The organism is Rhodocyclus purpureus (assembly GCF_016653115.1).
Classification (GTDB): domain Bacteria; phylum Pseudomonadota; class Gammaproteobacteria; order Burkholderiales; family Rhodocyclaceae; genus Rhodocyclus; species Rhodocyclus purpureus.
This window is the reverse complement of the sequence record NZ_NHRX01000067.1, coordinates 11,279-68,772: the sequence shown is the minus strand read 5'-3', so window position 1 is coordinate 68,772 and position 57,494 is coordinate 11,279. Positions and strand designations below refer to the sequence as shown.

Here is a 57,494-nt window from a genome sequence, read left to right as displayed (position 1 = left end):
TGACGCCTTGTCTGGATCGACACGCCCTACGGACTCGCGATGACGCATCTCCATCCCGTCATTGCGAGGCGCGCAGCGCCGTGGCAATCTAGTTCGTTCTTCTATCTTCGCACCCTTGGCCGCCATCCACGGCCGACCCGAAACGAGACCTACGCCCTGGATCGCCACGCCCTGCGGGCTCGCGATGACGCCTTGTCTGGATCGCCACGCCCTGCGGGCTCGCGATGACCGGCTGCTGCTCCAGGAAAGCGGCCTTTGCTCAATCCCTGCGCAGTTTCACGTTAAACTCGCGCGCTCAACACGGTTCGGCGGGCGCAGAGTTCGCCGCCCGCATTCCTCCAGTACACAAAAATCGAGGCAAGTTGCAATGGCTCAATACGTCATGTCGATGCTGCGCGTGAGCAAGGTCGTCCCGCCCAAGCGCCAGATCATCCGCGATATCTCCCTTTCCTTCTTTCCTGGCGCCAAGATCGGCCTCCTGGGTCTCAACGGCTCGGGCAAATCGACGGTGCTGCGCATCATGGCCGGCGTCGACAAGGAATTCGAGGGCGAGGTGCAGTGGCAGCCCGGACTGCGCATCGGCTACCTGGCGCAGGAACCCGAGCTCGACCCGGAGAAGACCGTCCGCCAGGAAGTCGAGTCGGGCATGGGCGAAGTGATGGAGGCGCAGCAGAAGCTCGAAGCCGTCTATGCCGCCTACGCCGAACCCGACGCCGACTTCGACGCGCTCGCCGAGGAACAGGCGCGCCTCGAAGCGATCATCGCCACCGCCGGCAACGACCTCGAAAACCAGATGGAAATCGCCGCCGACGCGCTGCGCCTGCCGCCCTGGGACGCGTCGATCCGCCACCTGTCGGGCGGCGAGAAGCGGCGCGTCGCGCTGTGCAAGCTCTTGCTCTCCAAGCCCGACATGCTGCTGCTCGACGAACCGACCAACCACCTCGACGCCGAATCGGTCGAGTGGCTCGAACAGTTCCTCTGCCGTTTCCCGGGCACCGTCGTCGCCGTCACCCACGACCGCTACTTCCTCGACAACGCCGCCGAGTGGATCCTCGAACTCGACCGCGGCCACGGCATCCCGTGGAAGGGCAACTACTCCTCGTGGCTGGAACAGAAGGAGGCGCGCCTCGAAACCGAGGCCAAGCAGGAAGCCGCGCGCATCAAGAGTATGCAGCACGAACTGGAGTGGGTACGGCAGAACCCGAAGGCGCGGCAGGCGAAGAGCAAGGCGCGTCTGGCACGCTTCAACGAGTTGTCGAGCTACGAGTACCAGCAGCGCAACGAGACGCAGGAACTGTTCATCCCGGTCGCCGAGCGCCTCGGCGACAAGGTGATCGAGTTCAACGGCGTGAGCAAGGCCTTCGGCGACCGCCTGCTGATCGACAACCTGAACATGTCGATCCCGGCCGGCGCCATCGTCGGCATCATCGGCCCGAACGGCGCCGGCAAGTCGACCCTGTTCCGCATGATCACCGGCCAGGAACAGCCCGATTCCGGCGAAGTCGTGATCGGACCGACGGTGAAGATCGCCTATGTCGACCAGAGCCGCGAGAACCTCGCTTCGAACAAGACGGTGTTCGAGGAGCTCGCCGACGGTCGCGACATCCTGCAGATCGGCCGCTTCGAGATGCCGAGCCGCGCCTACATCGGCCGCTTCAACTTCAAGGGCGGCGACCAGCAGAAGGTCGTCGGCAAGCTCTCGGGCGGCGAACGCGGCCGGCTGCATCTGGCGAAGACCTTGATGACCGGCGGCAACGTGCTCCTGCTCGACGAACCGTCGAACGACCTCGACGTCGAAACGCTGCGTGCGCTCGAAGAAGCGCTGCTCGAATTCGCCGGCTGCGCGCTGGTCATCTCGCACGACCGCTGGTTCCTCGACCGCATCTGCACGCACATCATCGCTGCCGAAGGCGACTCGCAGTGGAGCTTCTTCAACGGCAACTACCAGGAGTACGAGGAAGACAAGAAGCGTCGCCTCGGCGAGGAAGGTGCCAAGCCGAAGCGCATTCGCTACAAGCCGATCACGCGCTGATCGAAATGATGAAGGGCCCGCCAGGGCCCTTCATCATCCTCCGCCCCGGCGCCGCGGGGCGGACGGAATCCCTTGCCGATGCGCTCAGTTGGCGGCCTTGAGGCTCGCGGCGAAACGCTGTTCGAGGCTCTCGGGGAACTGGAACTGGCTGAAGGTGCGACGGAGCACGTCCTCGTTGGCGCCACGGTCCTCGAAGCGGATGCCGAGCGGGCCACCGTTGGCGGCCAGGGTGGCGAAGGCGAAACGCCAGCGATCCACTTCGGCCAGACGCTCGCGCAGTTCGCGCTCGTTGCTGATGGCAACGCCCGCCTGCTTGAGGGAATCGAGGAATTCGCTGAAAGACTCGTTGCTCAGACTACCCATTTTTATCTCCGTTCTCGACCGGTGATGAATCACCCATGGGCCGAATAACGCAGTTGATGCGAGCCGGTTGACATGATTCATTCACCTGCCCCGCGAAAATTTCCGGCGCACGCGGCGAGCGCCGCAGGGTCTACAATGCGGGCCTGAAAACTGCGGCCCTCCCCGATGTCGACAAGATCACCACGCCTCGAACTGCTCGCCCCCGCGCGCGACGCCGATTGCGGAATCGAAGCGATCCGCCACGGCGCCGATGCCGTCTATATCGGCGCACCGGCCTTCGGTGCCCGCGCCAGCGCGCCGGCCTCGATCGCCGACATCGAGCGACTGGCGCGCTTCGCCCGCCGCTTCAACGCGCGCACGCTGGTCGCACTGAACACCATCCTCTACGACGACGAACTCGAGCGTGCGCGTGAGCTTGTCTGGCAGATCTACGAAGCGGGCGCCGACGCGCTGATCGTGCAGGACCTGGGCCTGCTCGAACTCGACCTGCCGCCGATCGCGCTGCACGCGAGCACGCAGACCGACATCCGCACGCCGGAGAAGGCGCGGTTCCTGCAGGACGTCGGCTTCTCGCAGTTGGTGCTGGCGCGCGAACTGAAGCTCGCCGAGATCCGCGCGATCGCCGAGGTCACCGACGCGACGCTCGAATTCTTCGTGCACGGCGCGCTGTGCGTCTCCTACAGCGGCCAGTGCTACGTCAGCCACGCCGCCAGCGGGCGCAGCGCCAACCGCGGCGAGTGCTCGCAGATGTGCCGGCTGCCGTGGACGCTGTCGGACGGCGACGGCCGCGTGCTGGCCAGGGACTCGCACCTCCTCTCGCTCAAGGACAACGACCAGAGCGCCAACCTGCGCGCGCTGGTCGACGCCGGCATCCGCTCGTTCAAGATCGAGGGCCGGCTGAAGGACTTGGCCTACGTGAAGAACGTCACCGCCCACTACCGGCAGCAGATCGACGCCATCCTCGAAGCCGGCGCCGGCGCGCCGCTGCGCCGTTCCTCGTCTGGACGTAGCGTGTTCACCTTCACGCCGCAGCCGGAGAAGACCTTCAACCGCGGTCGTACCGACTACTTCCTCAACGGGCGCCAGCAGGAGATCGCTGCCTTCGCGACCCCGGGCTTTGCCGGCGACGCGATCGGGCAGGTGCTCCGCGTGAACCGCGACAGCATCGACCTGCGCTCGACGGTCGCGCTCGCCAACGGCGACGGCCTGTCCTTCTTCAAGGCCGACGGCAGCCTCGGCGGACTGCGCGTCAATCGCGCCGAGAAGCTGCACAGCGCAGCGCTGCCTAGCCCACGTGTGGGCAAGTCCTTCAGCCGGGCAGGCCAGGCCGCGGCCGTATCTTCAGAAAAGCGCGGAACGGCGGCAGCGCATGGCGGCAAGCCGGAGCAAGGAAAAAGCCCGGGCGAGCAATGGCGCATCTGGCCCGCCAGCATGGAAGCGCTCGGCGAACTGCGTCCCGGCCAGACCTTGCAGCGCAACCGCGACCAGGATTTCGAGCGCCTGCTCGAAAAGCCTTCGGCCGAGCGCCGCATCGCGCTCTCCGTCCGCTTCTCGGAAGCGCATGGGGAAGACGGCAGCGAGGGCTTCGCGCTGCAACTGACCGACGAGGCCGGCGTCTCGGCCAGCGTCTTCAGCGCGCAGCCATGGCAGCGCGCCGACGACGACGAACGCGCCGAGGCGGCAATCCGCAATGGGCTGTCGCGTCTCGGCGAGACGATCTACGTCGCCGACGCGATCGAGATCGCGCTCGCGGCGCCGCGCTTCATCCCCGCCTCGCAACTCAACGCGCTGCGCCGGCAGGCGGTCGCGCAACTCGACGCCGCGCGCGAGGCAGCGGCCGTCGCCGCACGCCGCGCCGACGGCCGGCGTCCGGAAACCTCGCCGCCACCGCTCTGGCCGCAGGAAAAGCTCGACTTTCACGCCAACGTCGCCAACGCCGCCGCGCGCGCCTTCTGGCAGCGACACGGTGTCACCGACATCGAGGCCGCCTTCGAGATCGACGGCGGCGGCAAGGGCGAAGTGACGCTGATGACCATGCGCCACTGCCTGCGCTTCAACTTCGGCGGCTGCCCGAAAGTCCCGCCGACAGCGGAAGCGACGCCGCTCTCGCGCAAGCCGACCCCGCTCACCCTCTCGCGAGGCAAGCAGCGTTTCACCCTGCGCTTCGACTGCAAGAATTGCGAGATGCAACTGGTCGGCCAAGGCCAGTCGCCGAACCGCCCACCCACCGGCAAGTCCGACTGAGCGCGCCAAACCGCGTGAAAGCCGGCTTACCCGGCTCAGTAATGCGGCGGGATCTCGTCGCGCAGGTTGCGCGGCGCGCCGGGGGCGTTGGCCTCCGCCGAAGCGCTGATCTGCCGGTGCAGGTGGCGCAGTTGCTCCTGCAGGAAATCGAGTTGCTGCTGCTGGCGGAAGAGCGCGAGGTTGAGCGTCTCGACCAGGTCCTCGGCCGCGTTCAGGCGGATCTCGAGGTCGGCGACGCGCGACTGCAGTTCGCCCGCCAGTTCACCGGTTTCCTCGTCACGACGCGCGCTCACTGCTCTTCTCCCCGCTCGTCGACGATGGGCTCGGCGGCCTGGTCGGCGGCTTCCTCGCCATTCCCGGCGGCCCGGGCACGGCGGCGCGCGGCCTTCTCCGCCTTTTCCTTCTTCTCCGCCTCTTCCCGCGCCTTGGCGGCGGCGATCATCGCCGCGCGTGTCTGCGGTGTCTCCAGGCTGATGCGGCCGAGCACGCCGTCGCGGTACTCCTGCAGCAGCACGAAGGCGGCCTTGTCGAAGTCGGCGTCGCCGCCCTTGAGGCGAAAGCCGCGGCGGCGGGCGATGCCCTCGATGACGCCGACCGCATCGACGCCCTCGACCGGGAAGCCGTAGCGGGCCGTGAGCAGGGCCGGATAGCGTTCGAGCAGCAGGCCGGACAGGAAACAGGCGACCTCGGTGTCGGCAAAGGCATTGCGCCCGATCGAGTGGCTGGCGGCGAGCATCAGCCCGTCGTCGGGGTACTCGATCTTCGGCCAGAGCAGCCCCGGCGTATCGAGGATGGTGCGCTTCTGCGGCAGGTCGTAGGTGGTGAGCGCCTTGGTGATCGCCGGCTCGTCACCGACGGCGGCGATCCGCCGCTTCACCAGCGCGTTCAGGAGCGTCGACTTGCCGACGTTGGGAACGCCCATGATCATCATGCGCAGGGGCTTCAAGAGGCTGTCGCGGTGCGGCGCCAGCTGCTGGCACAGGGTCGGGATGCGCTGCGCCTCGTTCGGCTTGCGGCACGACAATGCGACCGCATGCACGCCTGCCATCGCGTTGTAATGGTCGAGCCAGGCGCGCGTCGCCGCCGGATCGGCGAGGTCGGCCTTGTTGAGGATCTTCAGGCAGGGACGCTGCCGATGCCGGCGTAGTTCGAGCACCAGCGGATTGGTGCTTGCTTCGGGCAGGCGCGCGTCGACCACTTCGATGACGACGTCGACGCCTGCCATCGCCTCGGCCGCCTTCTTGCGCGCCGACGCCATGTGTCCGGGAAACCACTGAATTGCCATGAGGATGAGCGGACGGGAACACCCGCTGTCGTGAAAAGACCCCCATTATCCGCGATAAGCGAAGCCAGGTGGGGAGACGGTATACTCGATCGCTCACGGCGCAGGCCCGGGACGGCCGGCGCCAGCCGAATCACACCTACCGTCACCGGAGTCCGCCTTGTCTAGCAACGCCAGCAGTGCCAGAAAATCGGGGAGCCGGGATCCGTCTCTCGAGCTCACGGAGGGGCAGTCGGTCGAACTGCTCAAGGAACTGCACATCCTCACGCGCGACGGCAAGCTCAACCAGGACAGCCGGCGCAAGTTGAAGCAGGTGCAGCACCTGACCGGCTTCATCGAACCGCTGCTCGGCGAATGCTTCGCCGCCGGCGACGATCCGGTGCTGGTCGATCACGGCGCCGGCAAGTCCTACCTGGGCTTCATCCTCTACGACCGCTTCTTCAAGACGCGTGCCGGCGGGCGCGTCGTCGGCGTCGAGACGCGCGCCGAACTCGTCGACAAGTCGCGCGCCCTGGCGGCGCGCCTGGGGTTCACGCGCATGGACTTCCACGCGCTGAGCGTCGAGGAGGCAATCGTCTCGCCGCTGCTGCCGGCCGAGGTGGACATCGTCACCGCGCTGCACGCCTGCGACACGGCGACCGACGACGCGATCCGCTTCGCACTGGCCAGACACTCCAGACACGTCGTCCTCGTACCCTGCTGCCAGGCCGAAGTCGCCGCCGCCCTGCGCGCCAGCAAGGCCGCGTCGCTGGCGCGCACCGCGTTCGCCGAGTTGTGGCGGCGACCGCTGCACACGCGCGAATTCGGCAGCCAGCTCACCAACGTGCTGCGCTGCCTGCAGCTCGAAGCCGCCGGCTATCAGGTGACGGTGACCGAACTCACCGGCTGGGAACATTCGCTGAAGAACGAGCTGATCGTCGCCCGGCGTACCGGGCAGCGGCGCGGCGACGCCGGCGCACGGCTCGACTGGCTGCTCGCCGAGATGGGGATCGAGGAACTGCGCTCCCGTTTTGCCGTCTGAAAGGCGGACAGCCTGACGGCGCCCCTCCAACTTTCGACTGACACCCATGGACAAGTGGATTACCCGTTTCGGCGCCCTGCTCTGCGCAGCCGGCGCCGCCGCCCTCTTCTGGAGCTTCGGCATGTTCGTCGCGGTTCCCTGGCACGAGGGCAGGCTGCTGGCGATGAACAAGGTCGAACTGCAGGTGGTCCTCGTCCCGCTGGGCGCCGGCCTGCTCGTCGGCTGGGCGGCGCTGCACCTGTTCGCGCTCTCGCTCGAACAGGACAACGCGCTCGGCAAGCGCCTGCGCCTGGCGATCTTCGCATTCGCCGCGCTGCTCGCCGCCGGCAGCGGCATGTCGTGGTCGCTCGCGCGCTTCGCATGATCGGCCCGCTGGCCGCGGCGCGCAGGGGTGCAATATTTGCTAACAAGTGGCTGCCCCGGCGCGCGGCGGCGGACGCGGCGATCTGGCTATACTCTTCGCCCATGTTCCCCGCTCGCAGAATCCTCACGGCAGTCAGGCAGCCGGCGCGCAGCGCGCTCGGCGCCGCCCTGCTGGCGCTCTTCGCCTCGCTCGGCAACGGAGCAGTCGCGCTCGAGCTCGACCCGTTCTCGACGGCAGCGCTGACGAGTCCCGCCCCGCAGCAGCGTCTCGACGCAACTGCGCTGCCCTGCACCGACCCGGGCGAGGGACGCGCGCTGACGTTGCCCGAGGTGGTCGACCTCGCGCTGTGCCACAACCCGCAGACACGCGAGGCCTGGGCCAGCGCGCGCTGGCGCGCCGCACAGCTCGGTACGGCGCAGGCCGCCTGGCTGCCGACCCTGGCCGCCACCCTCAGCGCCAACCGCGTCTCCCCGGACGATGCCGAGCGCTACCGCCAGCAGAAGAGCGCGCTCACCCTCTCCTGGCTGCTCTGGGATTTCGGCGGACGCTCGGCGACGATCGAGAGCACGCGCCAGTTGCTGGTCGCCGCCAACGAGACGCAGGACGCGACGCTGCAGGCGGTCTTCCTCGCCGCGATCCAGGCTTTCTACCAGGTCCATGCCAACCAGGCCGCAGTCGCGGCGACGCGCGAGTCGGAGCGCGCGGCCGGCGAGAGCCTGCGCGCCGCCGAAGCGCGCTACCGCGTCGGCAGCGGCACCCCCGCCGACCGCCTGCAGGCGCAGACCGCCCTGTCGCAGTCGACGCTGCTGCGCATCGAAGCCGAGGGCCGGCTGCAGACCGCGCAGGGTGCCTTGGCCAACGCGATCGGCCGCGACGCGAACCGCTTCCCGGCGCTGGCGGCGGTCAGCGACCCGGCGGCCGACCTGCGCTTCGAGCAGGACGTCGGCGCGCTGATCGACGAGGCGCGTCGCCGTCGCCCCGACCTGCGCGCCAGCGAAGCGCAACTCAGGTCCGCGGAGGCCGACGTCGTCGCCGCGCGCTCCGCCGGCTGGCCGACCGTATCGCTGGCAGCCGCAGCCAACAACGCCGACACCAGCATCGGGCCGGCGACGCGCGACGGATCGCTCGGCGTGCGCGTGGACATTCCGCTCTTCTCCGGCTTCGCGACCAATTACCGCGTCCGCGCCGCCGAGGCGCAACGCGAGCTGCGCGACGCACAGCTCGACAGGATGCGCCGCCAGGTGACGCTCGACGTGTGGAACGCCTGGCAGACTCTCGTCACCGCAACGCAGTCGGTGAAGAGCGCGGCCGACCTGCTCGCCAGTGCCGAACAGTCGGCGCGCGTCGCGCGCGGCCGTTACGAGGCCGGGGTCGGCAGCCTGATCGAGTTGCTCAACGCGCAGAGCGCGCTGGCCAGCGCCCGCCTGCAGGACGTGCAGGCGCGATTCCAGTGGCGCACCGGACGCGCGACGCTGGCGCAGGCAGTCGGCTCGCTCGACGCCAGCCTGCTGCAGCCGGTGGCGAGCCCCGCCACCGTCCCCGCATCCGGGCCCGCGCCCGACGCCGCAACGAAAGCCCGCCCATGAACGCCAAGCTGAAGAAAACGCTCGTCATCACCGCCGTCGCGCTGGCCGCGGCGACAGCCGCTTTCTTTGCCTGGAAGCAGGTGAACACGCCGAAGATCGAGGAACGCTACAAGCTGCAGGCGGTGGACCGCGGCGACATCCGGCAGAGCGTCTCGGCCAACGGCACGCTCAACCCGGTGACGCTGGTCAATGTCGGCACGCAGGTATCGGGGCGCGTCGCCAAGCTCTACGTCGACTTCAACAGCAAGGTCGAGAAGGGCCAGGTCCTGCTCGAACTCGACGACTCGCTGCTGCTCGCGCAGGCGCGGCAGAGCGCCGCCAACGTGGACAGCGCTGCGGCCGCGCTCGATCTCGCGCAGGCCAACGAGAAGCGGATGGCGGCACTGCTCGCGCAGGAGTACGTCTCGCGCCAGGAGTACGACCAGTCGCTGCAGGCCTTGAAGGCCGCGCGTGCGCAGCTGGCGCTGGCGCGCGCGCAGGCCGACAAGGACCGCGTCAACCTCGGCTACGCAGTGATCCGTTCGCCGGTGTCCGGCGTCATCGTCGCGCGCTCGATCGACGTCGGGCAGACGGTAGCGGCCAGCTTCCAGACGCCGACGCTGTTCCAGATCGCGCAGGATCTGTCGAACATGCAGATCGATTCGAGCTTCGCCGAGGCCGACATCGGCGCGATCCGCGTCGGGCAGAGTGTGCGCTTCTCGGTGGACGCCTTCCCCAACCGCAGCTTTGCCGGCGAGGTGCGCCAGTTGCGCCTGAACCCGACGACGCAGCAGAACGTCGTCACCTACAACGTCGTCGTCTCGGTCGACAACCCCGAACAGATCCTGCTGCCGGGAATGACCGCCTACGTCAGCATCGGCGTCGCCGAACGCCAGGACGTGCTGCGCGTCCCCAACGCGGCGCTGCGCTTCCGTCCCGAGGGCGAGGCCGCTACGAAGCCCGAAGCCGGCATGCGCAAGCCTGCGCCCGCGGACAGCGGCGCCAGCGAGGCGGGTAATGGTCGTGGAGAAGCCCGAGGCGAAGGCCGCGGCAAGCGCAGTCGCGATTCGTCTTCCGGGACGGTGCATGTGCTGCGCGGCGGCGAACTGGTCCCGGTCCGGCTGACGCTCGGCATCACCGACAACCGCTTCACCGAAGTCATCGACGGCGAGCTCAGGGCCGACGACCGCATCGTCGTCGGCGAGGCGGTCGCCAACGGCAGCAGCGGCGCGCCGCGCACGGTCGGCATGAGGATGTTCTGATGCCCGGGGAAACAGGCAGCGACGCGGTGATCCGCGTCGAGTCGCTGTGCAAGTCCTACGCCACCGCGGCCGGTCCGTTTCCGGTACTGAAGGACGTGGACCTCGTCATCGATCCCGGCGAGTTCGTCGCCATCATGGGGCCGTCGGGGTCGGGTAAATCGACCTTCATGAACATCCTCGGCTGCCTCGACCGCGCCAGCTCGGGCCGCTACCTGTTGAACGGCAACGACGTCGCCAGCCTCGACCAGGACGCGCTCGCACGCCTGCGCGGCGGTACCATCGGCTTCGTCTTCCAGGGCTTCAACCTGCTGCCGCGGATGACGCTCGAGGACAACGTCGCGCTGCCACTGGTGTACGCCGGCGTCGAGCGCGACGAGCGGCAGGCGCGCGCACGCGAACTGCTGGAGCGAGTCGGGCTGGCGCGCTACGCCCCTTCCCTGCCCAACCAGATTTCAGGCGGCCAGCAACAGCGCGTCGCGATCGCCCGTGCGCTGGTCAACCGGCCGCGACTGATCCTCGCCGACGAGCCGACCGGCAACCTCGACAGCCATACCAGCGAGGAGATCATGGCCATGTTCGCCGAACTCAACGCCGAGGGAATCACCATCGCGCTGGTCACGCACGAGCCTGACATCGCGCAGCACGCGCAGCGTCTGGTGCGCTTCCTCGACGGACGCATCGTCCATGACGGATCGACCGCCCATGCGCATGCACACGCTGCGGCGGAGAAGGAACGAGCCTCATGATGCTCGCTCCGATGCTCGGCGAAGCCTGGCGCGCGATGGGCGCCAACCGCATGCGCACCTTCCTCACCATGCTCGGCATGGTGATCGGCGTCGGCGCGGTCGTCCTCATGCTCGCCATCGGCCAGGGCGCGCAGTACGCGGTCAGCCAGTCGATCAACACCATGGGCAGCAACCTGTTCATCGTCCTCGCCGGGGCGCCGAGTTCGGGCGGCGTGCGCATGGGCGGCGGCGCCGGCGCAACGCTGACGCGCGACGACGCCGACGCGATCGCGCAACTGCCCGAGATCGACGCGGTGGCACCGACACAGTCAGGCCTGGCGCAGGTCGTCTATGGATCGAACAACTGGAACACCTCGGTCATCGGCAGCACGCCCGACTACCTCTACGTGCGCTCGTGGGCGGTCGTCGATGGCGAAACCTTCACCGACTCGGACGTGCGTGCGGCGACGCGCGTCGCGCTGATCGGCAAGACCGCCGCCGAGAACCTGTTCGCCGGCGAGAACCCGGTCGGCAAGACCCTGCGCATCAAGCAGAACCCCTTCGTCGTCATCGGCGTCCTCGCGCCCAAGGGCCAGAGCCTCGACGGGCGCGACCAGGACGACACCATCATCGTGCCGCTGACCACCGCGCAGCGCAAGCTGTTCGGCTCGCCCTTCCGCGGTGCGGTGCGCATGGTGATGGTCAAGGCCGTCTCGGCCGAGGCGATGCCCGCCGCCGAGAAGGCGATGACAGCGCTGCTGCGCCAGCGCCACCGCCTGCGCGAAGGCGCCGACAACGACTTCATGATCCGCAACCTGACGGCGATCGCCGATTCCGAGGCCGAGACGACGCGGACCATGTCCCTGCTGCTTGGCGCCATCGCTTCCGTCTCGCTGCTCGTCGGCGGCATCGGCATCATGAACATCATGCTCGTCTCGGTCACCGAACGCACGCGCGAGATCGGCATCCGCCTGGCGATCGGCGCGCGCCAGCGCGACATCCTGCTGCAGTTCCTGCTCGAAGCGCTGATGATCTCGCTCGCCGGCTGCCTGATCGGCCTCGCTGCCGGCGTCGGCGGCGCGCTGCTGGTCAATGCGCTGACCGAGACGACGGTGATCATCTCCGGCAGCGCCGGACTCGTCGCCTTCGTCGTCGCCGCGGCGATCGGCGTATTCTTCGGCCTCTACCCGGCGAAGAAAGCCGCCGCGCTCGACCCGATCGAGGCGCTGCGTTATCAATAAGCTATGGGGTGACAGGATGGCTTGATCGATGCAGTCATTGCGAGGCGCGCAGCGCCGCGGCAATCCAGTTCGTACTTCCATTTTTGCGTCGTCACCATCTATCCGCGGACACCCCGAAGCCAGCCCTACGCACTGGATCGCCACGCCCTGCGGGCTCGCGATGACAGGCTGCTGGCGCCATTCCTCAATCCCTTCGCAGTTTCACCTTGATCATGCCAATTTACCGTTTCGGCGAGCGCCGACCGCAGATCGACCCGCAGTCCTGGGTCGCCCCCAACGCGACGCTGATCGGTGACGTCCGCCTGCAGCGCAACGCTTCCGTCTGGTGGAACGCCACGCTGCGCGGCGACAACGAACCGATCGTGATCGGCGAAGAGAGCAACGTCCAGGAAAGCTCGGTGCTGCACACCGACCCCGGCGCACCGCTGACCCTCGGCCGCGCGGTGACGATCGGCCACCTGGTGATGCTGCACGGCTGCACGGTCGAGGACGGCGCGCTGATCGGCATGGGATCGACCGTGCTCAACCATGCGCGCATCGGCCGCAACAGCATCGTCGGCGCCCACTCGCTGGTCCCGGCCGGCAAGGTCTTTCCCGAGCGCTCGCTGATCGTCGGCTCGCCTGCCCGGCTGGTGCGCGAGCTCACCGACGAGGAAGTCGCCGCGAGCCTGCGCGGCGCTGCCAACTACGTCGCACGCTGGCATCGCTGCCTCAGCGAACTGGAACTGCTGCCGGACTGAGCGTCTCCTCGGTTCCGGCCGACTCCCGGGCTCGCGTTTCACGGCAAGGAACGGCTACGCCGGCGGAATCGCTGACAACTTGCCAATGGCACACCAACCGTACCCCTTCGGGATGGCGTCGGCACTATGTCATCGGCTATGCTACGGTTTTCCTGCGCGCTGACGAGACTCGCCGTGGCTACTCCTTCGCTCGATGACGAAGTCGCAAGATTTCTGCAAAGTGTTCGTCTTTTTGAATCGCTGCCCGTCGGCGTCGTCTTTCAGAATTCCCGCGGCGAGATCACTGCCAGCAACCCGGCCGCCGAACGGATTCTCGGCCTGAACTCGGAGCAGATACGCGGCGCCACTTCGCGGGATCCACGCTGGTGCGCAGTCAGGGAAGACGGCTCTCCCTTCCCCGGCGACGAGCATCCGTCGATGCTGGCGCTGCGGACGGGAAAGCCGGTTCGCGATGTGGTGATGGGGATCAGCAAGCCTAGCCATGAGCGCAGGACCTGGATCAGGATCAATGCCGTTCCGGTCGCCGATGGGCCACTGCAGGCAGTCGCGTCCGTCTATACGATCTTCGAGGACATCAGCGAGCGCAAGCAACAGGCGGAAGCACTGCGGCAGGCCAACGAGCGCTTTTCGATCGCCGAACGCTGCGCCAAGGCCGGCGCCTGGGGCCGTGATCTGCGCACGGGCAAGGCCTACTGGTCGGACGGAAATTTCCGCGTGCTCGGACTCGATCCGGACCGGGTCGAACCCAGCTACGAGGCCTGGCGGGCGATCGTTCATCCGGATGATCTGCCCGACGTCGAGGACGGCATTGCCACTGCGCTCAGGAACCGTTCGCCGATCTTCCGCCAGTACCGGATCGTTCTCCCCGATGGCAGGATCAAGTGGCTCGATGACTATGGCGACGCCACCTACGACGCCTCCGGCGTGCCGCTCTTCATGTCAGGAATATGCATCGACGCCACCGAGCGCAAGCGGCTGGCGCAGGACAACGCCGAACTGAGAACGCTGCTCGCCGAACGCATGCTGGCCGAGGAGAAACTGCGCGCAAGCGAGGAGCGGCTGCGGCTGGCGGCGCAGGCGGCGAAATTCGGGGTCTTCGAGTACGACCTGGAGACCGGATCCGCATACTGGTCGCTCGAGATGCGCACGATTCTGGGCATCGCTGCCGATGCGCCGGCCACCCCTTTCGGCGACGTTCCCGATTTCGTCCACCGCGAGGACAACGAGAGGTTTCGGCAGGTTTACGCCCGCGCTCTGGATCCCGCCGGCGACGGACAAATAGACGACACGCACCGCATCGTCCGCCCCGATGGCAGCGTGCGCTGGGTCAACTTCAGCGGCCAGGCACAATTCGCCGGTGAAGGCGCCCAGCGGCGGACGATCCGGATGCGCGGCGTGCTGCGCGACGTCACCGCGCTCACCCTGGCCGAGAGCGCGCTGCGCAGGAAAGAGGAGGACTTGCGCCGTGCACAGGCGATGGGAGCGATCGGCAGCTTCCGTCTCGACATGGGCAGCGACGTTCTCGAGTGGTCGGAAGAGAGCTACCGGATCTACGGAATCCCCGCCGGGACGCCGATGAACTACGCTGGGTTTTTCGCCTGCGTGCATCCCGACGACCGCGACCACGTGCACCGGGAGGCGCAGGCGGCGCTCAGGGGCGAGCGGCCTTTCCGGGTCGAGTACCGGGTGCTGGCCGACGGCCGCGTGAAATGGGTGCGCGCGCTCGGCGAACAGGAGTTCGACGCGGACGGGGTGGCGATCAGCGCCTTCGGCACCAACCAGGACGTCACCGAGCGCAAGGAAGCCGAGATCGAGTTGCGCCAGGCCAAGGACGCCGCCGACGCCGCGACGAGGGCGAAGAGCGCGTTTCTCGCCAACATGAGCCATGAAATCCGCACGCCGCTCAACGTGATCATCGGGCTCGCCGAACTGCTGCGCAGCAAATCGAACTACATCTGGCAGCGAGAGAAGCTTGACGAACTGTGCGCCAGTTCGGAACACCTGCTCACCGTCCTCAACGACGTGCTCGACCTGTCCAAGATCGAGGCCGAACAGATCGCGCTGGAGCGCAGCGACTTCAGGCTCGGCGACGTCGTCGATCGGGTCATGCGCATGTTCGAGATCAAGGCGCAGGAGAAGGGACTGAGCCTGCATGCCGAGGTCGCCCCCCTGCTGCAAAAGATGTGGCTGAACGGAGATCCGCTGCGCCTGTCGCAAGTGCTGATCAACCTGTGCAGCAACGCCATCAAATTCACCGATGCCGGTTCGGTACGGCTCGTCATCGACCGCGTCGGCGGGGACGATGGACGCGTCAGATTGCGCTTCTGCGTCAGCGATACCGGCGAAGGCATCACCGAGGCCGATCGGCAGCGGCTTTTTCAGCCGTTCACTCAGGTCGATAGTTCGACCACGCGCCGCCAGGGCGGCAGCGGGCTCGGGCTCGCCATCAGCCAGCGACTGGTGGAGATGATGGGTGGAACCATCCGCGTCGATAGCCGGGTCGGCAAGGGAACCAGCTTCAGCTTCGAGCTCGACTGCGAGCGGGTGATCGGCTACGTTCCTTACACGGAGCGCGAGTCCGCCACGCGCACAGACTTCAAGGGCAGGAAAATCCTGCTCGCCGAGGACCATGCGCAGAGTCGCGACATCCTGCGCGAGATGCTCGAAGACCTCGGCTGTTCGGTCGACGTCGCTGCCGACGGCATCGAAGCCATCGACAGCGCTCGCCAGCACAGCTACGACCTGATCCTGATGGACTGGCACATGCCGCGCCTGGACGGGCTGGTCGCGACGCAAACGATCCGCAGCGAGCCGCGACACCGGGACACGCCGATCATCGCGCTGACGGCAAACGCCTTTGCCGAGGACCGTCAGCGCTGTCAGGCCTCCGGAATGAGCGCGCACCTGGCCAAACCGGTCACTCCGGCAGTGCTCGCCAGCGAGCTCGGTCGCTGGCTCGGGCAGCAGGCGCCGGCAGCCCGGACCCACGACGTGGAAAACAGCGACTTGTGCCGCGCCCTGATGCAGATCGCCGAGCTCGAGGTCGACGCCTCGCGCAAACGCTCGCGGGAAGATCTCGACGCTTACTGCGCGATGTTGCAGCGCTTCAGCACGGAGAAGCGCGAGGACATCGGCCGGCTGCGCGCGCATCTGGCAGCCGGCGCGAACGAAGCTGCGCGTGCGCTCGCGCACGACCTGAAGGGGATCGCCGGCTTGCTCGGCGCCCGGCGAATCGCCACCCTGGCCGACGAGCTCGCTCAGGCCCTGCACGGCGGCGCCGTGGCAGGCGTCATCGCCTACCTGGCCAACCAGTGCGAAGGCGAGCTCGCGCGGCTGGCCGACGCAGTGGGGAAACTGCCGACGCAGTGAGCGAAGGGACAGTTTGCATTTGACGGGTCGAGGTCAAGGATCCGGCTCCGTTCATCCGTCCTGCCGCAGGCCGCCCGAAGACGCCTGCCCGACTTGTCTTTTGGGCGCCGATTGCGCATAGTTCGCCCCCTTTTCATCAGCACAGGAAGCCCCGAACGATGACGATCGCGCTCGCACGCCGCCTCGCCGACGAACTCGCTTGCCAGCCCCGCCAGGTGCAGGCCGCCGTCGCCCTGCTCGACGAGGGTGCCACCGTTCCCTTCATCGCGCGCTACCGCAAGGAAGTCACCGGCGGGCTCGACGACACGCAGCTGCGCCTGCTCGCCGAGCGTCTCGTGTACCTGCGCGAGCTCGAAGACCGGCGCCGCGCGATCGTCGCCTCGATCGAGGAACAGGGCAAGCTGACGCCCGAACTCGCCGCCGCCATCGCCGAGGCCGACACCAAGCAGCGCCTCGAAGACCTCTACCTGCCGTACAAGCAGAAGCGCCGCACCAAGGCACAGATCGCGCGCGAAGCCGGACTCGAGCCGCTCGCCGACGCGCTGATCGAAGACCCGACGCGCGTTCCCGAGGAAGCCGCCGCCCCTTACCTCAACGCCGACGCCGGTTTCCCCGACGCGAAGAGCGCGCTCGACGGCGCGCGCCAGATCGTCATGGAGCGGCTTGCCGAAGACGCCGAACTGCTCGGCGTGCTGCGCGAGCGCCTCTCCGACAACGGCGTCGTCAAGGCGACCGTCGTCGAAGGCAAGGAGAACGAGGGCGCCAAGTTCCGCGACTACTTCGACTACAGCGAAGCGCTCGGCGAAATCCCCTCGCACCGCGCGCTGGCGCTCTTCCGCGGGCGCAACGAGGGCGTGCTGCAACTCACGCTGCTGCCCGAGCCCGAACTCGCCGAGAGCGCCGAGGATGGCAAGCCGGCGCGCAGCAGCCCTGGCGAGCAGCGCATCCTCGGCCTGATCGCCGCGCATGCCGGCGTGCGCGACAGCGTGCTGAAGGGCGGCCGCGCCGCCGACCGCTGGCTCGCCGAAACGGTGCGCTGGGCGTGGCGGATCAAGATCCAGCCGCACCTCGAACTCGAACTGATGGGCGCCTTGCGCGAGCGCGCCGAGGAAGAGGCGATCCGCGTCTTCGCCGCCAACCTGCGCGACCTCCTGCTCGCCGCCCCGGCCGGCCCGAAGGTGACGATGGGGCTCGACCCCGGCCTCAGGACCGGCGTCAAGGTCGCCGTCGTCGACGCCACCGGCAAGCTCGTCGACACGGCGACCATCTACCCGCACGAACCGCGCCGCGACCTCGAGGGATCGCTGGCGACGCTGGCGCATCTCGCCCGCAAGCACAAGGTCGAGCTGATCGCGATCGGCAACGGCACCGCCAGCCGCGAAACCGATCGCCTCGCCGGCGAGCTGATCCGCCGCCTGCCCGAGCTCGCCATGAGCTCGATCGTCGTCTCGGAAGCCGGCGCCTCGGTCTATTCGGCGTCCGAATTCGCCGCGCGCGAGTTCCCCGAGCTCGACGTCAGCCTGCGCGGCGCCGTCTCGATCGCGCGCCGGCTGCAGGACCCGCTCGCCGAGCTGGTGAAGATCGACCCGAAGTCGATCGGTGTCGGCCAGTACCAGCACGACGTCAGCCAGACCCGGCTGGCGCGCACGCTCGACGCGGTGGTCGAGGACGGCGTCAATGCCGTCGGCGTCGACGTCAATACCGCGTCGGTGCCGCTGCTCACGCGCGTCTCCGGCCTCAACGCGACGCTCGCCGCCAACATCGTCGCGCACCGCGACGCCAACGGCCCCTTCCGCAGCCGCAAGGCGCTCACCGAGGTGCCGCGGCTCGGCGCGAAGACCTTCGAGCAGGCTGCGGGCTTCCTGCGCATCAACGGCGGCGACGAGCCGCTCGACGCGTCGGCGGTGCACCCGGAAGCCTACCCGCTGGTCGCGCGCATCCTCGCCGAGATCAAGAAGGGCGTGCGCGAAGTGATCGGCGACAGCAAGCTCCTGCGCTCGCTCGAACCCGCGCGCTTCGCCGACGAGCGCTTCGGCGTGCCGACGGTGAAGGACATCCTCGGCGAACTCGAAAAACCCGGCCGCGACCCGCGCCCCGAGTTCAAGACCGCCAACTTCCGCGAAGGCGTCGAGGAGATCGCCGACCTGCGTCCGGGGATGATCCTCGAAGGCGTCGTCACCAACGTCGCCAACTTCGGCGCCTTCGTCGACATCGGCGTGCACCAGGATGGGCTCGTGCACATCTCGGCGCTGTCGAAAACCTTCGTCAAGGACCCGCGCAGCGTCGTCAAGGCCGGCGACGTGGTCAAGGTCAAGGTGCTCGAGGTCGAGGTCGCGCGCAAGCGCATCGCCCTCTCGATGCGCCTCGACGACGAACCCGGCGCGGCCGGCGGCGAGCGCCGCGGCGAGGCGCGCGACGGCGGTCGCAGCGAAGCGCGCGGCCGCCCGACCACGCGCCCTGCGCCACAGCGTAGCCAGGCGCCGGCGGGCGGTGCCATGGCCGCAGCGTTCGCGCGGCTGAAGCGCTCTTAATATGTTTTTAAAATAAAGTCAATTCATCTCGAGAAAGCGGATTATATCTTTGGAATATAATAAATAATTTTTTTATCTATTGAAACTTTTCCGAATACTCGCTTAAACTACTTGTCTGGCAACTCCAGGGATGAAGTGGGGGTATCGTGAGAAGTGCGCGTGTGCACGCAGAGAGGCGCTGCGTCGACAAGGCGAAGGCCGCCGAGGCTAAAGCCCTTCGCCTCCATCATGAACTGCAGGTCCATCGTATCGAGCTTGAGCTGCAGAACGAAGAACTGAAGCGGGCCAAGGAGGCGGTCGATGCGGCTCGGAGGGATCGCGCGCAGATCTACCGGGCGCTGGGTCACGATCTGGCACAGCCCTTGCTGGCCCAGCGCCTGTTCCTCGATGCGCTGTGCGACAGCCCGCTCAATGCCGAACAACGCCAGCTGGTCGCCCGCCTGACTTCATGCGCGAAGGCGCTCGACGAGATCTCGTCGGCGCTGACCGCCCTGGGCGCACAGCGACTTGGCGAACCGGCAGCACAAACCGTCGCGCTCGGACCCTTGCTTGAAGACGCCGTCGACAATCACCTCACGACCGCCACACGCAAGGGTCTGCGCATTCACCTCGTGCCGACGGAAGCCATGGTGAAGACCGAACCTTTCCAGTTGGGCTGGATCGTCCGCAACCTGATCGGCAATGCGGTGCGCTACACCGACTCGGGAAGCGTGCTGGTCGGTGTGCGCCGCGCCGGTAATGCTGCCTGGCGAATTGAAGTGCGGGACTCGGGAATCGGCATCGATGCGCAGCACGTGGCGAAGATCTTCGACGAGTTCTACCAGGTCGGCAATGCAGAACGAAACCCTGACAATGGCTTCGGCATCGGTCTGGCGGTCGCCAAACGACTCGCGGACAGCCTGGGCCTGAGGCTCGACGTGCGCACGGCGCCGGGTCGAGGCAGCGTATTCTCGGTAACGATTCCCCGCCTTTCCCGGAGGCCGCTCGCAACCAAGCTCGTCTGCGTAGCGTGAGTTGCGCGTGAATTTCCTGGCCGATGACCCGGAAATTCCTGATCATCGGCCTTCGCTCCACTAAACAGTCCGGGCCGTCTCCCCGAACGTGGTGAATCAGTCATGCCGAAGCTGATCGAACCTCCCTCTCCCCAGCAAAGCCGGATCGGCACGGCGTCTGAGCCCGCTCTCCCTGCCGCCGCTGCACGTGAATTCCCCATCGTCGGGATCGGCTGTTCCGCGGGAGGACTCGAAGCACTCGAAAAATTCCTGATCCACGTTCCCGCCGGCAGCGGCATCGCTATCATCATCGTCCAGCACCTCCCCCCGGATCACGTCAGCGCCCTGCCCAGCCTCTTGCAGCGATTCACTTCGATGAAGGTCGTCGAAGTGGTCGACGGGATGCGGGCAGAGCCCGATGTCGTCCATATCATCCCGCCGAACAAGGATCTCTTGCTGCTGCACGGCCGGCTGCGCCTGCTCGCTCCCGTCGCCGCGCACGGGCTGCGCCTGCCGATCGACTTCTTCCTGCGCTCGCTCGCCGAAGAGCGCAAGGAGAAGGCGGTCGGCGTCATCCTCTCAGGAATGGGCTCCGATGGCGTCTTGGGCCTGCGTGCGATCAAGGAAAAAGGCGGGCTGACGCTGGTCCAGGACCCGGCCTGCGTCCAGGCAGCAAACATGCCGCTCGCAGCCGTCGAAGCCGGCGTCGCCGACATCGTCGCCCCAGCCGAAGAGTTGCCGGTGCGGATCCTCGACTCCCTGCGCCGTCTGCACCGGGATCTGCAGAGCGAACCCGGCGCCAAGGCCGACATCCTGAGTGCGCTCGAGAAGATCGTCATCCTGCTGCGCGATCGCCGCGGCCACGATTTCTCGCTCTACAAGACCAACACGCTCGTCCGACGCGTCGAGCGGCGCATGGCGGTGAACCAGATTGCCTCAGTCGGCGATTACATCTCCCACCTGCGCAGCAACCCGCATGAACTCGACCTGCTGTTCAACGAACTGCTGATCGGCGTCACCAGCTTCTTCCGCGACCCCGAGGTCTGGGAGACGCTGCGTAAGGAAGCAATACCGGCGCTGCTTGCGCAGAATCCTTCCGGCAAGGACATGCGCGCTTGGGTGGCCGCGTGTTCGACCGGCGAGGAGGCTTATTCGCTGGCGATCGTGTACAAGGAAGCGGTCGCGGAGATGAAGCCAGAGGCACGCTTCACGCTGCAGATCTACGCGACCGACCTCGACCAGGACGCGATCGACCAGGCGCGCAAGGGTTCCTACCCCGAAAACATTGCGGCGGTCGTGTCGGCGGAACGGCTGGCGCGCCATTTCACCCGTGAAGAAGGTGGCGGCTATCGCATCAACAAGGACATCCGCGAAATGGTCGTCTTCGCGCGACAGAACATCGTCGCCGACCCGCCCTTCACCAAGCTTGACATCCTCAGCTGTCGTAACCTGTTCATCTACTTTGGCCCGGACTTGCAGAAGAAGCTGCTGCCACTGTTCCATTACGCGCTCAGCCCGGGCGGCCTGCTGTTGCTCGGCAATGCCGAGAGCATCGGCAACTTCGGGCACCTGTTCGCCATCGCCGATGCCAGGGCGAACCTGTTCCGACGCGTCAAGGCCACCTTGCCGGTCGGCCAACTGGAGTTTCCCGGCTGGATGCGGGCACCTGCGGGGCTCGCCCGGCAAGTGCCGCCTGCCGAGCCCCCTCAGAACATCGGGCGCCTGACCGATCAACTGATCCAGCAGACTTGGGCACCTGCGGCCGTTCTCGTCAATGCCGAAGGCGACATCCTCTATTTCAGCGGGCGTACCGGCAAATACCTCGAACCGGCGGCGGGAAAAACCAACATCAACATCCATGCGATGGCGCGCGAAGGCTTGCGCGAGGCGATGCCCGGCCTCATCCGCAAGGCGCTGAAGGACCGGCAACCGATCCTGATCAACGGCCTGCGTGTAGGCGCCGACGGCGGAACGCAGATCGTCGATCTGGTCGTGCAGGCCATCGACAAACCCGCGGCGCTGCGCGGTCGGGTGATCATCGTCTTCAAGGACGTTCCCAGCCCCACCCTTCGCCGCCACTCGGCCAAGCGCATTGCCCCGGACGCCCACGAAGCCTTGCGCGAGGAACTGGCGCAGGTGCGCGAGTCCTTGCGGGTTACCCAGGAAGAGATGCAGACGAGAGTCGAGGAGCTCAGGTCGAGCAACGAGGAATTGCAATCGACCATCGAAGAACTGCAATCGGCCAACGAGGAACTGACGACCGCCAAGGATGAGTTGCAATCGCGCAACGAGGAGCTGCAAACCGCCAATGGCAAACTGCAATCGAAGCTCGACGACCTCAGCTGGGTGCGCAACGACATGGCGAACCTGCTCAACAGCACGGAAATCGCCACGGTCTTCCTCGACGACAGGATGAAGCTGCGCCGCTTCACGAACCCCGCCACCAAGCTGTTCAAGCTGATCCCCTCCGACGTCGGCAGACCGCTCTCGCATATCGTCACCGACCTCGACTATCCGCGGATCATTGACGACGCGCGCGAAGTGCTGCGCAGCCTGGTTTTTCAGGAAAAGGTGTCGGCCACCCACGACGGCTGCTGGTTCCGCGTTCGCATCATGCCCTACCGCACGCTGGAGAACGTGATCGACGGCGTCGTCATCACCTTCATCGACATCACCGAGATCAAGCAGTTGGAATCCGAACTGCGCAAGCGCACGATGACGCCCGCAGGAGACGAGCATGGACCAGATCCGTCCTGAAGCCGGTAGTGATGCCAATCCCGACGGAAATCCGGACGCAACTCCGGGCGAGCTGCGTCGTCGCTTTCGCCGACGCGCCGAGGACCGGCTCGCGCTGCAGGCGCACTCGGCATCGATCAGCGAGGCCGACGCGCAGCGCCTGGTGCACGAACTGCAAGTGCACCAGCTCGAACTGGAGATGCAGAACGACGAACTGCGTCAGGCACAGGCGGCACTCGACGAATCGCGCCAGCGCTACGCGGATCTGTTCGAGCTCGCACCGGTCGGCTATCTGACGCTGACCGGCGACGGGCAGATCACCGAAGCCAACGCGACTGCGCTCGAACTATTCAATCTCGACCGTGGCGAACTCATCCACCGCCACTTCGCCGCGCTCCTCGATCCGCGAGACGCCGAGCGCTGGCAGCTTTTCCTCTCTGCACAACTCGACCACGGTCGCCGCGAGAACGCCGATTTCAGCGTGCTGCGCAGGCACGGAAAACCGCTTACCCTGCGCGTCGATTGCCTGCGCGTGCACGGTGAAGGCAAGCAGCCGGCGTTCAATCTCGCGCTGACCGACGTCAGCGAGCGCAGGGCCGCCGAAGCGCAACTCGAACGGGCCGTTGCCGAACGCACGCGCGAACTCGCCGGGGCCCTGCAGCGGATCCGGGAAAGCGAGGAGCGCCACGAATACGCGATGCAGGCCGCCAGCGACGGCATCTGGGATTGGGACATCAGGACAGGTAGAAACTACACCAGTCCGGCCTACGCCAGGATGCTCGGCTACGCCCCCGGCGAGCTCGGCGACGACGCCGAAAGTCACTGGATCGCCCTCCTGGATCCGGACGAAAGAGACGCACTGCTCGCGCGAATACGACGAGGGCTCGCCGAGAACGGCAGCTATGAGGAAGAATTCCGTATGCGCTGCAAGGACGGCAGTCACAAATGGATCCTCAGTCGCGGTCTGGCCGTCGAACGTGATGGTGACGGCAATCCCTTGCGCGCGGTCGGCACGCACGTCGACGTCACCGTCCGCAAGCTCAACGAAATCGAGTTGCGCAAGGCCAAGGAAGCCGCCGAAGCCGCCAACCGCGCCAAGAGCGCCTTCCTCGCCAACATGTCGCACGAGCTGCGCACGCCGCTCAACGCGATCCTGGGGATGGCGACGCTGGCGCTGCGCCGCGCCGAGGATGCGAAGTTGCGCGATCAGCTCGGCAAGATCGACGCGGCGGCGCGTCGCCTGCTCGGCATCATCGACGACGTGCTCGAACTGTCGCGCATCGAGGCCGATCAGCCGGCGCCGCAACGGATCGATTTCAAGTTCGCCGAGGTGCTGAAGACCGTCGGCCAGGTCATCGGCCCCCAGGCCGTGGCGAAGGGATTGCAACTGCGCATCAGCCAGGCGCCGGAAATCCCCCCGCTGACCTTCAAGGGCAACCCGCAGTCCCTGGTGCAGATCCTGCAGAGACTTCTCGCCAATGCGCTCAAATTCACCGAGAAGGGCAGCATCAGCATCGGCGTCACGCTCGCCGAAGAGCGCGCGAGCGAGGTGCTGCTGCGCTGCGAAGTACGCGATACGGGCATCGGCATCGCCGAGGAGGACCAGAAACGTCTGTTCACCGCCTTCGAGCAGGCCGACAATTCGCTGACGCGCAAGTATGGCGGCAGCGGGCTCGGGCTCGTCATCGCCAAGCGCTTGGTGCAGACGATGGGCGGCGAGATCGGGCTGACGAGCCAGCCCGCTGTCGGCAGCACCTTCTGGTTCACCGTCCCGCTCGGCAAGTCGGCGCCGGCTGCCGTCAGCCCGCCGCCGGCAAGCTGAAGGCAGCACGCGCGGACCTCGCGTTCCGCCCTGCAGCAGCTGCTCCGGCCGCTGGCAGCTTGCCCCTCTCGCCCACACGACGCAGGGATGGCGTCGCTGCGGCGTCCTGGGCTATGCTAGAAGTTTCAGTGCGCCCGGACGAGACTCGCGGTGAGCACCTCTTCGATCGATGACGAACCCGGTGGACACCCGCCGAACGCGCGTCTGTTTGAATCGCTGACACTGGGCGTCGTCTGGCGCAACGAGCGCGGGGAGATAGTCGCCGGCAACCCGGCTGCCGAACGCATCCTCGGCCTGAGCGCCGAGCAGCTGCGCGGCGGGGTCTCGCTCGATCCGTACTGCACCCCGGTCAGGGCGGACGGCTCGCCCTTCCCCGCCGACGAATACCCCTCGCTCCAGGTGTTGTGCAGCGGGCAGCCGGTGCGCGACGTGCTGATGGGGATCGTCAGACCCGAGCTCGGGTACACGCACTGGATCAGGATCGACGCCTTGCCGCTGGGCGAGGAGCCGGTGCCGGCCGGCGCCCGCGTCTGTGCCATCCTCGAAGACGTCAGCGAGCGCGAGCAACTGAAGCAGGAAAACGCGCGGCTGGGCGCGCTGCTCGCCGACCGCGCCCTGGCCGAGGAGAAGCTGCGCGAAAGCGAGGCGCGACTGCGGCTGGCGGCGCAGGCCGCGAATTTCGGCGTCTTCGAGTACGACCTGGAGAGCGGAGCCGCTTACTGGTCGGCCGAGATACGGGCGATCCTCGGGGTCGCCACCGACGCCCCGGTTCCGCCTTTCCAAAGCGTTCCCGATTTCATCGACCGCGAGGACGTCGACCGGGTGCGGCGGCTGATCGCGCGTGCGCTCGATCCGGCAGGCGACGGACAACTCGACGACACGCACCGCATCGTCCGCCCCGACGGCTGCGTGCGCTGGGTCCATTTCCGCGGACAGGCGGAATTCGCCGGCGAAGGGGAACGGCGGCGGACGACCCGCGTGCGCGGCCTGCTGCGCGACGTGACCACGCTCGCCCTGTCGGGGCGTGCGCTGCGCAGGAACGAGGAGGACCTGCGCCGGGCGCAGGCGGTCGGCGCGATCGGCAGCTTCCGCCTCGACCCGTCCAGGGGCGTCCTGACCTGGTCCGAGGAGAGCTACCGGATTTTCGGAATCCCCGAGGGGACGCCGCTGAACTACGAGCTGTATCTCTCCTGCGTGCATCCCGAGGACCGCGACTACGTGCTGCGCGAAGCGGAGGCCGCGTGCAGGGGCGAGCGGCCTTTCCGGGTCGAGTACCGGGTGCTGGCCGACGGTCGCGTGAAATGGGTGCGCACGATCGGGGAGCTCGAATTCGATGCTGACGGTGTGGCCATCGGCCGCTTCGGCACCAACCAGGACATCACCGAGCGCAAGGAAACGGAGATGGCACTGCGCCAGGCCAAGGAAGCCGCCGACGCTGCGGCGCGGGCGAAGAGCGCCTTCCTTGCCAACATGAGCCACGAGATCCGCACACCGCTCAACGTCATCATCGGGCTTGCCGAACTGCTGCGCAGCAAGCCGAGCTACGTCTGGCAGCGACAGAAACTCGACGAGCTGTGTTCGAGCTCCGAACACCTGCTCGCGATCCTCAACGACGTGCTCGACCTGTCGAAGATCGAGGCCGAGCAGCTCACGCTGGAACGCACCGACTTCCGCCTGGGCAACGTCATGGAGCGGGTGCTGCGCCTGTTCGACGTCAAGGCGCAGGACAAGGGACTGAGCCTCACTGCCGAGATCGCGCCGGCGCTGCAGCGGATGTGGCTGAGCGGCGATCCGCTGCGCCTGTCGCAGGTGCTGATCAACCTGTGCAGCAACGCAATCAAATTCACCGACTACGGTTCGGTACGCCTGGCGATCAGCCTTGTCCGCGAGGACAGCGCCACGGTCAGGCTGCGCTTCTGCGTCAGCGACAGCGGTCGCGGCATCGCCGCCGCCGATCTCTTGCAACTCTTCCAGCCCTTCACACAGGTCGACAGCTCGACCACGCGCCGCTACGGCGGCACCGGGCTCGGACTCACCATCAGCCAGCGCCTGGTCGAGATGATGGGCGGAACGATCAGCGTCGACAGCGAGCCAGGCCACGGCAGCTCGTTCAGCTTCGAACTCGACTGCGAGCGCGTGACCGGCTACGTCCCGTCCCTCGACAACGAGAGCGACTCCGCCGCCGACTTCAAGGGCCGGCACATTCTGCTCGCCGAGGATCACATGCAGAGCCGCGACATCCTGCGCGAGATGCTCGAAGAACTCGGTTGCAAGGTCGATGTCGCTGCCGACGGCATCGAAGCCGTCGACAGCGCGCGCCAACACAGCTACGACCTCATCCTGATGGACTGGCACATGCCGCGCATGGACGGTCTGGCGGCGACGCAGGCGATCCGCAGCCAGCCCGGCTACCACGAGACGCCGATCATCGCGCTGACCGCCAACGTCTTCGCCGAGGACCGCCAGCGCTGCCTGGCCGCCGGCATGAGCGCGCACCTGGCCAAGCCGGTGACCCCGGCGATGCTTGCCAGCGTGCTCGGCCGCTGGCTCCGGAATCTCCCCGAGCCCGCTGGCGCCGCCGACGACGTCGAGCAGAGCGCGCTGTGGCTTGCCGTGACGGAACTCCCCGGCATCGAGGTCTACGCCTCGCGCAAGCGCTCCCGGGATGATCTCGTCGCCTACTGCTCGATGCTGAGCCGCTTCACGCGCAACAACCTCGGCGAGGTCACACGGCTGCAGGCACTGGTCGAGGCCGGAGAACGCGACCCGGCGCGTTCGATCGCGCACAACCTGAAAGGCATCGCGGGCTTCATGGGCGCCGGACGCATCGCCGCGCTGGCCGGCGAGATCGAGCAGGGCCTGCGCAGCGGCACCGATGCAGCGGTGCTCAACTACCTCGCCGACGAGTGCAACGAAGAACTCGCGCGACTGGCCGACGCGGTGGACAAGCTGCCGCAGGCGTAGGCGCAGAAAGTCCCGGCGGCACGGGCGCTGCCGCCGCGTTCGGCTGGCGGGCGGCCCTTTTCGCTCGTCTATTGCCGAACTGCCCTTCCGGCTCGGCCCTTCCCGCTCGTTTTTCATACCCGCTTTTCCGCCCAAGGACCCGCGCGCCGCTTGCGACATTTCAAGACTTGTTCTATCGTTGAATCATGGACAAGACACTGGCTACTTCCGTTTTCGAGTCGCTCTCCTCGGGCATCCGTCTCGACGTCTTCCGCCTGCTGGTCAGAAAAGGACCGGAAGGGATGGTCGCCGGCGAAATCGCGACGCAGCTCGCGTTGCCGCCGACCAACCTTTCGTTCCACTTCAAGGCACTGGTGCAGGCGCGGCTGCTCACCGTCGAGCAGGAAGGCCGCTATCAGCGCTACCGGGCGAACATGCCCCTGATGCTCGACCTGATCGCCTATCTGACCGAGGAATGTTGCTCGGGCCACCCCGAGCAGTGCGCCGGGATGCGCGCCGCCTCGACCTGCCCTGACGCCGTGTTGCCGCCCATTCCCACTATCCCGGCCAAGGCCGCACAATGAACGTTCTCTTCCTGTGTACCGGCAACTCGTGCCGTTCGATCCTCGCCGAGGCCACCTTCAACCACCTGGCGCCGGCCGGCCTGCGCGCGCTGAGCGCCGGCAGCCAGCCGACCGGGCGGGTACATCCGCGCTCGCTGGCCTTGCTTGCGCGCGAGGGAATCGCCACCGAGGGCTACTCCAGCAAGTCGTGGACGGACTTGCCGGTAACGCCGGACCTCGTCGTCAGCGTCTGTGCGAGCGCCGCCGGTGAAACCTGCCCCGCGTACCTGGGGCCGGTGCTGCGCACGCACTGGGGCGTCGACGACCCGGCGCAGGCCAGCGGCAGCATTGATGAGATCGACGCGGCGTTCATGAGCGCGTACCGCATCCTGCGCCACCGCATCGAGGCCTTCCTGGCCTTGCCGTTGGCCGAACTGCAAGCCGACCGCGCCCGCTTCCAGTCCGAACTGGACCGGATCGGCACGCTTTTTCCTCGCTAAGCGACAGGGCGACGTCCGCCGCCCGATGCCATGCAAGGCGCCCTTTCGCGGCTTCCGCCGCTCCCACGAAAAACGCTCCCGCAACAAGCTGCCGTGGGAGGACCGGCAGGCCCGAATCCAGGACATCCCACGCTGCTGTTTCACGTCAAGCCGTCAATCTCAAAGGAGCTCCACCATGGCAAACATTCAGGTTTATGACCCGGCACTGTGCTGCAGCACCGGCGTTTGCGGCGTCGATGTCGACCAGCAGCTGGTCACGTTCGCGGCCGACGTCGATTGGGCGAAACAGCAAGGCGCGCAGATCGAGCGCTTCAACCTCGCGCAACAGCCGCTGGCCTTCGCCGAGAGCGCGGTGGTCAGGGGCTTTCTCGAACGCTCGGGCGCCGAGTCCCTGCCGCTGATCCTGGTCGACGGCGAAGTCGCGCTGGCCGGGCGTTACCCGAAGCGCAGCGAGCTCGCGCGCTGGGCAGGAATCGCCGAGGTTCCGGTCGCCGCCGACGCCAAGCCCGCGAAAAGCTGCTGCGGCGGCAGCCGCTGCTGCTGATCTTCGTCGCTTGCCGCCTCCTCCAAACGCCAAGCCCCTCACGCGGACGCAAAGCCCTCCTCCTCCGGACAGAAGCCATGAAATTCCTCGACCAGCCGCCGCGCTTCCTCTTCTTCACCGGCAAGGGTGGCGTCGGCAAGACCTCGATCGCCTGCGCCACGGCCATCCGCCTGGCCGAATCCGGTCGTCGGGTGCTGCTCGTCAGCACCGACCCGGCCTCCAACGTCGGGCAGGTCTTCGGTCTGGAGATCGGCAACCGCATCGTCGACATGGCGGCCGTCCCCGGTCTCGCGGCGCTCGAAATCGACCCGATGGCGGCGGCGCAGGTCTACCGTGACCGCATCGTCGGGCCGGTGCGCGGCGTCCTGCCCGAGGCCGTGGTCAGGGGCATCGAGGAACAGCTTTCCGGCGCCTGCACCACCGAGATCGCCGCTTTCGACGAATTCACGGCACTCCTGACCGACTCGGCGCTGGTCGCCGGTTTCGAGCACATCGTCTTCGACACCGCGCCGACCGGCCACACGATCCGCCTGCTGCAACTGCCCGGCGCGTGGAGCGGTTTTCTCGACGCGGGCAAGGGCGATGCGTCCTGCCTGGGACCGCTGGCCGGACTGGAAAAGCAGCGGAGCCAGTACAAGGCGGCGGTCGAGGCACTGGCCGACCCCGCGCGCACGCGCCTGATCCTGGTCGCGCGTGCGCAGGCGGCGACCCTGCGCGAAGTCGCACGCACGCACGAAGAACTCGCCGCCATCGGCCTCAGGCAGCAGCACCTGGTGATCAACGGCGTCATGCCGGCCGAAGGCGGCAGCACCGACGCGCTGGCGCAGGCGATCATCCGCCGCGAACAGGCCGCGCTGGCGAACATCCCCAGCACGCTGCAGGCGCTGCCGCGCGACGAAGTCGGCCTGAAACCTTTCAACCTGGTGGGTCTGCCGGCGCTCCGCCGCCTCCTCGGCGCCGACGATGCGGACGATATGGACAATTCGGCGCTGACCGGGCAGGCGACCGCTGCCGATTTCCTCGCGCTGCTTGCCGCGCCGAACCTCGCCGCGCTGGTCGATGAGATCGCCACCGACGGGCACGGCCTCATCATGCTGATGGGCAAGGGAGGCGTCGGCAAGACCACCATCGCCGCAGCGGTCGCGGTCGAACTGGCGAGGCGTGGCCTCGCCGTGCATCTGACCACCTCCGACCCGGCGGCGCATCTCGCCGAGACGCTCGCCGGCAACCTGCCGCAGCTTTCCGTCAGCCGCATCGACCCGCAGGTCGAAACGGAGCGCTACCGGCAGCAGGTCCTGAAGAGCAAAGGGGCGCAGCTCGACGCGCATGGCCGCGCGCTGCTCGAAGAGGACCTGCGTTCGCCCTGCACCGAGGAAATCGCAGTCTTCCAGGCCTTCTCGCGCATCATCCGCGAGGCGCACCAGAAGTTCGTGGTCATGGACACGGCGCCGACCGGACATACCTTGCTGCTGCTCGACGCCACCGGCGCCTATCACCGCGAAGTCGCGCGCCAGATGAGCGCGACGCACATGCACTACACGACGCCGATGATGCAGCTGCAGGACGCGAAACAGACCAAGGTGCTGATCGCGACGCTGGCCGAGACGACGCCGGTGCTCGAAGCCGCCAACCTGCAGTCCGACCTGCGCCGTGCCGGGATCGAACCCTGGGCCTGGGTCATCAACAGCAGCGTCGCCGCGGTCGAGTCGTCGTCGCCGCTCCTGCGCCAGCGCGCGGTGAACGAACTGGCGCAGATCGACGCCGTCGCCAACCAGCACGCGGCGCGCTACGCGGTCGTTCCGCTGCTCGAAGAGGAGCCGGTCGGTGTCGAACGCCTGCAGGCGCTCGCGCGCGGCAGCCTCGACCTGGCGAAGGGATGAACTCATGAGCACAGTGACCAGCAAGCTGTCGTTCCTCGACCGCTATCTCACCGTCTGGATCTTTGCGGCGATTGCGCTCGGGATCGGGCTCGGCCACTTCGTCCCGGGCGTCGAGGACTTCATCAACTCCTTCCAGGTCGGCACCACCAACATCCCGATCGCGCTCGGCCTGATCCTGATGATGTACCCGCCCTTCGCCAAGGTGCGTTACGAGGAACTGCCCGACGTCTTCAGCGACAGGAAGACGCTCGCGCTGTCGCTCATCCAGAACTGGATCATCGGGCCGGTCCTGATGTTCCTGCTGGCGATCATCTTCCTGCCGGACAAGCCCGAGTACATGGTCGGACTGATCATGATCGGTCTCGCGCGCTGCATCGCGATGGTGATCGTCTGGAACGAGATCGCCGAGGGCTCGACCGAGTACGCCGCCGGTCTGGTTGCCTTCAACTCGATCTTCCAGGTGTTCTTCTTCAGCGTCTATGCCTGGCTGTTCGTCACCGTCCTGCCGCCGCTGTTCGGGCTGTCCGGTGCGCTGGTCGACATCTCGATCGGGCAGATCGCCAAAAGCGTCTTCATCTACCTGGGGATTCCCTGCGTCGCCGGTGTGCTGACGCGGGTGGTGATGCTGCGCTTCGTCAGCAAGGAGTGGTACCACACGAATTTCGTCCCGAAGATCGGCCCGATCACGCTGGTGGCGCTCCTGTTCACCATCGTCGTCATGTTCAGCCTCAAGGGCAAGCTGATCGTCACCATCCCGGGCGACGTGGTACGCATCGCCATCCCGCTGCTCATCTACTTCGTGCTCATGTTCCTGCTCTCCTTCTACCTGAGCCGGAAATTCGGCGCCGGCTACAAGAAATGCGCGACGCTATCCTTCACCGCGGCGAGCAACAACTTCGAGCTGGCGATCGCCGTCGCGGTGGCGGTGTATGGCATCAACTCGGGCGCCGCCTTCGCCGCCGTCATCGGCCCCTTGGTCGAGGTACCGGTGATGCTCGGCCTCGTGATCCTCTCGCTGTGGTTCAGGAAACGGTATTTCGGCGGAGATGGCGGCTGACATCGATTTGTTGAAGCGGGCCGCTCCTCTGCGTCAGATCACGTAAGGGCGGGTTCCCTACTTCTCAAGCCCGCTCAGCACGGCAGCTCGAAGCAATGCCGGCTCCAGCGCCGCTCGCAGCATCGCCACGATGTCCGATAGCGCTTGTCGGGGCAGTTCGTTCTTCTTGAGAAACGCATGCCAAAGGGCTTGCCGCGTGACGTCGCTCGAAAACTCGTCCGTCAGGCCGACTGGCAGCGATGCTGGAACCGCCATGCCCCGCCGGATGAAAGTGGCCGTGATGGCGCTGGCCAGGGTCTCGACATCCATGGTTTCGCGGTCCAGCAACACCGACAAATCGAAATAGTCCTTCAGTCGACTGTTGGCCATGCCAAGCAATGCGATGGCATGCAGCTTTTCGGCGACGACCGTATAGACGGGGTAGGTGCGCAGCCGTGGTGCCGGCAGATCATCGATCAGTACCGGATAGGTGGAATCAACCGGCCCGGGCGTGACCGCGTCGCCAAAGCCGATATCGATCTGCGTCTTGCAGCGTGCCTTGGCGATTTCTCCGCTGATCAGCACCCGAGCTCCCGCATAGCCGGCTTCCTTACGGATTTCCTCGGCGGTGACCGATGACGGGTCGAAGACCATGCCATCGTCCACATCGATGCCGGCGATGTCACGGAACGTCTGCCCAATGGAGTCGAGATCGCTGGGCCCGAAGCCCAGTAGATCGGCATCACGTGTCGGACGGTGCGGCATGTCGTACCAGAGCGTGAACAGCAGCGCCCCCTTGAGCAAAAACCGATCTGAATGCGCCGATTGGCTCAGGCGGTAGAGGATCCGCTCCAGGGCGAAGCGCACCAGCACCTGGTTGAAATCCACGCCCTGCCCCTTGGCAAGCTTGAGCAGACGCGCCCGGACGGAGGCGGCGAGATCCTTGTTCATCCGATTGCCTCGAGGTAAGGACGCATCACATTGGCCACGCGGCAGATCTTGGCATAGCGCCAGAGTTCGTCAGCCGAGGCCATCTTCCTTGCGCGTGCATCCTTCAGCGCTTCCAGTGCCACGTCCAGGCCGATTTTGTTGCGGTGTTTGAAACAGTCCGCCACCGTCTTCGCCACGCAATAGACCCGCAACTTGACCTGATCGCGCTCGACCTCCTCGATCCCTGCCGAATAGGCCTCCCCGGCGAACTGCACCATCTTGACCGGCGGGTAGTCGATCTTCGGCCTATGGCTGCCTCTGGGCATGGCGATCCAGACTTGGCGCGGAAGTTGAGTGGTCAGCTCGTGGAATTGCAGGGCGGTGAGCAGACAGAAGACTGCCTGCGGGACTCTGGTGGCGATGGCTGCCAGGTTCTCGTGTTCGGAGCCCGAACTCGGCAGGCGATAGAGGCCACGCCCAACTTTCTCCAGTTGGCCGGCAGCGCTCATGCGCGTAAGCACCACCCGGGGGATGCCGATGGTGTCCAGATCGATCGGGCGCAACATCCCCTTCTGGGCAAGCAGATCGATAACGCGCTTGGGCTGGGTGTTTTCGCGCATGGTGAGGAAGTATGTTCCGTTTATTCGTCGAAATCAATTAACAAACGAACAAACGAACAAACAAAACTTTCTCCGGTTGGCTAACGATCTGCGCGGCAGCGCATGCAAGAACCGGTCCGCTTGGCGGTCGGTAAACGGTCGCGCCCCCGCCACCGCTGAGACACGCGGCAGACTCCCGCACCGCGTCGCCGCGATGGCCCACATCCATGATCCCAACTCCCGCCCCGATACACCGTCCAGACTTGGACCGCCGAAGCGATCCATCACGGATCATGCGTGTTGTGCTCGCCAAGGAGCGGCGAAATCCTGGCAAACATCGCTATCCGGACGACTTCGCTGCCACCAAGGACGGTCCGCGATGCACTCTGCCGCTGCCAGACACCACTCGGCCTACGGCAACCGCATTTGCCTCTATTCAGAAGACATCTCCGGCGCTTACAATCACCAGTATTGCCGCCTGAGCGGCGGTTCAGTTCAACGCGGTTTATCCCTCGCGACGAGCACCTTCGGACGCAACAGCGCTCGCAGCATGAGGGATAAACAATATTCATTATGCATCAATCACTCTCACTAATTTAGGCCCCATTAAATGACCCCAAAAATCAAGTTTGATGAATTCGTCGCTCAGCAAGCCTCTCGGTTACCGCAGGCAGAAATCAATTGGAATAGGAATCTTGAAGACTGGCTAGACCATATTTCCCATTTCTTTAAGCTCACATCCGAATTTCTCGATGCCTACCTAGCAAGCGGGCAGATCCAAATAGACTATGGAACCAAGCGAATTATTGAAGAATACATCGGGGAATACGAAGCCAAGACTGCCACAATCACGATCGGGAAAAGTAAAATCTTGCTTGACCCGATTGGAACAAATCTTATTGGAGCTAAGGGTCGAATTGACATGATCGGGCCAAATGGCAAGGTCAAGTTTGTTCTTGTTGACGCTGATGCGTCAGCTCCAAGAATTTCCGTTCGTGTATGGGTACAGGGGGAAGAACCGCCATCTGAAATTGAGAAACCAAAGGTAGTCCAATGGACGTGGAAAATTGGAACGCCACCACCGAATATTAAATACATTGAGTTGAATCGAGAATCGTTTTTCGACTCCTTGATGGAAGTGGCTAATGGGTAACCGCGTTCCCTTTTCTGGCCAGAACCTCCAATTGGGCCAGATTTCAATTCATCACTGCGACATAGAAGAGTCATTGCGCAGTTACTTTAGTTCATCGTCTATTCATTATCCTATTCGTTTCGCTGGCTACATGGCCAATGAGGTTCAGGACGAACTTTGGCTTCGACTAGCTGAAAACGGCCAATCCTCGACCCTAACAATCCTATCATCATTGGAAGCAATGTTCCGTGTAGATTACCTGCAACGCTGCTACCTAAAGAAAAAGGATGCGCTATCCCGTGCGTTTCGGCTGATACACAAGCGACAAGGGTCTCGCGTAGGACTTGAGGATGAAATCCTCTCCGCGTGGCGAGATAACACCACGGTTTCTCCATCCTTGATTGGAGACATTCGCGGTGCGTTTAAGTATCGACACTGGCTCGCACATGGGAGGTATTGGGTGCCCAAGCTTGGGCAGAAATTTGACTACGATAGTGTCTATCTTCTGGTTGAAGAAGTGTGCAATACATTTCCCTTTGAAGGCGTTTCTTAATGCATAACCCGGCGGTCCAACGGACGCTGCGCGACAAAGCCGCGCTGCGCCGGTGACCTTTACGTGTGCGCCGGGCATGGCGCGTTACTTCGCCGGTGAAAGTCCGATGGCCAGGTTTTGCAGAGCCGAAGGCAAGGAGAAGGGCAAGGGCGTCGTCGCGAGGCGGGGTCTGAAGGAAGTCCAATCCGAAGCTGCGGGGCGATGAACAAGAACCGGATATGAGGCGTGATGCATTCGGGACCAGCGGGCACGTGACCGCGAAGTCCTCCATCTGCGGCAGTAGGGTGCATTTTGTAAATCCGGCGTCTATGCAGCGAAGGTAACGAGTCTTACCCCGGGAGATATCTCCGGTGCTCCGGAACATTGAAGCTGGGCGTCTGACAACGGGCGCTGAATACCGAAGAGAAGTCAGCAGAAGGCATAGTAGGCGGCGCCACCGCCGAAGGCCCGAACGATGAAAGACGAAGGATCATGACGAAGAGCGCATGCTCATAGGGTCAGGTCTCGCTTTGTTCATTACTTAGCGCCGACAGATCTTTCGCGGTGACGACGCCTTGGTCGGGTAAATACAGATTAGGACTAGGATTCGAGATGCGACACGACAAGCACCTATAACTGGGAAGCCATCAACGGACTGGTGAAGAAAGGGCTGCTGCTCAAGGAAGGTAGCATTCTCGACGCGAAGCTCATCGCCGCACCGCCGTCGCTGAAGAAAAAGAAGCAGGAGCGAGATCTGGACAGAGCGATAGCAGCGTACTTTCGCATGCTCATGGCGACGGTGGCCTGCATCGTTCGGCGATCAACGCACAGATGCGGGATATTACCCCATCTTCTTTGGACTCCATGTCCATGTTCGTGCCAACGGCATGGTGTCAAGCTTATTTCGTACTCGAGGCTATACAGGAAGATATTCAAGCACCGGCAAATTTGAGGATGCGCTCACTTTCCATCGCGTCGACGACTTCCACATTCAACGCCAGCAACTCGCCGCGTACCTCAGCAAACGCCGAGAAACACCCCTCATCATTGACCGCAGGCGCTTCGATCGGGATCAACATGTGCGCGGGAAGAAGATTTCTGGCTCTGAGACGACGAACCTTGGCAATCCAGAGGTCGCCATGGGTGTAGATGCGTGCCGGCTCATCCTGTCGGAGAAACAGTGGCTTGATCACTCGGTCCGGATGCTCTCCTGCGTGAGAGACAAAAGGAAAGCGCGCGTGGTAGACGTCATCGCCGATGACTTCTTCACGATAACGTTCGCCTAGGTCAGCAGCAAAAAGCAGTCGCCGGATACCTTTTTCCAGAAGACGCTCCTGGTACTCCCTTGTTGCGAAATTTCTTTCGACATGGAAACCGTAGATTTCTTCGAGCGCTTGCTTCGGATCCTCGGCAAGCATGACTGCAGGCTCGTCGAAACGAAAAAGCGCCTCGCGGCGGCGAACCAGTTCCGCGAACGCCCTGGTTGCGCCTGCGTCATCGATCGTGGCACGTCGCTTGTCGAGTGCTCTCGACTTCAGAACGCCACGGATTCGCGTCAGCTCATCCTGAAAGAGTCGCTTGCCTTCAAGAAAGATGCGCTGATCAAGACCTTCGAAGAAGCGCGTCACCCGACCATAGCGCTTGAGCAGGCGAAAGCCGAAAAAGCCATCCTCGGGGCACATCAGCACGACCCCGACGTTGGCGAATTCACGCGTTTCCACATACGGCATGAACTGGACGACGGCGTATTGACATACACGCTTCATCACAGACCCTCCCAAAAATCGCTCTTTTGAAACCGCGCGATCACCCGATGTGCAGCACCTCGCTCTGCTCGGCCGCGAATCTGTTCGATGGCGATGGTCATCAACAGGCTCCTGATCGATTGACTCAGTCGGCGGTTCGCAGCGAATGTGACTTCTTCGCCTGCCGTTGCGGCGGAGCTGCGGACTTATCGCTCATGATACGCGTGAGGAGTTCCACTGCCGGCTCGTCGGCGGGGTCTTGCGGCACCAGTTCGCCGCGGAAGGCCTTGGCGAGCAGTGCTGGCGTCAGGCGGTCGGCTTGGGTGCGCGCGGCAGCAAGACGGACTTCGAGGCGGTCGGCCCAGGCGAAGAGGGAGTCGACTCGGCGGACGATTTCGGCTTGCTCTTCGATGGACGGCAGATGCAGCGGGAATTCCTTGACCTTGGACAGATTGAGATTCGGTTGATTGCCACCCTCTGCGAGCGCTCGCATTTCAAGGTAGTTCGCCTGAAAAACAAGCTTGACGTAGGCTGTGAGTGCCTTCGCCTGATCAACGATGACGGCAGCACAGGCTTGATTGACTGCGGCTGAGATTCCCAACTCTGTCACTTGGCCGCGGGTCTTGCCTTCGCCATACATGGCCACCAGGAGTGTTCCCGGCGGATATATCCTGAGACGATGGGCCGCAATCGCTGACTCGGTCACGAACTCGTCGGCTTGAGTCACGAGCGCACGCGATGTCGCTGCGCTGGTTACCCAAGGCGTGCCGGTCGAGACAAAGAAGCTCGGATTGGATCGTAAAGGCGTTGATCCCGTGCCGACTTGGGCGACCGACTGAACGTCTGTTTGCTGCCAGTCGCCACCGTTGTTTTCGGCTCGCCACTCTTCCGTGAGTTGTCCCGAAATCGCCTTTCCGAGCAGCGACTGCCGGAACCTCTTGAGGATTACCGGCACACGGTCGAGGCGTTCGCGGCAGACATTGACCTTCGCGAGGACGGTATCGAGTTTGCCGGCGATGCGCTTTTGCTCGGCCAGCGGTGCAACAACGAAAGGGAGCTTGGCTGCTGCCGTGCCGGAAAGCTCTTTGAAAGTGGTGCCAGTAGCCAACTGCTCAGCAACAGGCTTGATGTGCTTGAGGTAGTAATAGACGAAACCGCTACTGAAACCTTCGGGCAGAACGAAGCTCTTGAAACCTTGATTAGTCGAGATTTCATTAGCAGCAATCGCAACGTACCCGATGGGTGCTCGACTTGAAAAAAGGACTGAACCTGCCGGAAGCTTTGCTGCTGAGCATGCCGCGTAGCCCTTCTCACTTAGGTTGCGTGCTCCACGGGAGATGTAGCAACTCCGATAACCACTCAGATCCGCAGGCGTAACCCAAGGAATACCGCCCTCCGACGTGAAGTTGGTTTGATCCTTGGATGGCGGCGTTCCTCCAGAAACGATGCGAGCTACTTCGCCGATTTCGCATTGCGCCCAGCCAGCCGGAAGCTCCATCACTCAACCACCTCATCATCCAGTTCCTCGCCCAGTTCCTCCAGAATCCCCCGCAACTCCGCCAGCGCGCCCTCAAGTTCGTCCATCGCCTCCCGCGCCAGCACCGCCGGCTCAGGCAGATCGCCCGCCGAAGTCTCGCTGTCGTCCTTCAGCCACGAGATGTCGAGGCTGTCGCCGCGCGCGGCGATCTCCTCGCGCGTGAAGCGGCGGAAACGTCCGCAGTCGCCCGTGTCGATCCGGGCGGCGAGCGCTTCGGCGCCGACGGCAGGGTCGCTGCCGAAAGCCCGTTCGAAGTCGGCGAAATGCTCGCGGGTGAGTTGCGTTCGCTTGCCGAACTGCGGCATGTTGGCGCGCAGGTCGTAGACCCAGACTTCCCGGGTGTTGCCCTTGTCCTTCTCGCCGCGAGTGAAGAAGAGGACGTTGGTCTTGACGCCCTGCGCGTAGAAGATTCCGGTCGGCAGGCGCAGGATCGTGTGCAGATTGCACTTGTCCATCAGGTCGCGGCGGATGTCGGCGCCGACGTTGGATTCGAAGAGCACGTTGTCGGGCAGCACCACGGCGGCACGGCCGCCGGGCTTCAGGCCGCGGTAGATGTGCTGCAGGAAGGCGAACTGCTTGTTGCTGGTCGGGTAGGTGAAATCGTCGCGGCTCGGCAGGCCGCCGCCCTTCTTGGTGCCGAAAGGCGGATTGGTCAGCATCAGCGTCGCGCGCGGCAGCGCCTGACCTTCGGGGCTCAGCGTGTCGCCGTAGTGGATTCCGGCCGCCGGCGGCACCGAGTCGATGCCGTGCAGCATCAGGTTCATCAGCGCCAGCCGGTGCGTGTCCTGCACGTGCTCCATGCCGTAGAAGGTGTTGCGCCGGTATTTCGTCTGCTGCGCTTCGGTCCAGCTGTCCGGGTCGCTGTGGCTGCGTAGCCAGCGATTGGCGGCGATCAGGAAGCCGCCGGTGCCGGCCGCCGGGTCCTGGATGACGTCGGCGAGTGTCGGCTGCATCAGCGCGACCATGCTGTCGATCAGCACGCGCGGCGTGAAGTACTGGCCGGCGCCGGATTTCTTCTCGTTGGCGTTCTTCTCGAGCAGGCCCTCGTAGAGGTCGCCGAGACCTTCGTGGCGGGCGCTGTACCAGTCGAGCTTGTCGATCTCGGCAACCAGCGTCGACAGGGTCGCCGGCTTCTTGATGAAGCTGCTGGCGTTGGCGAAGATCTCCTGCACCAGGAGCGAGCCGTGGCTGCCGAGGTGGATCAGCAGGATCTTGTAGAACTCCAGCCGGTCGGGCGCGGCGCGCGCTTCGAGGTCGCTCCAGCGGTAGCCCTCGGGCAACTGGTCTTCGGTGCCGGTCTCTTCCGCCATCTTGAGGAAGAGCAGGTAGGTGAGTTCGGTGACGTACTGGTGGAAGGTGACGCCGTCGTCCTTGAGGACGTTACAGAGGTTCCAGAGCTTGCCGACGATGTCGTGGGTGGTCATTGAGAAACCAGGGTTGTTGAAGCATGAAACGTGCAGCCGCTCGGGCGAGAACCGCTCCGGGCTGAAGTTGCACGTCAAAAACCGAAGACCAGCGATTTCAGTTCGGGAATGATGGCCTTGCTTTTTCGATCGACCACATCTTCCTTTATCTTGTAAACGATGGATTTCAGCAGGTTCGTCTGGCTGAGCCGCGTCACTTTCAGCAGTTGCGAGACTTCATCCGCCATCGGGGGCGATACCTTCAATGAAAGTCTCTTGACCGATGAGCCGCGGCTACGAGGGAAGGCTTCCTGAGCCCGTCCGAGTAGGCTGCTCAGTTCTGTGGAAGTCAGCTCGCCACTTGCGTATTTGTGGATGTAGAAGGTCACAAGGCGCTTCCTCCACTCCGTCGATGCTTCGGGCGACAACTCGAAACACGCGAGATCGAGCGCGTCGATGAAAACGGAAGGAAGTTTCGCTTCGATCGAATGCGACGCAGGCTTTCTTGCTTCCCTTATCGCTGGAGTCGATTGCGCAGGAATCCCCACGACTTCGTGGCACCTATCGCAGACTGCGACGAGAATGCCCCGTGCCAGTCCGACGCCATCGGAAAATGGTACGTCCCTGCGCAGAAATGTCGTTTCCACGAGATCGGCGCAGGTCTGGCAAATGGCCTTGCTCTTGTCTCCTTCCTGATAGAGCTTCACTTCATTCTCCTCTGCTGGTCGCGACGCTCACGGGTGGACGCTGATGAACCAGGTGTCAGGCTCAAGAAAATAGAACTTGATATACCAGCCATCTTTGGTGAGCACATGAACGGCCACGCTCTTCAAACTGTGATGGGGCGACATCTTATGATCGTTGCCGTTGCACTTCCTGATCAGTGCCGCAACCTGATCGGCAGTAATTTCCCCGGTTTGAAACCGATTCTTGACGTCGATATCTCGTCTTGCCTCGTGTTGGTAGGCGCCAGTAGCCAGAGCCTCCAGCACTCTCCGCTTGGCATCGCTGAACCCCATGGCACCCTCCAATTATACGAAGAAGTTCGTACCAATCAAGTACTGCTTTCGCGTTGCGATCCCGCGATTTGTCGTCTACTCAGGCGGCAGCGTGCTGCCAGAGCGATTCGTTGAAGGTGTCGAGGACGTCCTGCAGCCGGCCGTCGAAAATCCGGTCGAGCCGCGGGAAGCCGCCGCCTTCACGCTTGAACAGCAGGTTGGGGTCATCCAGCGCGTCGCGATCCACCAGCAGGTTGGCCTTGGTCTGCGCGGCGATCTTCTTGAGCCAGTCGCGCTGCGGGGCCGTCCACGAACGGGACGCAAGGATACCCTGCAAAGCGCGGTCCACGCGCTCGGACCACGGCATGAGCGCGTCGCCGATCGCCGCCTTGCGGATGTAGCCGACGATGCGCGCGGCGATGTCGTGGTTGGTCATCTGCCGCCAGGCGGCGTCGAGGCCCGTTTCGCTGAAGCCGGCCTGGTCGAGTTCAAGCATCAGTTCCTTGAGCTGGCGGCGGGTCAGATCGCGCGGGCGGGTGAGGACGACGGTGAGCGCCGGGATGTCGTTGCTGTGGCTGCGGATGAATTCGGCGAAGGCGTCGAGATAGTCGGCGGGTTTCTGCGCCTTGCCGAAGCCGGATTCGGCGCTGACGAGTTGGTCCTCGTGTTCGGAGATGAAGATCGGCGCGACCGGGCCGTCGCCACTGCGATCGAGGATCTCGCCGAGGCCGGGATGTCTGGCGAACCACTCGCCCACCTGCTGCAGGCTCATCGCGCGCAGTTGGCGGATGAAGTCGTCCGGATTCATTCCGGCAAGCGTCTCGAAGTCGCGCGCGGCCTTTTCCGAGAGGTGGCGCTTCTTGCGCTGCAGCTTGGCGACGAACTGGTCGCGGACGAGCGCCTGCGCCTCTTCGTCGCGCAGGCTCGCGAGTTCGCCGGCAAGCTGGCTGAAGCTGATCTTCGGGTCGGCGACGACCGGCTGCATCGCGGTCAGCCCGTCGATCGCCTCGAAGATGCGGACCGCGTCGAAGACCCGGAAAGTCTCCTTGTCGAGGTCGTCGCAGCGGCGCGTGGCGCGACCGAGCATCTGGTCGAAAAGGATGCGGCTGGCCACCCGGCGCAGGAAGACGAGGTTGCAGATCGGCGGCACGTCGATGCCGGTGGTGAGCAGATCGACCGTCACCGCAACGTTGGGCAAGCGCTCGTTCTTGTAGCGGCGGATCAGTTCGAGCGGCTTGTCGGCGGCACCGGTGATCTTGAGCACCGCGTCGTCATCGACGCTGCCGTAGCGCGCGGCAAACGCCTGCTTCAGGAGATCGACGACCATGTCGGCGTGCGCGTCGGTGGCGCAGAAGATCAGCGTCTTGCGCGCGTCCTCGGGGTCGAGTTCGCTGGCGAGGTAGTCGCAGACGACCCGGTTGAACGATTCGGTGATGACCTTGCGGTTGAAATCCTCGACAGCGAGCTTGATCTCGTCGGGCGCCTGGAAGAGATCAAGTTCCCCCTTGCGCGGGTCGTAGACCTTGATCGCCTCGCCGGCTTTCCACTGGATGCCGCTGCGCGACAGTTCGGTCAGGATCTGGATCGGCGGCTCGTAATCGACCAGGTAGCCGTCGATCACGGCTTCGCGATAGCTGTAGCTGAAGATCGGCGCGCCGAAGATCTGCGAGGTGTGCAGTGCCGGCGTCGCGGTCAGCCCGATCTTCACCGCGGCGAACCAGTCGAGAACGCGGCGGTACTTTGAAACGTAGTCGTCGAAACCGCGGAAAGTCAGTTCGGTGTCGGACAGCTCGCGGTCGAGCAGGTAGCCGCGGTGGCATTCGTCGACGACGATGCAGTCGTAGTCATCGACCGCCGGCGGCGCCGCGCCTTCCGGCGCGAACAGGATGCGCTTGACCATGCCCTGCACGGTCGCGATGTGCACCTTGGTGTCGCTGTCCGGCGACTGCGCCTCAAGCTCCTTGATGCCGAAGATGTCGGCGAAGGTGTTGAGGTTCTCCATCCGCGTGTCCTTGAACGCGTTGGCCGCCTGCTCGCCGAGGGCCGAGCGGTCGACGAGGAAAAGGATGCGGTTGAAGCGCCGAGCCTTGAGCAGGCGGTAGATCAGCGCGATGCAGGTCTTCGTCTTGCCGGTGCCGGTGGCCATGGCGACGAGGATTTCACGCTGGCCGGCGGCAATGGCCTTTTCGGTGGCGGCGATGGCCTGCTGCTGGTAGGGACGCAGGTCGAAGCCGAACTTGAACGGTGCCGCCGCGAGTTGCCGGTGCGCGGCTGCCTCGTCGTGCTTGAGCAGCGCGACCAGACCGGCGGGGGTTCGCCAGCCGTCGAGCGGGTGCGCGAGATTGTCCGGCCGGCGCAGATCGCAGAACCAGATCCCCGAGTGCGTGGCGAGCTGGCGCAGGTAGGGGCGAGCGTTGGTGGAGAAGGCAAAGGGGATCCGGTAGAGGCCGTCGGCGCCCCAGTTCTCGGCGGGAAGCTCGGTTTCGGCGCTCGGGATGAAGCCACGGCTGTAGCGCTTGGCCTGTTGCAATGCGCCGGACACGTTGGTGTTCCTGCGCTTGGCTTCGACGGTTGCGATCGGCGTGAGCCCGGCGAAGAGGACGTAGTCGGCCGGGCCGGTGTCGGTCGGCCATTCGGCGATCGCCAGGTTGCGCCCCTTCTGCGGACGCGTGCCCTTGCCATAGCGAAGCTTCTGGCTGTCTGCTTCCCAGCCGGCTTCGCGCAGCTGCGCGTCGATGATCTTGCGGGTTGCGGACTCGTCGAGCACCAGCGACTCGGCGGCGCTTGAGGCGGCCTGCGCCAGTCTGACGCGGAAGTCTTTCGGCTGGGCGGCCGCTGCTGCCTGCTGTTCGGCGAGCCGCCGCGCCAGCGTGATCTTCTCCTGTTCGACTTCGGAGGCCATCTGCGACCAGAAGGCCTGCTCGTCCCTGGCGGCAGCGAGTTCGGCCTGCATCGACTGGAGGCGCTCGGCGGTCTGCGCGTGGGTCTTGCGATAGTCGGCCAGTTCGCGCGCGAGTGTGGCGAGTTCTTCGTGCAGCTCGCTGTCTGCGCTCTTCTGCGCGACCGGTGGAACGAAGGGGCCGGACTTGAAGCCCGCATCGCGGAAGGTACGGTGAAACCAGAGGCCGAGCTGCCAGCAGATCTTGAGCGCGGCCAGGGCGCTGCGGTGATCGCCGCTCAGTGCGTGGTTGGCCTCGTTGCCGGTGCGGCGAATCTCGCCGAAAAGCTGGGCCACCTCGCGTGGCAGCACCCCTTCGCCCTGCAGGCGGCGCAAGAGATCGTACTGGTTCTCTTCGGGGACGTTGGCGAGGCCGGCGCGCGAAGCGACCAGCTGCGCCAGAACCTCGGCCAGTTGACGCAGCTTCAGCAACGTCGTGTTCGGGTCTTCGCTGAAGTAACGCTCCGCCAGCATGCCCAGACGCAGGAGCTGCGGGTCATGCTGCTCGAGGTGAGCAAAATTGGTCTGCGGGAGCGTCTTGGCGGCAGGCACGGAGGGCTTCTACTACGTGTGAGTAGCGAAAACCCAAGGGTACCGCATCTGGATAACTTCTTGTGCTTGCTGCATGGAAGACGAACGGATGGGGGCTTCGCGACAAGCATGCGAGCGTCACGACACGGCGACCGGCGAGCGGGTGTCCCCGGCGCATGGTTCCATGTCGGGATGAGCAGCTGCTGTCGCCGATGCACGTTGGCGCTCCCCGCCCTCGTGGACTACGTCAAAAGCTTCCCCTATATGCACTAAGCATCGTCAACGCTTACAATCTTCGGTATTGCCGACTGAGCGTCGGTTCACCTCGACAGGGCCCCCTCGCGGCGCGCGGGATAAATCCCGGTCGTCAGGAGCGGACCATTCACGATCATGCCCAATCACGAACATCTCGAATTGCTGCTACAAGGCAGGGATGTCTGGAATGCCTGGCGGAAGTCCAATCCCGACACGGTGCCTCTCCTGCGCAGCGCGCGACTGGAGGGCTCTGACCTCTCGGACTACGATCTTCACGACGCTTACTTGCGGCGGGCAGATCTCCGGGGCGTGCTCCTTGATCGCAGCAAGCTGCGGGAAGCCAACCTGAGCGGTGCCCGACTCGAAGGCGCTTCCCTGGTCGACGCTGAAATGGCGGGCGTCAACTTGCGCGCAGCCAGGATGCAAGGCGCGAACCTGCGCAATGCCGACCTCAAGAGCGCCATACTCGTCAATACCGACCTGCGCAATGCCAATCTCAGTGGCGCTCACGTTTATGGAATTTCCGCGTGGGAAGTCGAGCTCGACGGCGCCGAACAGCGCGACATGCTGGTGACTCGTCCGGATCAGCCGCGGATCACCACCGACGACCTCGAGGTCGCACAATTCATTTACGTGCTGCTCACCCACAAGAAGCTGCGTGAGGTATTCAACACGACGACGCAACGTGGCGTACTCATCCTGGGGCGCTTCGGCGGTGGCGGACTGGATGTGCTTCGCGCCATCGCTGACAGGCTACGTGAGTTGGGATACGTGCCCATTGTTTTTGATTTCGATCGCCCGCAGCAACGAACCTATACCGAAACGGTCATCACGCTGGCGGGACTGTGCAGCTTCGTAGTTGTCGATCTGAGCGGACCTTCCGTGCCGCAGGAGTTGCAGGCGACGGTCACCGCACTGCGGATCCCGTTTGTCACCATCATGGAGAAGGGCTGTCTCCCATACTCGATGGTCAAGGATTTCGCCGAGCTCGATCATTTTTTCTATCCGCCCGTCGAATTTTCAGCTGTTGAAGAGCTGCTTCAGCAACTTCCGGAAAGGGTGATCGCGCCCGCCACGAGCTACCTCGAACGTCGCAAGCAGAAGCTCAAGGCAATTTACGAGAAATAGAAGCCGATTCGAGGGCAAGGACATGCTGGAGCAGACGCCAATCCTCGACATCAACCCTCACGTCCCGGCGCTCGACGCAAGGGTAACCGAGCGGACTGGCTGGTTCTCATTGCGGGTGACCCACACGTTGCAGCATGGTGCCCTTGGCAAGCTCAAATCTGAAGTACATCGCGAGACATCCAGATTCTTGGCGAATCAACCAACACCCGGAGGAAAAAGTGACATACGACGAAATAAAGAAGCTCGTCAGCGAGAACAACAAGTCGACCGATTTCTCCAACGAGTTCGTAATTTGCTTGATATGGAAGGAGTCAGGATTTGATCCCTTAGTCAAAAACACGGCGTCGTCGGCAACCGGACTCATGCAAATGACGAAGGGGGCTGTTGATATGGTCAACAAGTGCACTCCACCCGGAATCCACTTTGAGCACGACGAAATGACAGACGCCGCCAAGAACATCCAGTGTGGCACACTATATCTGGATATAGCCAAAAACAGTATGGCTGGAGTCGATATAAGTTTTGGCACAGGAAAGGGATACTCGAAGTCCATCAAGGCATGCGAGTCATGCCTCAGGAGCGACTCCGCGCACCCCATGACCGCCCTGCATAAAATACATAAGTGAGGATTTCATGAAACTATACAGGTCTTTTATTTTATTCATTACCTTTTTCAGCCACATATGCACCGCAGCACCCGATAACGATTGGGGCTTTGCCACTGATTGGGTTGGGAAATATCCATCGACATCTGTTGGAACCGCCAAGTCCGGTTTGCTTTCGCAAACAGCGGTTAAGGCAGCTCTAAATAATATCCTTCCGAAATCTGAAGCCTCCAACTTTTCCCAGCTGACTTCTGAAGTACCAGTCAGAGAACTAGAGGGACTCATTGTCGTACACAAGTGTCGCCCGCACAACTGTCCATCGGACATGGCCATGGTGGTCATTGACCCCAATGAAGCGCAACTGTGGGTTGGCCTATTTTCGAGAGAAAAGTCCCGAGTTTCGACCCGCTGGTACGGCACAAAGGAAGACTATTCAATTCTCCCGGAAAGAATCAAGAGAGAATTTATCGAACGTCATGGATATTAAATTCGCCTCCCCCTGCCCGTTCCAGACCTTCAAATATATTATTTGAAGGCACCAGCCTCGACAATCGAAGTGAACATAGACATGAATTTTGGTCAATTAGTGACCATTTTTCGCGAGCAGGGGGTCCCAGATTACTTCTACACTATCAGTGGCTTGGCTTCCGGAGAATGCTACGGGATCGAGATGATTGATGACGTATGGTCTGTTTATTACAGCGAGCGAGGCTTGAAGAAAGATATCTCGATCCATTCGACTGAAGACGCTGCTTGCCAGGAATTGTTCCGACGAGTCGCAAGTCTCATGGAAGAAGAGCTCGATCAGAAACTGAAATTACCGTAAGTCCACCAAAGTCCAGCGACAAACCAAGGATTTCTGGCACCATACCGTAGGCTCCCCTGAGCATCCGCCGCACGAACGGCATTTTCGCTACGTTCCATGGACCCTGGTATCCGTATCGCCAGCATCATTTCACTTTCCCATGAGCACTCCGACCGAACGAGACAAGATGATTGCCGGTCAAGCCTATGATCCTGCGGATCCGGCCTTGGTCGCTGACCGTCTGCGCGCCCGCAGGCTCTGTACCGAGTTCAACGCCCTGCCCGAGGTTAATGCACAGGCAGCCGCACTACTCGTACTGATTTACGCCCAAATCGGAGACTCGTAGGTGGCCGGCTCGGTTGAACACGGCCCGATCGGAGTTTCCGGTGAGGTCGAGAATTTGGACGACGGGACCATGATCCGGGCGCTATCCCCGTGGCCAGGTCCCGTCGGCAGCCAACTTGCATCGCGCGAAGCTTCTCCTCGTACTCGATCGCTACCGTTGATCCCGCCCAAGTCGGCACGCCGCGGGTCTGTGGCAGCAAGGCTACAAGCACTACGCCAGGGAAGCCGAGGTGCAGAGGTCCAGAAACTCCAGCGCCAACTCAACATCCGGTTGATCCCGTCTCCCGAGCTTGCGATTGATGGAATCTTCGGGCCCCTCACCCTGCAGGCAGTCAAGCAATACCAAAGAGGTGTTGCTATTGCTGCCGATGGGGTTGTAGGCAATGATACATGGTATCGGCTACTGAGAGGCGACAAGGTCACCGTCCTTCAATCACCCATTACCGCTCTCCAGCCTGCGGGCACTTCACCGACACAGACAAGGTCGACATCAAGGCAATCATTAGAAGCGACGCGGCCCCCCGCCTCCTCTGATAGCATCTGGGAGTGGCCTCTCGAAAAGAAGCTACTCGCCGTTCTTGAGAGGGTTCCTTCGAGACTACCCGGCATAACGCGAGACGAGCTCAAGGCACTTTCCCAGATTGAGAACCTCGCTTTGTCTCTGGCGATCATCGCTGGGTTTTGTCTGCTTAGCGGCGGCACAACATTGGTTCTTGGGGTAGTCATCCTCGGCATTGATATGACGATCTCGCTCGCCAGTGCCTCACAGAATGCGGCACTGGCCGCGACGGAGGACGACCTGAACGAGGCCGCCGACGAACTGGCGCACATCGTCCTTGCCGTCGGGATTGCCGCCTTCATCAAAGGTGTCGGCACTGTTGCCAAGAGCGCCAGGGGTGCCTGGAATGGCCGTGTCGCTGAGGCACAACAAAGGACAAAGCCAGAACCATCAAAACCGAAATCGCCCCCCGAGCCGCAGCCCGAAGTGCCGCAACAGAAACTTCAGACAAAGGCTCCTGTGAAATTCGGTAAAAAGGGAACAGACACGGAACCTGGTGCGCAACCCCCGACCAAGCAATTGATTCAAGAAATGGATGCGGCCAAGGCGCGCGCCACCCTCTCGCCACCGGAGAAAGCGGGTTGGCCCCAAATCCCTTCCCGGGATGCGGCAACATTCAAGAAGGCTCCTGAACCGATAGAGCTAGCTGAAGGATCAAAAATCTATCGAGTCATAGACGGCGAGAGCAATCCAAATGGATCCTACTGGATAACTACGGATCCCAGGACGATGTCCGAAGCGCAGTGGCGTTCAGGCTCGGCAGTAAAGGGCGAGTGGAATGGAGACGGCGCCTTTGTCGAATATGAGGTTCCGAAAGGCGGAATGAAGGCTTGGTCTGGAGAAGCTGCCCCCCAGATTTCTTCCGATGGAGTGAATATGTTAAGCGGCGGCGGAAACCAGATTTGGGTTCCGCCGAGCAGCACACGAGCCAGCACACCAATCTCGACGGGGTTCATCAAATGAGCATCAGTGAAGATATTGTTGAATTGAAAGCCAAGGCGGAGCAACTCCTCGCCATGTTGGAACGGCTTGAGGAGCGAGGAGACCGAAAGGCCACGCTATTTGCCGATGGCGTCCGTCGTCGTCTCACCGGGTTGCAGAACGCGAGCGCGAGCGAAGACGGTATGCGTTTGGCCATGCGGCTGTTGGATATCGTACCGAGTGCCAAGGACCTCGACGCTATAGACTTCCGACTTAACCTTCACCCGGGTATTGACGCGCTGAGGTCCGCCATCGAAGCCGAGGGAGCACGCATGGCGAAACCGCTGATAGATGCGCTCTGATCCGGGAAATCCGCCATCGGGAGAGATCCCCGGTGATCGTACCGCTGGTCGAGGTGCCGGCGCTCGGGGACAGCATACTCCATACTGTCCCCGAAAAAACTCGAGTCCTTTTCCTGCCGGCGGCCTATCATCAAAATAGGCCTTCGTCATTTCAACCAGGACAGGAGAAGACCATGGACATCATCCAGCAGATCCTTCACTCTTTCAGCGACACCTTGCCGAACGACAGCAAGACCGCCGCCGCCATCGCCCGCAACGCGGGGCCGGAAGAAATCGCGGCCTGCGCCAGCGCAGAAGGCCTGCATGCGCTGGCAGGGGCGCTGTTCGAGGCCTGTGAGGAGGGCGGCGCTGCCAACGCCGCGCTCGACGAGGACGCGCACGTTGCCCCCGAGCTGGTCAGGCGTCTGCATGATTTCCGGCTTGAATTGCCGCCCGACAGTGAAGCAGCCAGGCTGATCGACGCCGGCGCGCCCATAGAGGCGATTTCCGCGGCAGCCGAGAAGGAAGGACTGAACTCGCTGGCGACGATGCTGTTCGAGGCCGAGCAGGAAAACAACAGGGAATGACCGACGCGTCCTGATCCCGTCTGCTCGCCAGGCCATGTCGTCCTGCCCGCTGCCCGGTTCGACGCCGCTCGGCGTGATCGAGGAGGTGCATGGGCCGGTCATCGACATCCTCTGCGATCGCCTGCCGCCGCTGCATCAGGCGGTCTATGTCTGCCTCGACGGCGAGCGCCACACCTTCGAGGTGCATCGCCATCTCGACGAGTCGCGGGCCCGTGCCATCGCCCTGCATCGCACCGGCGGCCTGCGCCGCCTGATGCCGGTGTTCGATAGTGGCGGGCCCTTGCAGGTGCCGGTCACACCCGACTGTCTCGGGCGCCTGCTCGACATCTTCGGCGACCCGTTGGACGGCGGTCCGAAACTCGATACCAGCGAATCGCACCCGATCGTCGCTGCACCGGCGCCGCTGTCCGAAACGGCCGGAATCGGTGAAATCCTGCCGACCGGAATCAAGGTCATCGATCTCCTCTGTCCCTTCGTGCGCGGCGGCAAGACCGGGTTGTTCGGCGGCGCCGGTGTCGGCAAGACGGTGCTGATCATGGAATTCATGAACGCGATCGTCCGCCTGCACAGAGGGGTCTCGGTGTTCGCCGGCGTCGGCGAGCGCATCCGTGAGGGCCACGAGCTGTGGCACGACATGCAGGACGCCGGCGTCATCCCACGCACGCTGATGGTGTTCGGCCAGATGGACGAGTCGCCGGGCGTGCGTTTCCGCATCGGCCTGTCGGCGCTGACCTACGCCGAGTACCTGCGCGACCACGTGGCCAAGGAAGTGCTGTTCCTGATGGACAACGCCTTCCGCTTCGTCCAGGCCGGCAGCGAGTTGTCGGGCCTGCTCGGGCGTATGCCGGCGACGGTGGGCTACCAGCCGACGCTGCTCTCGGAAGTTGCCGAACTGCAGGAGCGCATCTCGTCGACCAGGAGCGGCAGCATCACCGCGGTCGAAGCCGTCTATGTGCCGGCCGACGACATGACCGACCCGGCGGTCGGCGCGCTGCTCGCCCACCTCGACACCAATGTCATCCTGTCGCGCAATCAGGCAGCCAAGGGCATCTATCCGGCGGTCGATCCGCTGGCGTCGGGCAGCCGCATGATGGATCGCGTCACCCTGGGCGAGCGCCACTACCGGGTCGCGCAGACGGTGCGCGAGCATCTTGCCCGCTACCGCGAACTCGAAGACATCATCGCCATGCTCGGGCTGGAAGCGCTGTCGGAAGCCGACCGGCGCACCGTGCTGCGCGCGCGCCTGCTGCAGCGCTACCTCACGCAGCCGTTCTTCGTCGTCGCCGAGCATACCGGCATCGCCGGCGCCTCGGTGCCGCTGGAGGCCACGCTCGCCGATTGCGAGGACTTCATCGCCGGCAAGTACGACGATCTGAGCGAAGAACGCTGCTACATGCGCGGTGCCATGGAGGGCGTGCGATGAGCGGCATCACCCTCCATCTGAACAGCGCCGTGCGCAGCGAGCGCATCGACGACGTGGTCAGTTTCGTCGGCACCGACGCCAGCGGCAGCTTCGGCATCCGGCCGGGACGCACCACGTTCATGACCGTCCTCGACTACGGTCTCTCGCGTTTTCGTACCGGCACGGGAGAGTGGTTCTACCTGGCCTGCCCAGGTGCGGTGCTCGCGTTCGCCGGAAATGCGCTGACGATCAGCACGCGGCGCTACCTGTACGACACGGACTACCGGCGCATCTCGGACCTGCTCGGCGGGCAGTTGGCCGAGGAGGAAGCCGCACTGCAGAGCATCAAGGACAACCTGGAGAAGCTCGAACAGGAGTTGTTCCGGCGCTTGCGCAGCCTCGACCGGAGGCCGCAATGAGCGACGAAAAGTGGCGCCGTGACGTGAGCCGGGACAGCGAGCGCCTCCAGAAGGCGGAACGCAACAAGCGGTCGCTGCTCGCCCAGACCGTATTCCTCGGCAGCCTGTCGGTGCTGTTCGTCGTTCCCCTGCTGGCCGGCGCCTACCTGGGACATTGGCTAGACAGTCAGGCGGAGGGCTATGGCGTTTCCTGGACGATGAACCTGATCCTCCTCGGTCTGGCGATCGGTGTCCTGAACGTCTTTGTCTTCGTCCGCAAGTACTGGTGATGGGGCGATGATGGAGTTGTGATGGATACGACAAACGTGGTGTTCACACTCGGCTGGCTGCAGCTCACCGCCACGGTGGTGACGACCTGGGGACTGTTGCTGGTGGTCGGCGTCGCTTGCTGGCTGGCGACGCGGCGACTGTCGCCGGACGAGCCCGGCCTCGTGCAGACGGCGCTCGAAGGCGTCGTGCAGGCCATCGTTGCCGCGATCGAAGGCGTCCTGCCCGGACGCGGCGAACTGCTCCTGCCCTTCATCGGCAGCCTCTGGCTGTTCGTCGCCGTGGCCAACCTGACCGGACTGGTGCCCGAACTGCATTCGCCGACTGGCGATCTGTCGACCACCGCCGCGCTGGCCGTCGTCGTCTTCCTGTCGGTGCATTGGTACGGAATCCGCACTTCGGGTCTCACGAATTACCTGCGCCACTACCTGACGCCCAGCCCGATCCTGCTGCCGTTTCACCTGCTCGGCGAACTCTCGCGCACGCTGGCGCTGGCCATGCGCCTCTTCGGCAACATCATGAGCCTGGAGATGGCCGCGCTGCTGGTGCTGCTGGTGGCGGGCCTGCTGGTGCCGGTGCCGGTGCTGATGCTGCACATCGTCGAAGCGCTGGTCCAGGCCTACATCTTCGGCATGCTGGCCTTGATCTACGTCGCCGGTGGCATGCAATCCCATGATGTTGCGGAAGCTCCCGAAGCATCACCCGCAGACGACACGAAAGGAAAGCCGACATGAGCGACATTCACTGGTTTGTCATCATCTCCACGGTAGCGGCGGCGTTCGCCATCGCGCTCGGCATCATTTTTCCGGCGATCGCCATGGGGCGGGCCATCAGCCAGGCGCTGGAGTCGCTGGCGCGCCAGCCGGAAGCGGAGAAGTCGATCAGCCGCACCCTGTTCATCGGTCTGGCGATGATCGAATCGCTGGCCATCTATGTTCTGGTGATCGTCCTCGTCATCCTCTTCCGCAATCCGCTGCTCGAATATTTCCTGAAATAGGCGGCTTCATGGAAATCAACTGGACCACGTTTGCGCTGGAAATCATCAATTTCCTGGCGCTGCTCTGGATACTCAAGCGCTTTCTCTACCGGCCGGTGATGCAGACGCTGGCCGAGCGCCGCTCCGGAATCGAACGCACGCTGGCCGAAGCACGCGCGACCGAAGCGCAGGCAGCGAGCATGAAGCAGCAGTTCGAGTGTCGCCTGGCGGACTGGGAACAGGAAAAGGCGAGCGCGCGTACCCGCTTCGAGGCCGAACTGGCGGTCGAGCGCGGACGCCAGATGGATGCGCTTGCCAGGGAACTGGCCGGCGAGCGCGAACGCAGCGCCGCTGTCGAAGCGCACCGGCGGGAGACGCAGCGGCGCGAACTGGCGACCCAGGCCGGCAGCGAAGCCCGGCGTTTCGCGAGCGTCCTGCTCGCCAGGGTCGCCGGGCCGGATCTGGAAGCGCGGCTGCTCGAGGTCTTCGTCGAGGAACTCGCCGCGTTGCCGGAGGAAAGCCTCGCCGCGGTGCGCTCCGGCCGGAACGGTCAGGGCGTTCTGCGCACTGCCTACGTCCTGAACGACGAGCAGCGCCGCTTACTGTCTGGCGCGATCGACGCCCGCCTAGCAGCCTGTCGGACTTAAGCGCTCCAATGAGATAATGACGGGCATTGAGAACGGATTTCGTTGCCATGAGTGTCTTCCGCCCGATTGACCGCAAAACGACGTTTCTGCTGCCGCCTTCGATGGAAGATTGGCTGCCGAAAGATCATCTGGCGAGGTTCATCGTTGAAGCGGTGGAAGGGCTGGACCTGAGCCGGCTGGAGAAGTTGTATGCCGGCAAAGGAAGCGCGGCCTACCATCCTGCGCTGCTGCTGTCGCTGCTGGTGTATGGGTACGCCACGGGTGTTTTTTCGAGCCGCAAGATCGAGCGAGCGACCTACGATTCGGTGGCGTTTCGCTTCATTGCTGCGGGTAGTCACCCCGATCACGATACGCTGGCGACGTTCCGCCGCCGTTTCTTGAGCGAACTGTCCGACCTTTTCGTGCAAGTACTGGAGCTGGCGAAGGAGATGAAGCTCCTGAAGCTGGGAACGGTGAGCCTGGACGGCACCAAGGTGCATGCAAACGCGTCGCGCCACAGCGCGCTGTCTCATGGACACATCGAGAAGATAGAGGCGCAACTCAAGGCTGAAGTACAGGAGCTGCTGAAGTTGGCCGAGCAGGCTGACCGGGCCGACGTTCCGGACGGCGTCAATCTTCCGGCGGAGATTGCGCGTCGTGAGGATCGGCTGAAGGCGATGGCTGCGGCCAAGGCGAAGATTGAGGCGCGGGCGAAGGAACGCTTCGCGCGTGAGCAGGCGGCCTACGAGGAGAAAGTAGCGCAACGCGAAGCCAAGGCAAAGGAGACGGGCAAGAAGCCGCGCGGCAAGGCGCCCGAGCCTCCGAAACCCGGTGCCCGAGCGACGGACCAGATCAATCTCACGGATGAGGAGTCGCGGATCATGCCGGTTTCCGGTGGTGGCTTCGAGCAAGCGTACAACGCTCAAGCTGCGGTGGACGTCGACAGTCTGCTGGTTGTCGTTCCGACGGTAACGCAGGCACCGAACGACAAAGAGCAGGTGGAACCGATGCTGGCCCACCTGGAAGCTTTGCCCGATACCTTGGGGCAGGTAGATCAACTGCTTGCCGACACCGGCTTTTGCAGTGAAAAGAATGTCGTGGCTTGTGAGGTGGCGGGGATCACGCCGCTGATCGCCACCGGGCGTGACGCGCACCATGCAGGTTGGCGCGAGCGTTTCACCGAGCCAGCTCCGTTGCCGGCTGACGCCAAGCCTATGGCACGCATGGAGCATCGCCTGAAGACGAAAGAAGGACGGGCCACCTACGCGCTCCGGAAGCAGACCGTTGAACCTGTGTTCGGCATCATCAAGTCAGTGATCGGCTTCCGTCAGTTCCTGCTGCGCGGGCTGGATCTGGTTGCGGGCGAATGGCGTCTTGTGTGTCTGGCGTGGAATTTGAAACGCATGGCCGCATTGCGTCCGCAGCATCCCCAAATGGCATAAAACGACCTAGATATGTTCGTTATGCGCCTGACAACCTCTATTTCTGCACAAAATTTAGGCAGATTGCCCCAAATCCACCTGCCGACGGACTCAAGTCCGACAGGCTGCTAGGGGGTAGGTGCTAGGGGGTAGGTGCTAGGGGGTAGGAATGAAGTGCGAGAGGCTTGAGGTTTGGAGGGTCAGTGCTCGATTGGCGGCGGATGTGTACCGCCAGCTCGCCGACCTCAGGGATTTCGGCTTCAAGGACCAGATCACCCGCGCCGCCCTGTCCATTCCCAGCAACATCGCCGAAGGGATGGAGAAAGAATCAAAAAGAGAACAGCTCCGCTTTCTGGAAATCGCCAAAGGCTCCGCCGCCGAGTTCGCCACCCAGACCTGGATCGGGATCGACATCGGCTATATCCCCAAAGAAACCGGCAAAGACTGGATCCAACGATCCTACCAACTCCTCGGCATGCTAACCAACCTTAGCAAAACCATAAAAGCCAAACCCAGCGCCTCCTAACACCTCCCACCTGACACGTAACACCCGAACAAGTGACTCCTAACCCCTCACACCTAACCCCTACCCCCTCAAACCAACCGAAGGTTGCTTTGATCACCGGCATCACCGGCCAAGACGGCTCCTACCTTGCCGAATTCCTCCTGGAGAAGGGCTACATCGTCCACGGCATCAAGCGCCGCGCCAGCAATTTCAATACGCAACGCATCGACCACCTCTACCAGGACCCCCACGTCCTAACCCCTAACACCTCGCACCTAAAACTTCACTACGGTGATCTGTCGGATACGAGCAACCTCGTCCGCATCATCCAGGAAACCCAGCCCGACGAGATCTACAACCTCGGCGCGCAAAGCCACGTGGCCGTGAGCTTCGAGAGTCCCGAATACACCGCCGACGTCGACGCCATCGGCACCCTGCGCATCCTCGAAGCCATCCGCATCCTCGGCCTCGAAAATAAGACCCGCTTCTACCAAGCCAGCACCAGCGAACTGTACGGCCTCGTGCAAGAGATCCCGCAGAAGGAAACCACCCCCTTCTACCCGCGCAGCCCCTACGCGGTCGCCAAGCTCTACGCCTACTGGATCACGGTCAACTACCGCGAGGCCTACGGCATGTACGCCTGCAACGGCATCCTCTTCAACCACGAATCCCCGCGCCGCGGCGAAACCTTCGTCACGCGCAAGATCACGCGCGGCCTGGCCAACATCAGCCAAGGCCTGGAAGACTGCCTGTACATGGGCAACCTCGACGCCCTGCGCGACTGGGGCCACGCCAAGGACTACGTCCGCATGCAGTGGCTGATGCTACAGCAGGACCAACCCGAAGACTTCGTCATCGCCACCGGCGTGCAATACAGCGTCCGCCAGTTCATCAACTGGACCGCCGAAGCCCTCGGCATGCAACTCCGCTGGGAAGGCCAAGGAATCAACGAAAAAGCCTACTGGACCAACCCTCCTAACACCTCACACCTAACCCCTAACACCCCGGTCGTCCGCATCGATCCGAGGTATTTCCGCCCGACGGAGGTGGAGACCCTCCTCGGCGACCCCACCAAAGCCAAGGAAAAACTCGGCTGGACCCCCGAAATCACGGTCCAGCAGATGTGCGCCGAAATGGTCCAGTCCGACCTCGAAGAAGCCAAGCGCCACGCCCTGCTCAAAGCCAACGGCTACCAGGTCAACGTCAGCGTCGAATAACGAGCCCCTGACCGTCATGGCGAGTTCCGCCACCCCAGCGCATGAAACGCATTCAGTCGCATCAATTCCGTCATTGCGAGGCGCGTAGCGCCGTGGCAATCCAGCGCGTTCTTCTCACTCAACGCCCTTGCCGGTTTCCACGTGCGACCCAACATCAGCCCTACGCCCTGGATCGCCACGCCCTGCGGGCTCGCGATGACGGGCTGCTGATCGAGCCAAGACCTTTGCTTCGGCCCCTTCATCAATTTCGTCATCGCGAGGCGCGTAGCGCCGTGGCAATCCAGCGCGTTCTTCTCACTCAGCGCTCTTGCCGGCATCCACGTACGACCCAACATCAGCCCTACGCACTGGATCGCCACGCCCTGCGGGCTCGCGATGACGGGCTACTGATCGCGCCAAGACCTTTGCTTCGGCCCCTTCATCAATTCCGTCATTGCGAGGCGCGTAGCGCCGTGGCAATCCAGCGCGTTCTTCTCACTCAGTGCCCTTTCCGGCTTCCACGCGCTATCCGACATCAGCCCTACGCACTGGATCGCCACGCCCTGCGGGCTCGCGATGACGGGCTACTGATCGCGCCAAGACCCTTGCTTCGGCCCCTTCATCAATTCCGTCATTGCGAGGCGCGTAGCGCCGTGGCAATCCAGAGCGTTCTTCTCACTCAGCGCCCTTGCCGGCTTCCTCGTGCGACCGAACATCAGCCCTACGCACTGGATCGCCACGCCCTACGGGCTCGCGATGACGGGCTGCTGATCGAGCCAAGACCTTTGCTTCGGCCCCTTCATCAATTCCGTCATCGCGAGGCGCGTAGCGCCGTGGCAATCCAGAGCGTTCTTCTCACTCAGCGCCCTTGCCGGCTTCCACGCGCTATCCGACATCAGCCCCACGCACTGGATCGCCACGCCCTGCGGGCTCGCGATGACGGGCTGCTGATCGCGCCAAGACCTTTGCTTCGGCCCCTTCATCAATTCCGTCATTGCGAGGCGCGTAGCGCCGTGGCAATCCAGCGCGTTCTTCT

At 64.0% G+C, this 57,494-nt stretch carries 51 protein-coding genes and 2 pseudogenes; 41 read left to right on the top strand and 12 right to left on the bottom strand.

Annotated features, from left to right (window positions below):
• The first annotated feature begins 367 nt into the window (after positions 1 to 367).
• Positions 368 to 2,032: an energy-dependent translational throttle protein EttA gene (gene ettA / locus CCR84_RS15165; RefSeq protein ID WP_201214071.1), complete on the top strand. Its 1,665-nt coding sequence runs from the start codon at positions 368 to 370 to the stop codon at positions 2,030 to 2,032.
• Between the two features lie 84 nt (positions 2,033 to 2,116).
• On the opposite strand, the gene CCR84_RS15160 is transcribed toward ettA, so the two are convergent.
• The gene (locus CCR84_RS15160) at positions 2,117 to 2,395 is read right to left on the bottom strand and encodes a hypothetical protein (RefSeq protein WP_201214069.1); all 279 of its coding nucleotides are present in this window, start codon (positions 2,393 to 2,395) and stop codon (positions 2,117 to 2,119) included.
• 165 nt (positions 2,396 to 2,560) lie between these two features.
• On the opposite strand from CCR84_RS15160, the gene CCR84_RS16740 reads away from it, so the two are divergent.
• On the top strand, positions 2,561 to 4,639 hold the full coding sequence (locus tag CCR84_RS16740; protein ID WP_201214067.1) for a peptidase U32 family protein: 2,079 nt from the start codon (positions 2,561 to 2,563) through the stop codon (positions 4,637 to 4,639).
• A gap of 35 nt (positions 4,640 to 4,674) precedes the next feature.
• On the opposite strand, the gene CCR84_RS15150 is transcribed toward CCR84_RS16740, so the two are convergent.
• Both CCR84_RS15150 and ylqF read right to left on the bottom strand, forming a co-directional pair.
• Positions 4,675 to 4,932, bottom strand: a complete 258-nt coding sequence (locus CCR84_RS15150; RefSeq protein WP_338052629.1) for a SlyX family protein — start codon at positions 4,930 to 4,932, stop codon at positions 4,675 to 4,677.
• On the bottom strand, positions 4,929 to 5,924 hold the full coding sequence (ylqF, locus tag CCR84_RS15145; RefSeq protein ID WP_201214065.1) for a ribosome biogenesis GTPase YlqF: 996 nt from the start codon (positions 5,922 to 5,924) through the stop codon (positions 4,929 to 4,931). The genes CCR84_RS15150 and ylqF overlap by 4 nt, the downstream gene beginning before the upstream one ends.
• Before the next feature lie 157 nt (positions 5,925 to 6,081).
• Between ylqF and CCR84_RS15140 the strand changes: the two genes are divergently transcribed.
• From CCR84_RS15140 to arsB, 18 genes are all read left to right on the top strand, one after another.
• A complete protein-coding gene (locus CCR84_RS15140) occupies positions 6,082 to 6,942 on the top strand; it encodes a class I SAM-dependent methyltransferase (RefSeq protein ID WP_201214058.1) in 861 nt (286 codons plus the stop codon).
• Positions 6,943 to 6,988: 46 nt separating this feature from the next.
• Entirely contained in the window at positions 6,989 to 7,306 is a 318-nt protein-coding gene (locus CCR84_RS15135; protein WP_201214056.1) for a hypothetical protein, read from the top strand.
• 101 nt (positions 7,307 to 7,407) lie between these two features.
• A complete protein-coding gene (locus CCR84_RS15130) occupies positions 7,408 to 8,892 on the top strand; it encodes a TolC family protein (RefSeq protein ID WP_201214054.1) in 1,485 nt (494 codons plus the stop codon).
• Positions 8,889 to 10,133, top strand: coding sequence for an efflux RND transporter periplasmic adaptor subunit (locus CCR84_RS15125; RefSeq protein WP_201214052.1), 1,245 nt, complete (start codon positions 8,889 to 8,891; stop codon positions 10,131 to 10,133). Before CCR84_RS15130 ends, CCR84_RS15125 begins: the two co-directional genes overlap by 4 nt.
• Complete coding sequence (locus CCR84_RS15120; RefSeq protein ID WP_201214050.1) at positions 10,133 to 10,879, top strand: ABC transporter ATP-binding protein; 747 nt, start codon at positions 10,133 to 10,135, stop codon at positions 10,877 to 10,879. The genes CCR84_RS15125 and CCR84_RS15120 overlap by 1 nt, the downstream gene beginning before the upstream one ends.
• Complete coding sequence (locus CCR84_RS15115; protein ID WP_242508766.1) at positions 10,876 to 12,099, top strand: ABC transporter permease; 1,224 nt, start codon at positions 10,876 to 10,878, stop codon at positions 12,097 to 12,099. Before CCR84_RS15120 ends, CCR84_RS15115 begins: the two co-directional genes overlap by 4 nt.
• 212 nt (positions 12,100 to 12,311) lie before the next feature.
• Entirely contained in the window at positions 12,312 to 12,839 is a 528-nt protein-coding gene (locus tag CCR84_RS15110; protein ID WP_201214430.1) for a gamma carbonic anhydrase family protein, read from the top strand.
• A 174-nt stretch (positions 12,840 to 13,013) separates the two neighbouring features.
• Positions 13,014 to 16,208 (top strand): PAS domain-containing protein, encoded by a 3,195-nt coding sequence (locus CCR84_RS15105; RefSeq protein WP_201214048.1) that lies wholly within the window; start codon positions 13,014 to 13,016, stop codon positions 16,206 to 16,208.
• Between the two features lie 158 nt (positions 16,209 to 16,366).
• Entirely contained in the window at positions 16,367 to 18,739 is a 2,373-nt protein-coding gene (locus CCR84_RS15100) for a Tex family protein (protein WP_201214038.1), read from the top strand.
• Between the two features lie 161 nt (positions 18,740 to 18,900).
• Positions 18,901 to 19,752 carry an ATP-binding protein gene (locus CCR84_RS16835; RefSeq protein ID WP_201214036.1) on the top strand — a complete coding sequence of 284 codons (852 nt, stop codon included), beginning with the start codon at positions 18,901 to 18,903 and terminating at the stop codon, positions 19,750 to 19,752.
• Positions 19,753 to 19,854: 102 nt separating this feature from the next.
• Positions 19,855 to 22,488, top strand: a complete 2,634-nt coding sequence (locus tag CCR84_RS15090) for a chemotaxis protein CheB (protein WP_201214034.1) — start codon at positions 19,855 to 19,857, stop codon at positions 22,486 to 22,488.
• Positions 22,469 to 24,289, top strand: coding sequence for a PAS domain-containing protein (locus tag CCR84_RS15085; RefSeq protein WP_201214032.1), 1,821 nt, complete (start codon positions 22,469 to 22,471; stop codon positions 24,287 to 24,289). Before CCR84_RS15090 ends, CCR84_RS15085 begins: the two co-directional genes overlap by 20 nt.
• A 150-nt stretch (positions 24,290 to 24,439) precedes the next feature.
• Positions 24,440 to 27,253: an ATP-binding protein gene (locus CCR84_RS15080; protein ID WP_201214030.1), complete on the top strand. Its 2,814-nt coding sequence runs from the start codon at positions 24,440 to 24,442 to the stop codon at positions 27,251 to 27,253.
• 185 nt (positions 27,254 to 27,438) lie between these two features.
• Positions 27,439 to 27,816 (top strand): ArsR/SmtB family transcription factor, encoded by a 378-nt coding sequence (locus CCR84_RS15075; protein WP_201214022.1) that lies wholly within the window; start codon positions 27,439 to 27,441, stop codon positions 27,814 to 27,816.
• Positions 27,813 to 28,295, top strand: coding sequence for an arsenate reductase ArsC (locus CCR84_RS15070; RefSeq protein ID WP_201214020.1), 483 nt, complete (start codon positions 27,813 to 27,815; stop codon positions 28,293 to 28,295). Before CCR84_RS15075 ends, CCR84_RS15070 begins: the two co-directional genes overlap by 4 nt.
• 175 nt (positions 28,296 to 28,470) lie before the next feature.
• Positions 28,471 to 28,839 (top strand): arsenite efflux transporter metallochaperone ArsD, encoded by a 369-nt coding sequence (gene arsD / locus CCR84_RS15065; protein WP_201214018.1) that lies wholly within the window; start codon positions 28,471 to 28,473, stop codon positions 28,837 to 28,839.
• A 77-nt stretch (positions 28,840 to 28,916) separates the two neighbouring features.
• On the top strand, positions 28,917 to 30,719 hold the full coding sequence (gene arsA / locus CCR84_RS15060; protein WP_201214009.1) for an arsenical pump-driving ATPase: 1,803 nt from the start codon (positions 28,917 to 28,919) through the stop codon (positions 30,717 to 30,719).
• Positions 30,720 to 30,723: 4 nt separating this feature from the next.
• Positions 30,724 to 31,776, top strand: a complete 1,053-nt coding sequence (gene arsB / locus CCR84_RS15055) for an ACR3 family arsenite efflux transporter (protein WP_201214007.1) — start codon at positions 30,724 to 30,726, stop codon at positions 31,774 to 31,776.
• 57 nt (positions 31,777 to 31,833) lie between these two features.
• Here the strand turns inward: arsB and CCR84_RS15050 are convergent, their stop codons facing one another.
• Together CCR84_RS15050 and CCR84_RS15045 are read right to left on the bottom strand one after the other, a co-directional pair.
• Positions 31,834 to 32,706 (bottom strand): nucleotidyl transferase AbiEii/AbiGii toxin family protein, encoded by an 873-nt coding sequence (locus CCR84_RS15050; protein WP_201214005.1) that lies wholly within the window; start codon positions 32,704 to 32,706, stop codon positions 31,834 to 31,836.
• A complete protein-coding gene (locus CCR84_RS15045; RefSeq protein ID WP_201214003.1) occupies positions 32,703 to 33,305 on the bottom strand; it encodes a type IV toxin-antitoxin system AbiEi family antitoxin domain-containing protein in 603 nt (200 codons plus the stop codon). Before CCR84_RS15045 ends, CCR84_RS15050 begins: the two co-directional genes overlap by 4 nt.
• A gap of 589 nt (positions 33,306 to 33,894) precedes the next feature.
• Here CCR84_RS15045 and CCR84_RS15040 point away from each other — a divergent pair.
• The 3 genes and pseudogenes from CCR84_RS15040 to CCR84_RS16620 form a co-directional block, all read left to right on the top strand.
• Positions 33,895 to 34,437, top strand: a complete 543-nt coding sequence (locus CCR84_RS15040; protein ID WP_201213991.1) for a hypothetical protein — start codon at positions 33,895 to 33,897, stop codon at positions 34,435 to 34,437.
• A complete protein-coding gene (locus CCR84_RS15035) occupies positions 34,430 to 34,969 on the top strand; it encodes a hypothetical protein (protein WP_201213989.1) in 540 nt (179 codons plus the stop codon). Before CCR84_RS15040 ends, CCR84_RS15035 begins: the two co-directional genes overlap by 8 nt.
• Before the next feature lie 616 nt (positions 34,970 to 35,585).
• Positions 35,586 to 35,702 (top strand): annotated as a pseudogene (locus tag CCR84_RS16620) (IS5/IS1182 family transposase); the annotation flags it as partial.
• A 178-nt stretch (positions 35,703 to 35,880) separates the two neighbouring features.
• Here CCR84_RS16620 and CCR84_RS15030 read toward each other — a convergent pair.
• From CCR84_RS15030 to hsdR, 6 genes are all read right to left on the bottom strand, one after another.
• Entirely contained in the window at positions 35,881 to 36,714 is an 834-nt protein-coding gene (locus CCR84_RS15030) for a DUF3037 domain-containing protein (protein ID WP_201213987.1), read from the bottom strand.
• Positions 36,715 to 36,838: 124 nt separating this feature from the next.
• The gene (locus CCR84_RS15025) at positions 36,839 to 38,191 is read right to left on the bottom strand and encodes a restriction endonuclease subunit S (protein ID WP_242508775.1); all 1,353 of its coding nucleotides are present in this window, start codon (positions 38,189 to 38,191) and stop codon (positions 36,839 to 36,841) included.
• The gene (locus CCR84_RS15020) at positions 38,191 to 39,654 is read right to left on the bottom strand and encodes a class I SAM-dependent DNA methyltransferase (protein WP_201213977.1); all 1,464 of its coding nucleotides are present in this window, start codon (positions 39,652 to 39,654) and stop codon (positions 38,191 to 38,193) included. Before CCR84_RS15020 ends, CCR84_RS15025 begins: the two co-directional genes overlap by 1 nt.
• A gap of 74 nt (positions 39,655 to 39,728) precedes the next feature.
• On the bottom strand, positions 39,729 to 40,340 hold the full coding sequence (locus CCR84_RS15015; protein ID WP_201213969.1) for a hypothetical protein: 612 nt from the start codon (positions 40,338 to 40,340) through the stop codon (positions 39,729 to 39,731).
• A 27-nt stretch (positions 40,341 to 40,367) separates the two neighbouring features.
• The gene (locus CCR84_RS15010) at positions 40,368 to 40,652 is read right to left on the bottom strand and encodes a hypothetical protein (protein ID WP_201213968.1); all 285 of its coding nucleotides are present in this window, start codon (positions 40,650 to 40,652) and stop codon (positions 40,368 to 40,370) included.
• A 79-nt stretch (positions 40,653 to 40,731) separates the two neighbouring features.
• Positions 40,732 to 44,121 (bottom strand): type I restriction-modification system endonuclease, encoded by a 3,390-nt coding sequence (hsdR, locus tag CCR84_RS15005; protein ID WP_201213966.1) that lies wholly within the window; start codon positions 44,119 to 44,121, stop codon positions 40,732 to 40,734.
• A 369-nt stretch (positions 44,122 to 44,490) separates the two neighbouring features.
• Between hsdR and CCR84_RS15000 the strand changes: the two genes are divergently transcribed.
• The 18 genes and pseudogenes from CCR84_RS15000 to gmd all read left to right on the top strand — a co-directional run bounded on the left by CCR84_RS15000 (position 44,491) and on the right by gmd (position 56,479).
• Positions 44,491 to 45,483: a pentapeptide repeat-containing protein gene (locus CCR84_RS15000; protein ID WP_201213964.1), complete on the top strand. Its 993-nt coding sequence runs from the start codon at positions 44,491 to 44,493 to the stop codon at positions 45,481 to 45,483.
• A gap of 218 nt (positions 45,484 to 45,701) precedes the next feature.
• The gene (locus CCR84_RS14995; protein WP_201213962.1) at positions 45,702 to 46,109 is read left to right on the top strand and encodes a transglycosylase SLT domain-containing protein; all 408 of its coding nucleotides are present in this window, start codon (positions 45,702 to 45,704) and stop codon (positions 46,107 to 46,109) included.
• A gap of 7 nt (positions 46,110 to 46,116) precedes the next feature.
• Positions 46,117 to 46,575, top strand: a complete 459-nt coding sequence (locus CCR84_RS14990) for a hypothetical protein (protein WP_201213960.1) — start codon at positions 46,117 to 46,119, stop codon at positions 46,573 to 46,575.
• An 81-nt stretch (positions 46,576 to 46,656) separates the two neighbouring features.
• The gene (locus CCR84_RS14985; RefSeq protein WP_201213958.1) at positions 46,657 to 46,914 is read left to right on the top strand and encodes a hypothetical protein; all 258 of its coding nucleotides are present in this window, start codon (positions 46,657 to 46,659) and stop codon (positions 46,912 to 46,914) included.
• A gap of 139 nt (positions 46,915 to 47,053) precedes the next feature.
• Positions 47,054 to 47,239, top strand: a complete 186-nt coding sequence (locus CCR84_RS14980) for a maltose acetyltransferase domain-containing protein (protein ID WP_201213956.1) — start codon at positions 47,054 to 47,056, stop codon at positions 47,237 to 47,239.
• Between the two features lie 69 nt (positions 47,240 to 47,308).
• Positions 47,309 to 47,629 (top strand): annotated as a pseudogene (locus CCR84_RS16950) (peptidoglycan-binding domain-containing protein); the annotation flags it as partial.
• 264 nt (positions 47,630 to 47,893) lie between these two features.
• Entirely contained in the window at positions 47,894 to 48,760 is an 867-nt protein-coding gene (locus CCR84_RS16615; RefSeq protein ID WP_242508764.1) for a hypothetical protein, read from the top strand.
• Entirely contained in the window at positions 48,757 to 49,080 is a 324-nt protein-coding gene (locus CCR84_RS14970) for a hypothetical protein (RefSeq protein WP_201213952.1), read from the top strand. Before CCR84_RS16615 ends, CCR84_RS14970 begins: the two co-directional genes overlap by 4 nt.
• Before the next feature lie 32 nt (positions 49,081 to 49,112).
• Entirely contained in the window at positions 49,113 to 49,646 is a 534-nt protein-coding gene (locus CCR84_RS14965) for a hypothetical protein (protein WP_242508763.1), read from the top strand.
• Between the two features lie 34 nt (positions 49,647 to 49,680).
• Positions 49,681 to 51,069, top strand: coding sequence for a F0F1 ATP synthase subunit beta (gene atpD, locus CCR84_RS14960; RefSeq protein WP_201213950.1), 1,389 nt, complete (start codon positions 49,681 to 49,683; stop codon positions 51,067 to 51,069).
• On the top strand, positions 51,066 to 51,467 hold the full coding sequence (locus tag CCR84_RS14955; RefSeq protein WP_201213948.1) for a F0F1 ATP synthase subunit delta/epsilon: 402 nt from the start codon (positions 51,066 to 51,068) through the stop codon (positions 51,465 to 51,467). The genes atpD and CCR84_RS14955 overlap by 4 nt, the downstream gene beginning before the upstream one ends.
• Positions 51,464 to 51,736, top strand: a complete 273-nt coding sequence (locus tag CCR84_RS14950) for an AtpZ/AtpI family protein (protein ID WP_201213946.1) — start codon at positions 51,464 to 51,466, stop codon at positions 51,734 to 51,736. The genes CCR84_RS14955 and CCR84_RS14950 overlap by 4 nt, the downstream gene beginning before the upstream one ends.
• A 21-nt stretch (positions 51,737 to 51,757) precedes the next feature.
• Positions 51,758 to 52,468, top strand: coding sequence for a F0F1 ATP synthase subunit A (locus CCR84_RS14945; protein ID WP_201213944.1), 711 nt, complete (start codon positions 51,758 to 51,760; stop codon positions 52,466 to 52,468).
• Entirely contained in the window at positions 52,465 to 52,731 is a 267-nt protein-coding gene (gene atpE / locus CCR84_RS14940; protein ID WP_201213942.1) for an ATP synthase F0 subunit C, read from the top strand. The genes CCR84_RS14945 and atpE overlap by 4 nt, the downstream gene beginning before the upstream one ends.
• An 8-nt stretch (positions 52,732 to 52,739) precedes the next feature.
• The gene (locus tag CCR84_RS14935; RefSeq protein WP_201213940.1) at positions 52,740 to 53,357 is read left to right on the top strand and encodes a hypothetical protein; all 618 of its coding nucleotides are present in this window, start codon (positions 52,740 to 52,742) and stop codon (positions 53,355 to 53,357) included.
• Positions 53,358 to 53,404: 47 nt separating this feature from the next.
• The gene (locus tag CCR84_RS14930) at positions 53,405 to 54,778 is read left to right on the top strand and encodes an IS1182 family transposase (RefSeq protein ID WP_201213938.1); all 1,374 of its coding nucleotides are present in this window, start codon (positions 53,405 to 53,407) and stop codon (positions 54,776 to 54,778) included.
• A 148-nt stretch (positions 54,779 to 54,926) separates the two neighbouring features.
• A complete protein-coding gene (locus CCR84_RS14925) occupies positions 54,927 to 55,283 on the top strand; it encodes a four helix bundle protein (protein WP_201213936.1) in 357 nt (118 codons plus the stop codon).
• 89 nt (positions 55,284 to 55,372) lie between these two features.
• Positions 55,373 to 56,479 carry a GDP-mannose 4,6-dehydratase gene (gene gmd / locus CCR84_RS14920; protein ID WP_207186303.1) on the top strand — a complete coding sequence of 369 codons (1,107 nt, stop codon included), beginning with the start codon at positions 55,373 to 55,375 and terminating at the stop codon, positions 56,477 to 56,479.
• A 14-nt stretch (positions 56,480 to 56,493) separates the two neighbouring features.
• Here the strand turns inward: gmd and CCR84_RS14915 are convergent, their stop codons facing one another.
• The gene (locus tag CCR84_RS14915) at positions 56,494 to 56,838 is read right to left on the bottom strand and encodes a hypothetical protein (protein ID WP_201213932.1); all 345 of its coding nucleotides are present in this window, start codon (positions 56,836 to 56,838) and stop codon (positions 56,494 to 56,496) included.
• Positions 56,839 to 57,494 lie beyond the last annotated feature (656 nt).

Excerpts from the sequence above, each read along its gene's own strand:
- CCR84_RS15070 (WP_201214020.1), top strand. The coding sequence starts at position 27,813 with ATGAACGTTCTCTTCCTGTGTACCGGCAACTCGTGCCGTTCGATCCTC.
- CCR84_RS15035 (WP_201213989.1), top strand. The coding sequence starts at position 34,430 with ATGGGTAACCGCGTTCCCTTTTCTGGCCAGAACCTCCAATTGGGCCAG.
- CCR84_RS15000 (WP_201213964.1), top strand. The coding sequence starts at position 44,491 with ATGCCCAATCACGAACATCTCGAATTGCTGCTACAAGGCAGGGATGTC.
- CCR84_RS15045 (WP_201214003.1), bottom strand. The coding sequence starts at position 33,305 with ATGCGCGAAAACACCCAGCCCAAGCGCGTTATCGATCTGCTTGCCCAG.
- CCR84_RS15115 (WP_242508766.1), top strand. The coding sequence starts at position 10,876 with ATGATGCTCGCTCCGATGCTCGGCGAAGCCTGGCGCGCGATGGGCGCC.
- CCR84_RS14980 (WP_201213956.1), top strand. The coding sequence starts at position 47,054 with ATGAGCACTCCGACCGAACGAGACAAGATGATTGCCGGTCAAGCCTAT.
- arsB (WP_201214007.1), top strand. The coding sequence starts at position 30,724 with ATGAGCACAGTGACCAGCAAGCTGTCGTTCCTCGACCGCTATCTCACC.
- atpD (WP_201213950.1), top strand. The coding sequence starts at position 49,681 with ATGTCGTCCTGCCCGCTGCCCGGTTCGACGCCGCTCGGCGTGATCGAG.
- CCR84_RS15075 (WP_201214022.1), top strand. The coding sequence starts at position 27,439 with ATGGACAAGACACTGGCTACTTCCGTTTTCGAGTCGCTCTCCTCGGGC.
- CCR84_RS14990 (WP_201213960.1), top strand. The coding sequence starts at position 46,117 with ATGAAACTATACAGGTCTTTTATTTTATTCATTACCTTTTTCAGCCAC.
- CCR84_RS15090 (WP_201214034.1), top strand. The coding sequence starts at position 19,855 with ATGCCGAAGCTGATCGAACCTCCCTCTCCCCAGCAAAGCCGGATCGGC.
- CCR84_RS14955 (WP_201213948.1), top strand. The coding sequence starts at position 51,066 with ATGAGCGGCATCACCCTCCATCTGAACAGCGCCGTGCGCAGCGAGCGC.
- arsD (WP_201214018.1), top strand. The coding sequence starts at position 28,471 with ATGGCAAACATTCAGGTTTATGACCCGGCACTGTGCTGCAGCACCGGC.
- CCR84_RS15130 (WP_201214054.1), top strand. The coding sequence starts at position 7,408 with ATGTTCCCCGCTCGCAGAATCCTCACGGCAGTCAGGCAGCCGGCGCGC.
- CCR84_RS14935 (WP_201213940.1), top strand. The coding sequence starts at position 52,740 with ATGGAAATCAACTGGACCACGTTTGCGCTGGAAATCATCAATTTCCTG.
- CCR84_RS14950 (WP_201213946.1), top strand. The coding sequence starts at position 51,464 with ATGAGCGACGAAAAGTGGCGCCGTGACGTGAGCCGGGACAGCGAGCGC.
- CCR84_RS15020 (WP_201213977.1), bottom strand. The coding sequence starts at position 39,654 with ATGACCACCCACGACATCGTCGGCAAGCTCTGGAACCTCTGTAACGTC.
- CCR84_RS14925 (WP_201213936.1), top strand. The coding sequence starts at position 54,927 with ATGAAGTGCGAGAGGCTTGAGGTTTGGAGGGTCAGTGCTCGATTGGCG.
- CCR84_RS14945 (WP_201213944.1), top strand. The coding sequence starts at position 51,758 with ATGGATACGACAAACGTGGTGTTCACACTCGGCTGGCTGCAGCTCACC.
- CCR84_RS15160 (WP_201214069.1), bottom strand. The coding sequence starts at position 2,395 with ATGGGTAGTCTGAGCAACGAGTCTTTCAGCGAATTCCTCGATTCCCTC.
- CCR84_RS14970 (WP_201213952.1), top strand. The coding sequence starts at position 48,757 with ATGAGCATCAGTGAAGATATTGTTGAATTGAAAGCCAAGGCGGAGCAA.
- atpE (WP_201213942.1), top strand. The coding sequence starts at position 52,465 with ATGAGCGACATTCACTGGTTTGTCATCATCTCCACGGTAGCGGCGGCG.
- CCR84_RS15085 (WP_201214032.1), top strand. The coding sequence starts at position 22,469 with ATGGACCAGATCCGTCCTGAAGCCGGTAGTGATGCCAATCCCGACGGA.
- CCR84_RS15025 (WP_242508775.1), bottom strand. The coding sequence starts at position 38,191 with ATGGAGCTTCCGGCTGGCTGGGCGCAATGCGAAATCGGCGAAGTAGCT.
- arsA (WP_201214009.1), top strand. The coding sequence starts at position 28,917 with ATGAAATTCCTCGACCAGCCGCCGCGCTTCCTCTTCTTCACCGGCAAG.
- CCR84_RS15100 (WP_201214038.1), top strand. The coding sequence starts at position 16,367 with ATGACGATCGCGCTCGCACGCCGCCTCGCCGACGAACTCGCTTGCCAG.
- CCR84_RS14985 (WP_201213958.1), top strand. The coding sequence starts at position 46,657 with ATGAATTTTGGTCAATTAGTGACCATTTTTCGCGAGCAGGGGGTCCCA.
- CCR84_RS15135 (WP_201214056.1), top strand. The coding sequence starts at position 6,989 with ATGGACAAGTGGATTACCCGTTTCGGCGCCCTGCTCTGCGCAGCCGGC.
- CCR84_RS14930 (WP_201213938.1), top strand. The coding sequence starts at position 53,405 with ATGAGTGTCTTCCGCCCGATTGACCGCAAAACGACGTTTCTGCTGCCG.
- CCR84_RS16740 (WP_201214067.1), top strand. The coding sequence starts at position 2,561 with ATGTCGACAAGATCACCACGCCTCGAACTGCTCGCCCCCGCGCGCGAC.
- CCR84_RS15125 (WP_201214052.1), top strand. The coding sequence starts at position 8,889 with ATGAACGCCAAGCTGAAGAAAACGCTCGTCATCACCGCCGTCGCGCTG.
- CCR84_RS15010 (WP_201213968.1), bottom strand. The coding sequence starts at position 40,652 with ATGGGGTTCAGCGATGCCAAGCGGAGAGTGCTGGAGGCTCTGGCTACT.
- CCR84_RS15110 (WP_201214430.1), top strand. The coding sequence starts at position 12,312 with ATGCCAATTTACCGTTTCGGCGAGCGCCGACCGCAGATCGACCCGCAG.
- CCR84_RS15050 (WP_201214005.1), bottom strand. The coding sequence starts at position 32,706 with ATGAACAAGGATCTCGCCGCCTCCGTCCGGGCGCGTCTGCTCAAGCTT.
- ettA (WP_201214071.1), top strand. The coding sequence starts at position 368 with ATGGCTCAATACGTCATGTCGATGCTGCGCGTGAGCAAGGTCGTCCCG.
- ylqF (WP_201214065.1), bottom strand. The coding sequence starts at position 5,924 with ATGGCAATTCAGTGGTTTCCCGGACACATGGCGTCGGCGCGCAAGAAG.
- CCR84_RS15120 (WP_201214050.1), top strand. The coding sequence starts at position 10,133 with ATGCCCGGGGAAACAGGCAGCGACGCGGTGATCCGCGTCGAGTCGCTG.
- CCR84_RS15030 (WP_201213987.1), bottom strand. The coding sequence starts at position 36,714 with ATGAAGCGTGTATGTCAATACGCCGTCGTCCAGTTCATGCCGTATGTG.
- CCR84_RS15040 (WP_201213991.1), top strand. The coding sequence starts at position 33,895 with ATGACCCCAAAAATCAAGTTTGATGAATTCGTCGCTCAGCAAGCCTCT.